The sequence below is a fragment of the Burkholderia sp. AU45251 genome, from assembly GCF_030482905.1.
Lineage (GTDB): Bacteria > Pseudomonadota > Gammaproteobacteria > Burkholderiales > Burkholderiaceae > Burkholderia > Burkholderia aenigmatica.
In genome coordinates this window covers 1-56,807 of the sequence record NZ_JAUJQH010000004.1, presented here as the reverse complement: position 1 = coordinate 56,807, position 56,807 = coordinate 1, and the positions used below count along the sequence as shown (strand labels likewise).

At 65.4% G+C, this 56,807-nt stretch carries 47 protein-coding genes and 5 pseudogenes; 22 read left to right on the top strand and 30 right to left on the bottom strand.

The features are described from left to right. The first annotated feature begins 246 nt into the window (after window positions 1–246). The 3 genes from QZM67_RS11775 (at window position 247) to QZM67_RS11765 (ending at window position 4,486) form a co-directional block, all read left to right on the top strand. The gene (locus QZM67_RS11775; RefSeq protein WP_301802993.1) at window positions 247–723 is read left to right on the top strand and encodes a carboxypeptidase regulatory-like domain-containing protein; all 477 of its coding nucleotides are present in this window, start codon (window positions 247–249) and stop codon (window positions 721–723) included. A gap of 203 nt (window positions 724–926) precedes the next feature. Further along, window positions 927–2,159 (top strand): putative glycoside hydrolase, encoded by a 1,233-nt coding sequence (locus QZM67_RS11770; RefSeq protein WP_301803754.1) that lies wholly within the window; start codon window positions 927–929, stop codon window positions 2,157–2,159. Beyond that, window positions 2,105–4,486 carry an exo-beta-N-acetylmuramidase NamZ domain-containing protein gene (locus QZM67_RS11765; protein ID WP_301802991.1) on the top strand — a complete coding sequence of 794 codons (2,382 nt, stop codon included), beginning with the start codon at window positions 2,105–2,107 and terminating at the stop codon, window positions 4,484–4,486. The genes QZM67_RS11770 and QZM67_RS11765 overlap by 55 nt, the downstream gene beginning before the upstream one ends. 363 nt (window positions 4,487–4,849) lie before the next feature. On the opposite strand, the pseudogene QZM67_RS11760 reads toward QZM67_RS11765, so the two are convergent. The 4 genes and pseudogenes from QZM67_RS11760 to QZM67_RS11745 form a co-directional block, all read right to left on the bottom strand. Continuing rightward, window positions 4,850–5,221 (bottom strand): annotated as a pseudogene (locus tag QZM67_RS11760) (universal stress protein); the annotation flags it as partial. 258 nt (window positions 5,222–5,479) lie between these two features. Further along, a complete protein-coding gene (locus tag QZM67_RS11755) occupies window positions 5,480–5,878 on the bottom strand; it encodes an NUDIX hydrolase (RefSeq protein WP_301802988.1) in 399 nt (132 codons plus the stop codon). Window positions 5,879–6,093: 215 nt separating this feature from the next. Then, window positions 6,094–6,660: a cytochrome b gene (locus QZM67_RS11750; RefSeq protein ID WP_301802985.1), complete on the bottom strand. Its 567-nt coding sequence runs from the start codon at window positions 6,658–6,660 to the stop codon at window positions 6,094–6,096. Between the two features lie 43 nt (window positions 6,661–6,703). After that, complete coding sequence (locus QZM67_RS11745; protein ID WP_301802982.1) at window positions 6,704–7,084, bottom strand: cytochrome b562; 381 nt, start codon at window positions 7,082–7,084, stop codon at window positions 6,704–6,706. 158 nt (window positions 7,085–7,242) lie between these two features. Between QZM67_RS11745 and QZM67_RS11740 the strand changes: the two genes are divergently transcribed. The 5 genes from QZM67_RS11740 to QZM67_RS11720 all read left to right on the top strand — a co-directional run bounded on the left by QZM67_RS11740 (window position 7,243) and on the right by QZM67_RS11720 (window position 12,670). After that, on the top strand, window positions 7,243–7,905 hold the full coding sequence (locus QZM67_RS11740) for a response regulator transcription factor (RefSeq protein WP_301802980.1): 663 nt from the start codon (window positions 7,243–7,245) through the stop codon (window positions 7,903–7,905). After that, the gene (locus QZM67_RS11735; RefSeq protein ID WP_301803753.1) at window positions 7,905–9,254 is read left to right on the top strand and encodes an ATP-binding protein; all 1,350 of its coding nucleotides are present in this window, start codon (window positions 7,905–7,907) and stop codon (window positions 9,252–9,254) included. The genes QZM67_RS11740 and QZM67_RS11735 overlap by 1 nt, the downstream gene beginning before the upstream one ends. 155 nt (window positions 9,255–9,409) lie before the next feature. Further along, window positions 9,410–9,730: a DUF4148 domain-containing protein gene (locus QZM67_RS11730; RefSeq protein WP_301802976.1), complete on the top strand. Its 321-nt coding sequence runs from the start codon at window positions 9,410–9,412 to the stop codon at window positions 9,728–9,730. Between the two features lie 658 nt (window positions 9,731–10,388). Further along, the gene (locus QZM67_RS11725; protein WP_301802974.1) at window positions 10,389–11,030 is read left to right on the top strand and encodes a hypothetical protein; all 642 of its coding nucleotides are present in this window, start codon (window positions 10,389–10,391) and stop codon (window positions 11,028–11,030) included. A gap of 206 nt (window positions 11,031–11,236) precedes the next feature. Beyond that, window positions 11,237–12,670, top strand: a complete 1,434-nt coding sequence (locus QZM67_RS11720; protein ID WP_301802971.1) for a PLP-dependent aminotransferase family protein — start codon at window positions 11,237–11,239, stop codon at window positions 12,668–12,670. A gap of 97 nt (window positions 12,671–12,767) precedes the next feature. Here QZM67_RS11720 and QZM67_RS11715 read toward each other — a convergent pair whose 3' ends face one another. The 3 genes from QZM67_RS11715 to QZM67_RS11705 all read right to left on the bottom strand — a co-directional run bounded on the left by QZM67_RS11715 (window position 12,768) and on the right by QZM67_RS11705 (window position 16,002). Further along, complete coding sequence (locus tag QZM67_RS11715; RefSeq protein ID WP_301802969.1) at window positions 12,768–13,613, bottom strand: MBL fold metallo-hydrolase; 846 nt, start codon at window positions 13,611–13,613, stop codon at window positions 12,768–12,770. A gap of 57 nt (window positions 13,614–13,670) precedes the next feature. Beyond that, entirely contained in the window at window positions 13,671–14,867 is a 1,197-nt protein-coding gene (locus tag QZM67_RS11710) for an MFS transporter (RefSeq protein ID WP_301802967.1), read from the bottom strand. 181 nt (window positions 14,868–15,048) lie between these two features. Further along, window positions 15,049–16,002, bottom strand: coding sequence for a D-2-hydroxyacid dehydrogenase family protein (locus QZM67_RS11705; RefSeq protein WP_301802964.1), 954 nt, complete (start codon window positions 16,000–16,002; stop codon window positions 15,049–15,051). A 132-nt stretch (window positions 16,003–16,134) separates the two neighbouring features. Here QZM67_RS11705 and QZM67_RS11700 point away from each other — a divergent pair, with 132 nt between their 5' ends. The 3 genes and pseudogenes from QZM67_RS11700 to QZM67_RS11695 all read left to right on the top strand — a co-directional run. Continuing rightward, window positions 16,135–17,103 carry a LysR family transcriptional regulator gene (locus tag QZM67_RS11700; protein ID WP_301802961.1) on the top strand — a complete coding sequence of 323 codons (969 nt, stop codon included), beginning with the start codon at window positions 16,135–16,137 and terminating at the stop codon, window positions 17,101–17,103. Window positions 17,104–17,500: 397 nt separating this feature from the next. Then, window positions 17,501–17,770, top strand: coding sequence for a transposase (locus tag QZM67_RS39935; RefSeq protein WP_367620440.1), 270 nt, complete (start codon window positions 17,501–17,503; stop codon window positions 17,768–17,770). Continuing rightward, window positions 17,686–17,928: pseudogene (locus QZM67_RS11695) on the top strand (transposase domain-containing protein); the annotation flags it as partial. The gene QZM67_RS39935 and the pseudogene QZM67_RS11695, both read left to right, overlap by 85 nt. Before the next feature lie 473 nt (window positions 17,929–18,401). On the opposite strand, the gene QZM67_RS11690 reads toward QZM67_RS11695, so the two are convergent. Continuing rightward, window positions 18,402–19,859: an amidase gene (locus tag QZM67_RS11690; protein WP_301802956.1), complete on the bottom strand. Its 1,458-nt coding sequence runs from the start codon at window positions 19,857–19,859 to the stop codon at window positions 18,402–18,404. 146 nt (window positions 19,860–20,005) lie between these two features. Between QZM67_RS11690 and QZM67_RS11685 the strand changes: the two genes are divergently transcribed. Further along, window positions 20,006–20,914 (top strand): LysR family transcriptional regulator, encoded by a 909-nt coding sequence (locus QZM67_RS11685; RefSeq protein ID WP_301802953.1) that lies wholly within the window; start codon window positions 20,006–20,008, stop codon window positions 20,912–20,914. Window positions 20,915–21,324: 410 nt separating this feature from the next. Next, window positions 21,325–21,879: pseudogene (locus QZM67_RS11680) on the top strand (IS66 family transposase); the annotation flags it as partial. Here the strand turns inward: QZM67_RS11680 and QZM67_RS11675 are convergent. Next, a pseudogene (locus tag QZM67_RS11675) lies at window positions 21,876–22,019 on the bottom strand (LysR substrate-binding domain-containing protein); the annotation flags it as partial. The pseudogenes QZM67_RS11680 and QZM67_RS11675 sit on opposite strands and share 4 nt — an antisense overlap. A 901-nt stretch (window positions 22,020–22,920) precedes the next feature. Between QZM67_RS11675 and QZM67_RS11670 the strand changes: the two are divergent. The 4 genes from QZM67_RS11670 to QZM67_RS11655 all read left to right on the top strand — a co-directional run bounded on the left by QZM67_RS11670 (window position 22,921) and on the right by QZM67_RS11655 (window position 25,981). Next, the gene (locus QZM67_RS11670; RefSeq protein ID WP_039353478.1) at window positions 22,921–23,640 is read left to right on the top strand and encodes a response regulator transcription factor; all 720 of its coding nucleotides are present in this window, start codon (window positions 22,921–22,923) and stop codon (window positions 23,638–23,640) included. Continuing rightward, window positions 23,640–25,142 (top strand): HAMP domain-containing sensor histidine kinase, encoded by a 1,503-nt coding sequence (locus QZM67_RS11665; protein ID WP_301802949.1) that lies wholly within the window; start codon window positions 23,640–23,642, stop codon window positions 25,140–25,142. Before QZM67_RS11670 ends, QZM67_RS11665 begins: the two co-directional genes overlap by 1 nt. A 100-nt stretch (window positions 25,143–25,242) precedes the next feature. After that, entirely contained in the window at window positions 25,243–25,461 is a 219-nt protein-coding gene (locus QZM67_RS11660) for a DUF2892 domain-containing protein (protein WP_301802946.1), read from the top strand. 1 nt (window position 25,462) lies between these two features. Further along, window positions 25,463–25,981 carry an RNA polymerase sigma factor gene (locus QZM67_RS11655; RefSeq protein WP_301802944.1) on the top strand — a complete coding sequence of 173 codons (519 nt, stop codon included), beginning with the start codon at window positions 25,463–25,465 and terminating at the stop codon, window positions 25,979–25,981. Window positions 25,982–26,021: 40 nt separating this feature from the next. Here QZM67_RS11655 and QZM67_RS11650 read toward each other — a convergent pair whose 3' ends face one another. Further along, entirely contained in the window at window positions 26,022–27,125 is a 1,104-nt protein-coding gene (locus QZM67_RS11650; protein WP_301802941.1) for an AraC family transcriptional regulator, read from the bottom strand. 564 nt (window positions 27,126–27,689) lie between these two features. After that, entirely contained in the window at window positions 27,690–28,481 is a 792-nt protein-coding gene (locus QZM67_RS11645) for an HAD-IIB family hydrolase (protein WP_301802938.1), read from the bottom strand. 56 nt (window positions 28,482–28,537) lie between these two features. Between QZM67_RS11645 and QZM67_RS11640 the strand changes: the two genes are divergently transcribed. The 3 genes from QZM67_RS11640 to QZM67_RS11630 are packed head-to-tail and all read left to right on the top strand — an operon-like array spanning window position 28,538 to window position 31,577. Next, window positions 28,538–28,786, top strand: a complete 249-nt coding sequence (locus QZM67_RS11640) for a hypothetical protein (RefSeq protein WP_301802936.1) — start codon at window positions 28,538–28,540, stop codon at window positions 28,784–28,786. Then, entirely contained in the window at window positions 28,783–30,417 is a 1,635-nt protein-coding gene (locus QZM67_RS11635; RefSeq protein ID WP_301802933.1) for an AMP-binding protein, read from the top strand. Before QZM67_RS11640 ends, QZM67_RS11635 begins: the two co-directional genes overlap by 4 nt. Next, window positions 30,417–31,577 carry an AraC family transcriptional regulator gene (locus tag QZM67_RS11630; RefSeq protein WP_043185763.1) on the top strand — a complete coding sequence of 387 codons (1,161 nt, stop codon included), beginning with the start codon at window positions 30,417–30,419 and terminating at the stop codon, window positions 31,575–31,577. The genes QZM67_RS11635 and QZM67_RS11630 overlap by 1 nt, the downstream gene beginning before the upstream one ends. 87 nt (window positions 31,578–31,664) lie before the next feature. Here the strand turns inward: QZM67_RS11630 and QZM67_RS11625 are convergent, their stop codons facing one another. From QZM67_RS11625 to QZM67_RS11535, 19 genes and pseudogenes are all read right to left on the bottom strand, one after another. Then, window positions 31,665–32,324 (bottom strand): membrane integrity-associated transporter subunit PqiC, encoded by a 660-nt coding sequence (locus tag QZM67_RS11625; RefSeq protein ID WP_301802930.1) that lies wholly within the window; start codon window positions 32,322–32,324, stop codon window positions 31,665–31,667. After that, window positions 32,321–33,943, bottom strand: coding sequence for an intermembrane transport protein PqiB (locus tag QZM67_RS11620; protein WP_301802928.1), 1,623 nt, complete (start codon window positions 33,941–33,943; stop codon window positions 32,321–32,323). Before QZM67_RS11620 ends, QZM67_RS11625 begins: the two co-directional genes overlap by 4 nt. 44 nt (window positions 33,944–33,987) lie before the next feature. Continuing rightward, a complete protein-coding gene (locus tag QZM67_RS11615) occupies window positions 33,988–34,635 on the bottom strand; it encodes a paraquat-inducible protein A (RefSeq protein ID WP_301802926.1) in 648 nt (215 codons plus the stop codon). Beyond that, a complete protein-coding gene (locus QZM67_RS11610; protein ID WP_301802923.1) occupies window positions 34,632–35,279 on the bottom strand; it encodes a paraquat-inducible protein A in 648 nt (215 codons plus the stop codon). The genes QZM67_RS11615 and QZM67_RS11610 overlap by 4 nt, the downstream gene beginning before the upstream one ends. A 124-nt stretch (window positions 35,280–35,403) precedes the next feature. Further along, window positions 35,404–36,978, bottom strand: coding sequence for a Na+/H+ antiporter (locus tag QZM67_RS11605; RefSeq protein ID WP_301802920.1), 1,575 nt, complete (start codon window positions 36,976–36,978; stop codon window positions 35,404–35,406). A gap of 138 nt (window positions 36,979–37,116) precedes the next feature. Beyond that, window positions 37,117–37,629, bottom strand: a complete 513-nt coding sequence (locus QZM67_RS11600) for a DUF3331 domain-containing protein (RefSeq protein ID WP_301802917.1) — start codon at window positions 37,627–37,629, stop codon at window positions 37,117–37,119. Window positions 37,630–38,036: 407 nt separating this feature from the next. Next, window positions 38,037–38,726 (bottom strand): response regulator, encoded by a 690-nt coding sequence (locus QZM67_RS11595; protein WP_301802915.1) that lies wholly within the window; start codon window positions 38,724–38,726, stop codon window positions 38,037–38,039. Window positions 38,727–38,839: 113 nt separating this feature from the next. Continuing rightward, on the bottom strand, window positions 38,840–40,282 hold the full coding sequence (locus QZM67_RS11590; RefSeq protein WP_301802913.1) for an efflux transporter outer membrane subunit: 1,443 nt from the start codon (window positions 40,280–40,282) through the stop codon (window positions 38,840–38,842). A gap of 4 nt (window positions 40,283–40,286) precedes the next feature. Further along, window positions 40,287–43,430: an efflux RND transporter permease subunit gene (locus QZM67_RS11585; RefSeq protein ID WP_301802911.1), complete on the bottom strand. Its 3,144-nt coding sequence runs from the start codon at window positions 43,428–43,430 to the stop codon at window positions 40,287–40,289. Between the two features lie 20 nt (window positions 43,431–43,450). Next, entirely contained in the window at window positions 43,451–44,608 is a 1,158-nt protein-coding gene (locus QZM67_RS11580) for an efflux RND transporter periplasmic adaptor subunit (RefSeq protein WP_301802908.1), read from the bottom strand. Window positions 44,609–44,873: 265 nt separating this feature from the next. Beyond that, on the bottom strand, window positions 44,874–45,617 hold the full coding sequence (locus QZM67_RS11575; RefSeq protein WP_301802905.1) for a hypothetical protein: 744 nt from the start codon (window positions 45,615–45,617) through the stop codon (window positions 44,874–44,876). Between the two features lie 52 nt (window positions 45,618–45,669). Beyond that, window positions 45,670–46,110, bottom strand: a complete 441-nt coding sequence (locus QZM67_RS11570) for a hypothetical protein (protein ID WP_301802902.1) — start codon at window positions 46,108–46,110, stop codon at window positions 45,670–45,672. A 58-nt stretch (window positions 46,111–46,168) separates the two neighbouring features. After that, the gene (locus tag QZM67_RS11565) at window positions 46,169–47,644 is read right to left on the bottom strand and encodes an efflux transporter outer membrane subunit (protein WP_301802897.1); all 1,476 of its coding nucleotides are present in this window, start codon (window positions 47,642–47,644) and stop codon (window positions 46,169–46,171) included. Window positions 47,645–47,655: 11 nt separating this feature from the next. Further along, complete coding sequence (locus QZM67_RS11560) at window positions 47,656–48,570, bottom strand: HlyD family secretion protein (RefSeq protein WP_043185806.1); 915 nt, start codon at window positions 48,568–48,570, stop codon at window positions 47,656–47,658. Window positions 48,571–48,593: 23 nt separating this feature from the next. Further along, window positions 48,594–48,788: a DUF1656 domain-containing protein gene (locus QZM67_RS11555; RefSeq protein ID WP_089429479.1), complete on the bottom strand. Its 195-nt coding sequence runs from the start codon at window positions 48,786–48,788 to the stop codon at window positions 48,594–48,596. Beyond that, the gene (locus QZM67_RS11550; RefSeq protein WP_301802893.1) at window positions 48,778–50,877 is read right to left on the bottom strand and encodes an FUSC family protein; all 2,100 of its coding nucleotides are present in this window, start codon (window positions 50,875–50,877) and stop codon (window positions 48,778–48,780) included. Before QZM67_RS11550 ends, QZM67_RS11555 begins: the two co-directional genes overlap by 11 nt. 100 nt (window positions 50,878–50,977) lie before the next feature. Further along, window positions 50,978–51,901 carry a LysR family transcriptional regulator gene (locus QZM67_RS11545; protein ID WP_301802891.1) on the bottom strand — a complete coding sequence of 308 codons (924 nt, stop codon included), beginning with the start codon at window positions 51,899–51,901 and terminating at the stop codon, window positions 50,978–50,980. Window positions 51,902–52,414: 513 nt separating this feature from the next. Next, window positions 52,415–53,131 carry a FadR/GntR family transcriptional regulator gene (locus QZM67_RS11540; protein ID WP_301802890.1) on the bottom strand — a complete coding sequence of 239 codons (717 nt, stop codon included), beginning with the start codon at window positions 53,129–53,131 and terminating at the stop codon, window positions 52,415–52,417. A gap of 122 nt (window positions 53,132–53,253) precedes the next feature. Continuing rightward, window positions 53,254–53,670 (bottom strand): annotated as a pseudogene (locus tag QZM67_RS11535) (proton-conducting transporter membrane subunit); the annotation flags it as partial. Window positions 53,671–54,193: 523 nt separating this feature from the next. On the opposite strand from QZM67_RS11535, the gene QZM67_RS11530 reads away from it, so the two are divergent. Both QZM67_RS11530 and QZM67_RS11525 read left to right on the top strand, forming a co-directional pair. Beyond that, window positions 54,194–55,984, top strand: coding sequence for an acyl-CoA dehydrogenase (locus QZM67_RS11530; protein ID WP_301802889.1), 1,791 nt, complete (start codon window positions 54,194–54,196; stop codon window positions 55,982–55,984). Between the two features lie 36 nt (window positions 55,985–56,020). After that, on the top strand, window positions 56,021–56,807 hold a 787-nt coding region (locus tag QZM67_RS11525; RefSeq protein WP_301802885.1), incomplete at its 3' end, for an NAD(P)/FAD-dependent oxidoreductase.

The window sequence follows — 56,807 nt, the reverse complement described above, 5'->3', positions numbered from 1 at the left end:
GACAATGGCGCCGGCCAGCCGTCGTCCCAGGCCGGGCGGGCACGCCGTGCCGCCCGATCGGCTGGCGGGTGCCGCCGGGCGCGCCGCTGGCCTGTCGGGTGTGCTTGACCTGCGTCAACGGGAAATCGACGTTCCGCGCGACGCTGGCTTCGTCAACGATGCGAATGCGTCACGTCGCGGCACGCCGGCCGTGACGCGCCCGAACGAGCCGCATCGCCACCCGCGTGCATGAACCGGGAGAATGAAATGCGAACTGAAATCGCCGGGTCGCTGCTGCTGTCGGCCTGTTTGCTGGCCGCCGCCTCGAGCGCGACGGCTCAAACGTTGCCCGAGCCCGTCGAGCAGAATGGTGCCGTGTACGTCACGGGCGGCATCGGTGCGGAGGAGGTCGCTGCGTTTCGCGCCGCCGCGCCGCGTTACAACCTGCGGATCACGTTCGCGACGAAGGGGGGGCATTACTTGTCGGACGTCGACGTGATGTTGACGTCCGGCAAGTCGACGGTCCTCGACGCGCACACGGCCGGCCCGTTCCTGTTCGCACGCGTGCTGCCGGGGCGTTATACGGTGTCGGCGCGCGACCGTGCCGTGCAGGAAGTCCGGCATGTCGTCGTGCCGGCGCGGGGCGGTGTCGATGTGCGGTTCTATTGGCAGAACCCGGAGCGGCGCGGCGTGATGCGGCTTTGCGGCGGCTGTCCCGGCACCGGTACGCGTGCGGCGCCCTAGACGCCGCTTCGATCGACGCGGATCGGGTGGTGGCGCGTTGCGTACCGTTGATCTGCCTCACATGGCGATCCGCCGAATTCGCAACAATGTCCGCACGAATTTGCGTCGCGAGGTGTGCGTTGAAGATTCAGGCGATCGTCAGTGGGGCGCGTGCCGGGCGGCACCGGCACGAGTCATTGCGATACGGGTGGCAGGGCGTGGTGATGCTCGGCCGCGTGCTCACATGCATGCTGCTGGCGCTCACGTGCGTTACCGGCCGGGCCGGAACCGTCTCGGTGACGGTCGTCGATGCCGGCAGCGGCCGGCCGGTGGCGGGTGCGGTCGGGTATGCGTCGGGCAGCAACCTGATCGCGTCGGCCGTCGGAGAATTTGCCGCGCCGTCGGCCGACACGACGCTCAGCGTGACTGCACCCGGCTATGCGCGCACGGAGGTCGCGCTCGCCGTCGGCGAAACGACCCGCACGGTGCCGCTCGTGCCATTCCGCCCCAAGGCCGTCTACCTGTCGGCTTACGGCATCGCGGATCGCACGCTGCGCGACGCGGCGCTCGCGCTGCCGGGCCGCACGGCCGTCAACGCGTTCGTGATCGACGTGAAGGGCGATCGCGGCATGACGCCGTATCGCAGCGACGCGATCGGCGCGACCGGCGAGCCGGGCCCGCGCGTGGCGGACCTGCCGGCGCTGATCCGCGCGTTCCATGCGCGCGGGCTGTACCTGATCGCGCGCATCGTCGTATTCAAGGACGATCCACTCGCGGCCGCCCATCCCGACTGGGCCGTGCACGACGCGGCCGGCGCAATCTGGCGCGATCGCGAGCACCTGCGCTGGATCGACCCGACCGTGCGTGCTGCGTGGGAACACAACTTCGATGTGGCCGAGGAGGCTGCGCGGATGGGTTTCGACGAGATCCAGTTCGACTACCTGCGCTTTCCCGACGCGAGCGGCTTGCAGTTCGGCGAGCCCAACACGGAGGTGAACCGCGTGGCCGCGATCACCGGCTTCCTGGAAGGCGCGCGCGCACGGCTGCGGCCCTACAACGTCTACCTGTCGGCCGACATCTTCGGCTACGTGTGCTGGAATGCCGACGACACGCAGATCGGGCAGCGGCTCGGCGCACTGGGCGGGTTGGTCGACTACATTTCGCCGATGCTGTATCCGTCGGGCTTCACGTGGGGCCTGCCGGGCTGCCGCAAGCCGACCGATCACCCCGGCGAGATCGTCGGGCGCTCGCTCGCGGAAGCGATGCGCCGCACGGGGCTCGACGGCGTGCGCTTCCGGCCGTGGCTGCAGGCGTTTCGCGACTATGCGTTCGACCGGCGCGCCTTCGACGCGGCGGATATCCGTGCTCAGGTCGACGCCGCCGACGCGGCCGGCACGGACGGATGGATGCTGTGGAATCCGCGCAATCGCTACGATCCCGCTGCGCTGCCGCGCTGACCGGCGCGTTGCTGTTCGCGCTGATGCCGGCCGGTGCCGGCGCAGCGCCTGACGGGGCGACGGCGCCGCAGCGGCAGGCTGCAGCGATCGATGCGGCGATCGCCGCCGAGATCGCCGACGGCCATCTTGCCGGCGCGGTGGTCGAGACGGGCGATGCGTACGGCGTGCAGGTGCGCGTGGCGCGCGGCCTGCGCGTGACGGGCGAGCATGCCGAGGCGATGACGGCCGAGACCGTCTTCGATCTCGCGTCGCTGACCAAGCCCGTGGCGACGGCAGTTGCGATCATGCAGCTCGCGGAGCGCGGCCTGCTGAACCTCGATACGCCGGCCGCGCGCTACTGGCCGTCGTTCGCCGCGCACGGCAAGGGCGCCATCACGATCCGCCAGTTGCTCGCGCACATATCGGGATTGCCGGCCGGTGTGTCGTCGTCGCGCGCACTGCGTAGCCGTGCCGCGGTGCTTGCCGACATCGTCGCGATGGCGCCTGTGGAGTCGCCCGGCACGCGTGTGCGCTACAGCGACGTCAACTACGTGGCGCTCGGCGAGATCATCGAGCGCGTGTCGGGACAGCCGCTCGACGCGTGGTGCGCGGCTGACGTATTCGCGCCGCTGGGTATGGCCGACACAGCCTTCAGGCCGGGCGCCGCGATGCTCGCGCGTGTTGCGCCGACGATCGTGCGTGACGGCCGGCGGCTCCGGGGGCGCGTGCACGATCCGATCGCGGCGGCGATGGGCGGTGTCGCGGGCAATGCGGGGCTGTTCGCGAGCGCCGACGACCTCGCGCGCTTTGCGCGCATGCTGCTGAACGGCGGCACCCTCGGCACGACACGTGTGCTCGGTGACGACAGCGTCGCCGCGCTCGAGACGCCGGCCACGCTCGACGCCGAAGGCGACTGGCATACGCCCGGCTGGCAGGTCGGGCCGCCGCTCGTCGCGAATCGCTACCGGTTGCCGCCGGCCGGCGCGCTGCAGCACCTTGGCTATACGGGCACGGCGCTGTGGATCGATCCCGTGACGCGCCGCTTCGCGATCGTGCTGACGAGCCGGCTGTATCCCGATGAAACCGGCACCGCGATGCCGCTGCGCGCGCTCGTGCTCGGCATCGTGTCGAGCTCGGTTGCGCCGGTGACAGCGGCGCAGATCGCGACGCGCGTGCCGACGATGGCCGCGGCCGTTGCCCAGGCTGGCCGGTTGCCGGCCTCGCGTGGGCCGGTGCAGGCCGGCATCGACGTGCTCGCGGCGAGCGGCTTCGCCGCGGTGACCGGCAAGCGAATCGCACTGCTGACGAATAGAAGTGGCTTCGACCGGTTCGGCCGTCGCACGGCCGACCTGCTCGCGCATGTTCCGGGCGCACAACTTGTCGCGCTGTTCGCTCCCGAGCACGGGCTCGGCACGGATGTCGACGAAACGTTCGTCGACACGACCGACGCCGCGACCGGCGTGACCGTCCACAGCCTCTACGGCGACCGGCGCAGGATCGCGCCCGAGTGGCTCGCCGACGTCGACGTGCTGGTGATCGACCTGCAGGACGCCGGCGTGCGCTTCTTTACGTACCTGGCCACGCTCGGCTACGCGCTGGAGTCAGCGGCCGCCGCGCACCGCCCGGTGCTCGTGCTCGACCGCCCGGATCCACTGGGCGCCGATGTGGTCGGCGGCTCCGTGGCCGATGCGGAGCCGGCCACGTTCACCAGTTATTACCCGTTGCCGCTGCAGCCCGGCATGACACTCGGCGAGCTTGCGCGGTTGTTCAACGAACGCCTGCACATCGGCGCGGCGCTCACTGTGGTGCCGATGGCGAACTACGTGCGTGCGATGCGCTTCGACGATACCGGGCTCGGGTGGGTGCCGCCATCGCCGAACCTGCGCGATGGCGCCGCGCTGTCGCTCTATCCGGAAACGGGGCTCATCGAGGGAGCGGCGGTCAGTGTCGGGCGCGGTACCGCAATGCCGTTCGGCGTGGTCGGCGCGCCTTGGATCGACGCGCGCATCCTCGCGGACGATTTGCGCGCGATGCGGCTCGACGCGACGTTCACGCCGGTCCGCTTCGTGCCGACGGAGGGGCCGTATCGCGGCAGGTTGTGCGAAGGCGTGCGTATCGAGCGGCGGTCCGGTGCGACGCGGCCGGGTGAAATCGGGTTGGCGATCGCACTTGCGCTGCACCGGCGTTATCCGCCGCTGTTCCGGATCGATGCGATACGTGCGTCGGTCGGCTCGCGGGAAGTTGCCGACATGCTCGAAGCGGGGCAGCCGCTCGACGATATCGAGCGTGTCGTCGAAACACAAAATGCTGTGTTCGCGCGCGAGCGTGCAACGTTCCTGCTGTACTGAGTTCGCACGGATTCGATCCGTTTGAATCAGTTGCGACTGGGCGTGGCCGCCTGTGCCATCAAGTATGGCTGTTGCGCCCTGCAGCGCATGGTTGCCTTCGCCGATCAATGCTGCTTCCAGTGTCCCGCCAATAACGAAGTCGCCGAGCGATATGGGGTTGTCCACTACGCATGTCGCACGAAATTCGGTATCGGGTCGCGAAAGTGTCAATCCGGTTCGCAATGCATTGAGAGCGATTGAGCTTCCGTCGACAGCGAACAGGATCCGCTGCGGCAGATGCTCGGCGACCGACGCGAACCCTTCTGGAACGATGAGAAGCGGGCAATGAACGAGTTTGCCGAGCGGGCCGGAAACCGTTCCTTCGACCCATCCGAGCAAGCCGTGATGCTGTCGTGCGCCAACGATCAGGAGCTCGGCCTGCCAGGCTTGCACGCTGTCGGCCAGCGCATGCACGACATCTCCGCCGCGGGTGGCCAGGTCGATGACTTCCGTGTCGATGGCGAGGTCGTCGCGATTCATGGCGGCTTTGGCGTGCGAAAGCGCTTCGGATGCATCCCGGAGCAACTCGACGCGCGCCGATTCGAGGAATGCCATGGTTTTCGATCCGAGCGGGACAAGCGTTCTCGGATTTTCCGCCACGCTGACGATATGCACCGCCGCATTCGCTGTAACGAGCGCTTTGGCATACGCGAGTGCGTGAGTGGATGCGTTCGAACCGTCGACGGCGATTAGCACCCGTTGGGGGCGGGGACTGCCTGGACGGGTGAAATGCTGGTGTTCATGAATGTCTCCCGGTGTCAACCGACGATCATGCACTCGGTAATTTTTCGCGCATCCGGTTCTTACCAGCTTGACCTTCGTCAAGCACGTTTGTCTTCGCGGTGCAACAGGGCAGGATGACTGGATCGCGACACGTCAGTTGCGGCTCGTCGAGCGGGCGGGGCGGTCTCGCGTCGATTTTTCGGTCAGGTGCCCCTGGCGTGGCGATACAGTTCACATTCGACTGACATGATTGATTAGACGCTCAACGATCCTCGGTGTGGGCGCACTGGTTGGAAGTAATTCGATGTCGATGTGCCGGAACCACCGGCACAGCCGGATCTCCTTGCCTGGTCGCGGGTCGGATCGCTCGGGAACGTCGGTAACGAAGACATGATGCAGCTTCGCCGCTCCGACGAACCGAAAGGCATACGCCAAGTCCAACCCAACCAAGCCGGTTTCTTCTTTGAGTTCGCGACGTGCTGCATCCAGTGGCGATTCGTCGGACTTAATGATGCCACCGGGGAGGGTCCAACGTGACGGCGTTCGTGCCACCAGCAATAGAGTTTCCTGGGATCGACAAATGACGGTGGCACGTTCCGTGATACCGGCGGAGTTCAATCGGGGACGCATGAAATCGGCTATGTGGGTCAGTACGTGGGCAGTGATGGCGATCGATTGTATCTCGGCGCCAGGCGGCGTTTCCCACGATGGTTCGCCTTTTCAAGGAAGCGTAAATGCCCTCGTGCGATCGACATCGGGGAACGCATGTTCCGACGATCTCCGGGCAATCGCGTAGCTCGCCCTGCAGTTTTGCGCGAGCATTCGACGAACGTTACGCGTTCCGTTCAGGAGCGGCCATCTGACGAAGTCTTCTGCTGGGCAACGCGTACGGGTAAAGGCAGAATGCGCGGAAACACGTTCTCGGACTTGAACAGCTTGTGTGCCAGTGCGCCGAGGACGTGCAAGCCGACCAGCGCGGCGAGCCCGTACGCCGTCAGCGCATGCAGTTCTCCCAGCCAGTGCGACAGTTCGCGATTCCGTGGCACCAGGGCAGGCAAAGAGAAGAACCCGAAGCAGTTGGCGGTGTGGCCGGCCGCATTCGTCTTCATCCACCCGAGCACGGGAATGGCCAGCATCAGCACATAAAGCAGTCCGTGAACGCTGCGTTCTACGAAATGGTTAAGCGTGCCGGCCCGATTGATCGACGGCGGCAGCCGGCGCCGCATGCGCAGCCGATTGACGATGCGGATCGCCACGAGTCCGAGGATGGCGATGCCGATCGACTTGTGCAGGTCGACAAGGCCCTCGTTGTCGTCCAGGAGCAAGCCGACGATCAGGTTGCCGATCAGCGCGGCGGCCAGCAGCCAGTGCAGCAGGCTGACCGACAGCGGGTAGCGGGTAACGTTTTTCATGACGGGAATGCCTATCCAGTGGCGAAAGCGTCGCCGGTTGCGGTTAGCCGAGCAGGTCGTGATAGTGCTTTTTCGTGCCATTGATCCGTCGCAACGCCTGCTTGGCAGCCGGCAGATCGTTCGCCTGGATTGCACGATCGACGTCAGCCAGTTCGCCCTGCAACGTACGCATGCCCTCGTCGTAGGTCGGCTGGTCGTTGCGATAGCGCTGTCCGCCGGCCTGTTGCACATCGCTTTCGAGTCGGGTCACATAGCCCTTCATTTCCGGGATCGTCCGGCTGTTCATGGCACCCTGCATCGCGTGCTTCATATCCCTCATCAGTGTCTTGATCTCGCCGGCGCAGGCCGGCGCGGCAGCCACGGAAAGCAGCGCGGCCAGCGCTGCGCAGAAACGGAGTCGGAACGACGGGCTGTTCATGGTCATCGATTCGGTTGCGAATATCGGTGACGCGACCATATGGTGCAGACGTTAACGAATTCTTAAGGACCGGATTTATCTGCGACGGTCTTGATGACCGCCCGCGCCTGCGGTTATCGTGCGGCAATGGACGCCATGTCCGGGACCAACAGGAACGCGACACCATGCGGGTGTTACTCGTGGAAGATGACAAGCTGATCGGCAGCGGGGTGGAAGATGGTCTGATCGATGCGGGCATGACGGTCGACTGGGTGCACGACGGCAGGCATGCGCAGCTCGCGCTCGAAACCACGCCATACGACCTCGTCGTGCTCGATCTCGGCCTGCCCCGAATGCCGGGGGTCGAATTGCTGGATTGGCTCCGCAAGCGCCGCGACCATACGCCGGTGCTGGTGATGACCGCGCGCGACACGGTGGCCGACCGAGTGAGCGGCCTGAGCGCGGGCGCCGACGACTACCTCGGCAAGCCGTTCGACCTGACCGAACTGATCGCGCGCTGCCGGGCGCTCGTGCGTCGTTCGCAGGGCCGCGGTACCGACACGATCGAATACGGCGACCTGTCGGTCGACCCCGCGCTGATGACGGTGACGCGCGGCGCCGAGCGGATCGCGCTGACCGCGCGCGAATGCACGTTGCTCGTCGAACTGCTGGCGAACCAGGGGCGCCCGCTTTCTCGCGCGCGCCTCCAGGACAGCCTCTACGGGTGGAACGAAGAAATCGAAAGCAACGCGATCGAAGTGCATGTGTCGAATCTGCGCAAGAAGCTGGGGGCCGACCTGATCCGGACGATCCGCGGTGTCGGATACGTGGTGGAGAAGGTGTCGTGATGCGCTCGATCCGCCAACGGCTCACCTTGCTCGTGCTGTCGGGTGTCGTGGTGGTCTGGGCATACTCGCTGGTGTCGAGCTATCGCCAGGCGATTCATGAAGCGGAGGAATGGGACGACGCCCGCATCGAACAGATCGCCAAGGCATTCGCCGTGCTCAATGCGTCCGATCTCCCGGTTTTTGCGGACATCGTGCTCGGTTCGTCCGAAGACGACGATGGCGACAATGATGCCTCGCCGCGGATGTTGTATCAGGTCAGCGACGCCGGCGGAAGAATCCTGGCCGCGAGTCCGGGGCTTGCCTCGCTCGATCTGCCGGTGTTTCCCGCGGCGACATCGAGCCCGATCCGGCTCGGCGATGCGAAGTGGCACGCCTACGCGGTGACCGATGTCGCGCGCGGCCGTACTGTGCGCATCTTCGAACAACGCACGCATCGTTCTGATCTGTCCGCGGAGGTCGCGCGCCGCGTCGCCCGGCCGCTCGCATTCGCGTTGCCCGTTCTGGCCGTACTGATCTGGCTGGCCATTGGCCGCAGCCTGACGCCGCTGCGCACGGTGTCGGAGGCGATTGACGCGCGTTCGCCCGACAGCCTCGACGCCATCGGTACGACGGGCATTCCGGACGAGGTGCGGCCGCTGGTTGCCGCGCTCAACACGTTGTTGCAGCGCCTGCGCGATTCGCTCGATCGCGAGCGCGCGTTCACCAGCGACGCGGCACACGAGCTCAAGACACCGCTCGCCGCGCTCAAGGTCCAGGCGCAGGTCGCGCTCACGGCACGCGATCCGGACCGTCAGCGGCGCGCGATGCATCGGGTCGTCGAGGGCGTGGACCGCAGCACGCATCTGGCGGACCAGTTGCTCGCCCTGGCCCGACTCGACGAGACCGTGCAGTTGCCCGGCGAGGACATCGATCTCGCGCGCGTGGTGCAGACCTGTATCAACGATTACCAGACGCGTGCGGACCGCAAGCAGATGTTGCTGATATCGCACGTCGGCGGTCCGGTCGTCGCGCATGCACCCTCGACGCTGGTCCGTGTCTTGCTCGACAACCTCGTCGACAACGCGATCAAGTACGGTCGCGAACAGGGCAACATCGAAATCGCATCGTGGCAGGGTGCCGGCTCGGTCAGCCTCCAGGTACGGGACGATGGCCCCGGCGTCCCGGATGAAGATTTGTCCCGGCTACAGGATCGCTTCTTTCGCGGTGCGGATCACGATGAAAGCGGCAGCGGCCTGGGCCTGTCCATCGTCGCGCGCATCGTGGCAAAACTCGGGGGAAGCCTGAGGTACATCGGCGGGTTGAACGGCGGTGGGTTCGGCGTTCTTGTCACGTTACCGATGTCGGATTAACCGGACCTGGTATTTCCGGGGCAGCCCCGGTCTTTCACGCGGGATGCACTCGGCGATGCGAAGTTAACATTGCCTTCAGCTTGAGCGGAGCATGCTGTTCTTACGGCGGAAGAGGCAGTCTCGGATGCCGTCTTTGTTCACTGGAGGTCGGTATCATGAAATTCGCAATCCGTAGCATCATGCTGGCCGTGGCAATTACGCCCGCGTTCGCGCTGGCGGCGCAATCGAGCAGCGGCCTTACCCGGGCAGAAGTTCGGGCTCAGATCGTACAGGTCGAGCAGGCCGGTTACAACCCGGCCAGAAAGGACATCCACTATCCGCAATCGATTCAGCAGGCCGAGGCACGTATTCGGTCTTCCGAACCTGCGCAGCAAGCCGATACAGCGGGTTATGGGCCCGCACAGCCGGTAGGGACCGATTCTGGCGCTGCGGTCCATAGTCGTGCTGCGGCACGTTCGTTGTATCTACATCATTGACGCGATGTGCATCACCATCGTTGAGTCGTTACGCGGAGTAACCTGGATCGGATAATGATGTAACCACCAGTCGATTTCTATTAGGAAGTCTTCTCTTTTGATTGTGTCGCCCTTGCAAAGTACGCGAATTATTGATAGTAGCCAAAAAAAGACGCGGCCTATATCCGGGTCAGACGAGAGAACGGCATACGGGTTGACTCCGAAGATCAGGGGCCGTACGGCGATCAATTTTCCGTGCAGGCCGCCGCTTGGCGTGGACGACCACAATATGATTCCCGTAATCAGCGCCAGGTGCCATGCTTTAAGATTTCGGGCGACACTGAAGTTATCCTTAAGCGCAGCCGCAAATAATTCAGATATCAAATCAATTCGAGATAGTTAACACTCTCATCGGGAGCGCGTGTAGCCGCTTTCGCAATCCCGTGTGTGGCCCGACGGTATCGATGACGGTACCTGTTTGACTGCCTCGATCTTGAACTCATCCGTGTACCGCTTGCCGCTCATACTGACCTCCTCGGTTGCCATAAATTATGGCTCGAAGATGTCTACGAAAGGCTGGCCGGTCCATTAAGATATATTCACTGTGTGGGAGTGCGTTCGTGGCGCCATACTTGCTCTTATACCTTTCCGCTTCGCCACAAGTACCTGTGGATGCTTTATGAAAAAATCGCTGACCTCTGCAGCATGCTGGATTTTCACTCTTGCTACAGCGCTTCCCGTGATCGCACAGGAAGCCCCACAGGCATCGCTTTCGTTGCACATGAGCCCAGGGCCGGTCATCGGTGGCGGCGGTGATTCCGCATTGACGAGCCACACGGTGCGGCGCCCAGATGCGCCGCTAACGCGAGTACTCGTGATCTACGAAGACGCCACCACTGTCCAACCCCGCTCTTCAGACAACGATCCTGCTCGCGATCCGCACGCATACATGACAGACGGCGACGTCGTTGCTCAGCTGGCACCGTCGGTCTTGAAGGAGTACAGAATCGAAGCGCAGGCCCGCTCAGTCAAAAAAAACCTCGTCGCAGCGCTTCTTGCCGAGAACCTGCAGCACGACCGTCTCCCGGTGCTGCTGCTCAGCGATACCGGCACGCAGGACGGCTTTCACGCCACACTAAAGATCGCTGCATCGCTACTTGATAACGACGGTACGACAATTTGGACAGGACAGTCTTCCGCCAACTATATGGGCGAGCAATGGGGCAAACGTGACGTATACGCGGAGCAGCAGCATGCAGCCGTGGACACCCTGTTGCGCAAAATCGCTGCCGATCTCAGTAAGCAGCGGATCATCGACTAGTGATGCAACTTCATCGCCTCGCTTGTGCTGCCGCCCTGACCAATAGTCGAGACAGAGCGTCTCCATGAACGTCCTTGGTCGGCAGAAATACAGTGTACTGGCCTCGAGCCTACGCCAATATGCCGTCTGAAACAGGGGCGCGGTAACGCATTCAGACCACTTGCAAAAGCGGAGCGACGCTCGGTGACCGAAAAGCAAGGAATTGAATGAAGCGGTATGAGAAACTCGCGGACGACATCGAGCGTCTGATCCGCCAAGGCGTGTACCGGCACGGCGACCGGATTCCGTCGGTGCGGCAGGCGAGCCAGCAACAACGAATCAGCATCACGACAGTGCTGCATGCCTATCTGCTGCTGGAAAGCCGCGGTCTGCTCGAAATTCGGCCGCAGTCGGGCTATTTCGCGAGCCTACGACGCGACGACAGTCACGCACCGGTGCGCGAGCTGCGGCCGTCGAAGCCGATCGCGATCTCGTCGTCGGTCGACGTGAGCCGGCTCGTGCTGTCAACGCTGCGCTCGATCGGCACCGACGACGCAGTACCGCTCGGCTCGCCGTACCCGGACTCGAGCCTGTTTCCATTCGAAAAGCTGAATCGATACGCGTATGCCGCCGGCCGTGACAAATCGCTATGGGGCGTAGCCAGCGGGCTACCGCCAGGTCACCCAGATCTGATTCGACAAATTGCGCGTCGGTACCTAGAGAACGGGATGCCGGTCGACCCGAACGAGATCATCGTGACAGTCGGCGCGACCGAGGCGATCAACTTGTGCCTGCAGGCAGTCGCGAAGCCCGGAGACACGATCGCGGTGGAGTCGCCAACGTTCTACGCGATGCTGCACGCGATCGAGCGGATGGGGATGAAGGCGATCGAAGTCGCGACGCATCCGGAGTACGGGATCGACATTGCGGCGCTGGCCGCAATCGCGAAGTCGCAGCCGATCGCGGCATGCATGGTGATGCCGAACTTCCAGAACCCGCTCGGCTTCCAGATGCCCGACGAGCGCAAGCGCGAACTTGTGGAGTTCGCAACGGAATGCAGCATGCCCATCATCGAGAACGGCGTTTACAACGAACTGTATTTCGGCGACACGCATCCGAGTTCATTGAAATCTTACGACCGGACCGGGATCGTGCTGCATTGCTCGTCGTTCTCGAAGAGCCTGACGGCCGCGTACCGGATCGGCTGGGCGTTGCCGGGCCGCTATCGCGATCAAGTAGAGAAGCTGAAGTTCCTGAATACGCTCGCGACGCCGTCGTTACCACCGCTGGCGATCGCGCAGTTTCTAGAACGCGATGGTTACGATCATCACCTCCGGCGCTTGCGCAAGGCGTATGCGCAGCAAGCGAACCTGATGCGCGCGATGGTGTCGCGGTTCTTTCCGGAGGGTACGCGCATCTCGAGCCCGGCGGGCGGATACGTGCTGTGGGTCGAGTTACCTGTGCAAGTCGATGCAATGCGGCTGTACCAGCTTGCGCTGGAGCAGGGGATCACGATCGGCCCCGGCTACATGTTCTCGACCACCGACAACTACCGAAACTTCATCCGGTTGAACTACAGTAGTGCCTGGTCCCCTAACGTTGAGCAATCAGTTGTCACAGTCGGCCGACTCGCACAAGGCCCTGACTTTTTCTCAGTTTAGTACGCGGCGTTGAATCAGTCTGGGATGGTGTCCGACGAACGGTGCTCCTGCAAGAAAAAGTAAAGTATGCCGTCGCGGGCAATCCAGGATCGGAGAACTAGCGGTACTTGGTCAAATCCAGTTTGTACCCCCCATGGCAGCAGCTCCGGATTTTTCCAATGCCTGTTACATGGGGGCCGGCGACCAGCGTATTCCCGGACGCCAGCCGGGCTAGCAGCTGTTCGCGGGTTTGCACGGCCTGGGCCGGGTCAACGTCGAAGCCGATGCTCCAGTGGGGATAGCGCAATTGCAGCAGGGTCGAATGAATCACGTCACCCCAAATGAGTACTTGTTGATCTCCGCTTTCGATCTGTACGCCGCTATGGCCCGGTGTATGTCCATGAAGTGGAATCAGATGTACGCCGGGGATAACCTGTTCACCTGCCTTGATGGCTTGGACGGCCCCCTCATAGGAGCGTAATACTGACGTTGCCAGTTTGAACAATCCGGCGTCCGCCATGCGAGGGTACTTTATCGGAGACGTAGCGTCGGTCCAGAATGCCAGTTCCTCCTCCGAAAGGAAAAGTGTGGCGTTCGGATAGAGCGGCGTTCCGTCATCCTTGATCAGTCCACCGATGTGATCCTCGTGCAAATGAGACAAGATGACGCCTTGAACCTGATCCAGGGAATATCCAGCAGAACACAACGCATCGGCAGCCTTGCCAAATCGCGGCCCGAGTTCGCGGCCGCAACCCGCATCGATCAACCAGAGCTCGTTGTTTCTTTTCAGTGCGAATGCGTTGATCGGCTCGGGCGACGGACCGGATGCTGGCAACCCGGCATTCTTAAAGAGTTCCTCACCCTCTGGCGATGCCGCTGCTTGAATCATTTCGGTGCCACAGAGAAAAATTCCATCAAGCAGTGTGATGAGCGTAAATTCTCCAATCTGGTATTCTTCAATCACTTCGTTATCCTATATATAAAATAAAATTGGATATAAATCTTTTAAACTCGTCGTTCGTCAGAGTTCTTGTTTCCGTTTGAACTGCAGGAAAATTGCGAGACCAGCGGCTATAGCGGACATAGTCATCAAAGCAGTCCAGCCACCCGTCTTCCAGGCGATGTTGGCTGCTCCTGATCCAACGGCACCAAATGCAAACTGCGAAGCCATGAAGACTGTATTGAAGCGGCCTCGCGCTGATCCCGCGATTGCGAATATGATGGACTGGTTGCTTATGAGAGACATCTGCACACCGGTAACCATCAGCACGGTGCCGATTCCAAGGCCGACAAGGCTTACCATCGGTATCATCAAAAGGAAACTCACCGCGACAGTAATGGATCCCAGACGAATCGCGCCCAGTGGACTGTTTTTTCCCGCGATGCGTATTCCCAGCGGAGCGATAACCACGCCGGCGAGTGCCAGCAGCCCATACATACCCGCGGCACCGCTGCTCAGCCCGAAACTCGGTCCTTGCAGAAGCAAGGCGAGAATCGTCCAGAAGGCGCTGAATCCGAAGAAAAGTAGGCTTTGAGTCAGTGTGGCCTTTCGGAGAACGGCGTGATCGCGGGCGACAATAAAGAGCGACGCCAGCAATGCGAGATACGACTCGCGGGACTCAGGACGGCGGCTAGGTAAACCGGTGGCTAGACACACCAGCATTAATACAGCGATAACTGCACCTACGATGAACATCGCGCGCCATCCAAACCAGGCACCAACAAGGCCGCTGATTGTTCGGGCAAGCAGCACACCTACCAATAGCGCGCTCGTGACAGTGGCCAGTATGCGCTCGCGACTGCGAGGCGACGCAAGTTCAGCGGCAAGGGGGATGATCTGCTGTGCGATTGTTGCGAACACGCCAATCAGTACAGAAATCATGGCCAGGCTATACAAGCCTGGCGCCACGCTTGCACAGCCCATTGCCAATGCAAGCCCGAGGCATTGAAGGAGTATCAGCAGGCGTCGATCGGCGCTGTCACCCAGCGGCACGAGCAAGATTAAGCCTAATGCGTAGCCGATCTGCGTCGTAGTCGCTATAAGACTGGCATTGGCACCAACGCCGAAGTCATTGGCAATCAGGCCAAGCAGAGGCTGGTTGTAATACTGACTACCGACGGCAAGTCCGGTCGCTGCCGATAGCAGCAGCACAAGCCCAAAGCTTGGCTCTCGGGAAGGAGAGGGTGGGGTGAGAACCTCCCGGTGAGAGGGATTCATGACGCAACTACTCCAAGTGTGTGGCGCTCCCGACTGCTCGAAAGAGCCGAGAATGCCGGAACAAACGTAGGGCGGGCACAAAAGCTCCATCCGGCTCAAGCGCAAGGGGAGTGAGCGCCCGGCTCCGATAACCGACTTCGGTAAATGGGGAAGGAGATGCCGGCGATCTGCGGTGCGGGGGCTATTGCGAGATGACGCGCAGCGGTGAGCCGTTCATCCACGCAATGAGGTTCTGCACGGTTTCTTCGTAGAAGACCTTGTAAGTCCCATGGGTGACGAAGCCGACATGGGGCGTCGACAGAACGTTGGGGAGTGTGCGAAATGGATGGCCTTCCGGCAGGGGTTCAGTATCGAAGACATCGAGAGCGGCGCCGGCAATCGTATGACGGTAAAGCGCGTCGACGAGCGCCGACTCATCAACGAGTGGGCCTCTGGACGTGTTGATCAACCAGCTACTGGCTTTCATCGACGCCAGTTCAGATGCGCCAATGATGCCTCTCGTGCGATCGGACAGCATCAGATGAACAGACAGCCAATCCGATTCCCGGAGTAAGGTCGCCTTGTCGACGCGCTGTACACCCACCGTCTGGGCAGCCTCGTCGGTAAGATTCTGGCTCCACGCCATAACCTTCATCCCGAACGCCTTGCCGACTGCGGCGACCCGCGCCCCGACTTTCCCCAATCCGAGCAGTCCAAGCGTGCTGCCTTCCAGATCGGCACCCACGCCGACCTGCCACCCACCTGACCGAATTGACTCGTGCTCCGCGGGGATATGTTTCGCGGCCGCAAGAATCAGGGCCCACGTGAGTTCCGGCGCGCCATTTGCCCGGCCGCCCGTTCCGCTGACGATTACGCCCTGCCGTCGCGCGGCATCCAGATCGATCGAGGCGTTATAGGGTGCATTGGAGCCAATGAACTTGAGGTTCGGAAGCCTCTGGATGATTTCGGCGGTCAGCGGTGTCCGCTCACGCATGACGCAAAGAGCGTCGAAGGGATGCAGTCGCTCAACAAGCGCATCCTCGCTATCGAGATGGTCGCTGAAGACCACGATATCTGCATTTTCAGAGACGGGCGACCAGTCGGCGCTTTTCAGCGCCGCGCCCTGATAGTCGTCGAGGATTGCTACTTTTCGCATTTCTTTCTCCTGCTTGGATCAAGTAGGGTCGCGTCATTCCGAGTGGGGACATAGGACCTTGTGCGGTGATGTTGACTCATCGGCATGTATGTGGCAAATTGATTGGTCTTATATGACATATCTCTGTCAAAGATGAGAAGCACCTCTCTACGGACCCTTGATCTGAACCTTCTTCACGCTTTTTCGGTCCTGATGGAGGAGCAGAACGTCAGCCGCGCGGCCGAACGCTTGTATATCGGTCAGCCGGGGCTATCTAGCGCGCTACGACGGCTTCGGGACGCACTCGGTGACGAACTCTTTGTTCGTGTCGGCCGGGGGTTGCAACCTACGCCGAGAGCATTGGCGATTGCACCGGAGATCGCGGATGCCTTGGCGACCATCGAGCGTGCAGTGCAGCCCCCGGAATCATTCGATCCGGCGACCTGGCACGGAGAGTTTCGCGTTGGTATGTGCGACAACTTCGAAATGGCATTTTTCGGAACACTGACTGCGCGTATTCGGGAGCTCGCGCCCCATGCACGCGTAGTGGCTGTGGCTTCGACGAAGCGAGATTCAGTCCAGTTGCTCGAGAAAGGCGCGTACGATTTCAGTGTGGCCGTGCATGGCGAACCGGCGTCGTGGCATATTCGCGAGTCGTTGTTTGATCAGCGACTGGTTTGTCTCTATGACCCGAATCGGCTGAATTTGCCCGCGAATCTGAGCGTCGAGGATTATTTCGCTGCGCAGCATGTGATCGTTTCGTCCGGTGGAAGCGACACCACGGCGCTTGATGATTTTCTCAATGCTACCGGCGTCAAGCGCAACGTGATTGCCGGCGTGTCACGTTATTCGGCTGTAGCCCCTGTTTTACAGGCGGTGCCTGCCGTTGCGACTGTTCCAGAGACAGTCGCGCACTGTATGGCCCGGCTTTACGGTCTGCAGGTATGCGTACCGCCTCTCGATTTCCCGGTTGAGCCAATTTCGATGCTCTACCGCAAAACCGATTTTGCCGACGGACGTGCAATCTGGTTTAGGCGGCTTTTTACTGATGTCGCCACAACTGCCTTGCACGCATCGCGTTGCCAGGCGCAGCCTGCCTGCTCCACTTCGATGGCGGATTAGCGCGAAACGTTGGCCAGTGCTCAAGACGCGGGGCGCGGGGTGCCTTGCGAATTCCCATTTTGTCGCTGCGATAACTCGATCTGGCTGCACCCGGCTTGCGCCCCCAATTCCTCAAAGAGGCGAGCTCGCCGCGAGCCGCATAGAAATCGGCGCCATCAACGCTACCTCACGACTCATCACCGCACAGATTGATCACCCGCTTGATTGCATCGAGCCGATCGGACTTCGCGCGCCGCTCGTGACGTTCGTCCGGGATGCTCGCCGGATCGACGATATCGCTCCGTGCGCTTGTAGCGCGCGACAGATCTAGGACGCGTGTAAGCACGAGCCTAGCACCGTCTATGAACGCTAGATGGTGAAAGCCATGATGTCCGGCGAAGGGCACGAATGACTGGTCATGTCCACGATAGGCGTTGTGGACGGAGTGACTCAGACAGTCGAGATCGCGCCGAAACGGCAAACTCGCCGACATCCGACGGAATGGAAGCGGACAATCGTCGAACTAACCATCGAGCCTGGCACGTCGGTTGCCCGTGCCGCTCGTGAGAACGGCATCAATGCTAATCAGGTGTGGGCATGGCGCGTGGCGTCGCGATCCGGAGGCGCAACTACTTGTTCGCTGGTGCCGACACTGGCGGCGAACGCGCAGCCGCGATGTATAGCCTGATCGGCACGGCGCGCTTGAACGGCCTCGATCCCGAGGCGTATCTCGCCTACGTGCTTGAACGCATCGCCGACCATCCGAATAACCACATCGATGAGCTGCTGCCGTGGAATGTGGCGCCGCTCCTACCGGTTTCCGTGCGCATCACAGCAATTCATTAGCCGCTCACGTATTCTTCTTCGACGATATTCCCGATCGGGCGGGTCGATGCTGATAGAGTTCCGACGGGGTATCTGAAGACATACAGTCGACCCAACGCCTTTTACCGTGAACGAGAGAAGTACGATGGTCTCCGGCACTGCATAGCGAACGCATTACCATAGGACAAAGAGGGCGCCTTGATGGCCCGAAGATGGAGATCATCGGCTTGACATTCAGACTGCGACGAGCGCCGCGTTATTACATAGCGATAGACCACGCAGGGCGACAGGAGCCCGCCATCAGCGAACGAGTTCAACGGACGTGGAAATATCGACAGCTGTTCTCGTTGGGGGGGCGACAATCCCACTCGGTATAGACGCGAAGAGGAGTATCGGCATTTTGCGTTCCGATGGAGCCACGCTGGTGCCGCCTCGTGAGAACACAGGGGAAAGCGCGCGGACTGAGCCGCCCGCATAACACACGCTGCCTGTCTCTATGACGCCTGATGTCCTGCCCAAACTGCGGGCCGCCGATTGATCCAGGGCCGTGCTCGTTCGAGCTGCCCGCCGAGTCGCAGCAATTTATCTTCTCGCCCGAATGCTCCCGCGAATTGCATTCCGATCGGCACGCCTGTTTCCGGATGACTTTCCAGCGGTACCGACATCGCGGGAACACCGGCGACGTTGAACGGCGGGGTAAAAGGCGAATGCCGAAATACACGCTGGGTCCATTCGAGACCGCTCATCGATTCCGCGCCCTCGCCGTACTCTCCAATGCGCGGCGGCATGCGCGGCAGCGTCGGCGTGAGCAGCACGTCGAAGTCTTCGAACCAATGCCCGACCGCCCGCGTCACGACGTTGCGCATCGCCAGCGCGTCGGCGAATGCGGACGCCTTTTCTTCCTTGCCATAGCGATAACAGGCCAATGTGGCGGGCTCCAGCGTCGTCTCATCGATCGGGCGCCCTGTCGCAGCAGCCAAGCCGTCGATCCAGCCGACCAGCGTCGCCGTCCAGATCGTCGCGTTCATCTGCACGAACGAGTCCCACGACACACCAAGTGACGGCCGTACTTCGAATACCGTGTGACCGAGGTCCTTCAGTAGCCGTGCCGTCGATCCCATCGCTGCCGCGATTGCCGGGTTGGTTCGATCCGCACTCCACGGATCGGTCATCATGCCGACTCTGAGCTTGCCTGGTTCGCGGTCGACCTGCGACAGGAAGCTGTGCTCCGGCGCGGCGGTCAGGTAAGGCTCGCCGATCGCGTGTCCTTGGATCGCATCGAGTAGCGCGGCGCTGTCACGCACACTCCGGCTCACGCCAAGTTGCACGCCGAAGCCAGCAAAGACTTCATCGAGGGCGGGCCCGTTCGAGCTGCGCCCGCGCGTCGGCTTGAGTCCGAACAAGCCGTTATAGCTTGCCGGCACCCGGATCGAGCCGGCGGCATCGGTGGCATGTGCGAGCGGGATGGCGCCGGCTGCGACTGCGGCGGCGGCTCCACCGCTCGAACCGCCGGCGCTCGAATCCGGCTGCCAAGGATTGCGTGTCGCGCCCTGCAGCGTGGATTCAGTGGTCGTGCTGAACGCCATTTCGGGCGTAGTCGTGCGGCCAATCGTGACGAGTCCGGCTGCGCGGAACCTCGACATGAGGTACGAATCGGCCGGGGAGACGACTCCACGGGCGAGCCGGCTTCCGAGCTCCAGCCGCTTGCCGCGCATGGTGACCGCGAGATCCTTGACCAGAAACGGTACGCCAGCGAGCGGACCCGCGCAGTGTTCCGGGGCGCCTCCGCTCTCGCTGGCCGGCCAGTGCTCGATAACCGCGTTGATCGCCGGATTGACTGCCTCGATCGCCGAGCGGGCGAGCTCGGCAAGCTCTGCGGGCGTGACTTCGCGATCTGACACGCGTTTTGCAAGCCCGATTGCATCGTGACTTGTGTATTCGCTGAGATTCATGTGCGCCTCCAGGTTGAAGACGACAAGATATTGCGGGAGCGTGCTGGCGATTAGCCCGGGTTGTCGGCAAGGATTAAACCATTGGTGGCACAATCTCCGTGCTAGGCTCGCGCCATCAACAACGCTCAGCCGGGATGTATGCGTCGATGACCAGGGATCTCAACGACACGCTCGTCTTTCTTCGCGTCGTGCAATCAGGCAGCTTTACTGCGGCAGCGATCGCGTTGCAGATTCCGAAGACGACGGTCAGCCGGCGTGTACGGGAACTCGAGGCGTACCTCGGTGTGCGCCTGTTGCACCGAACCACGCGCAAACTGCGGCTCACAGAAGCGGGTACGGCTTACTTCGAGCATTGCAGCAATATCGGCAGACAGCTCGACGAGGCGGAGAACGCCGTGCAGCGCATTCGCGGCGCCCCCGCAGGCTGGCTACGCGTGACGCTGCCGTATTCGTTCGGTGTCACATGGATCGCGCCATTGATTGCCGGATTCTGCTCGCGCTATCCCGATGTGCGGCTCGATATTCTGGCTACGCATGTGCCATTGGATCTTTTCGACGACGAAGTGGATGTCGCTCTGCGTCTTGGCGTCCTTCCCGATTCCAGTCTGGTGGCGCGGCGACTCGGGACCTTTTCGACGTCGGTCTATGCGAGTCCCGCATATGTCGAACGGCACGGCTCGCCAGCCGTACCCGACGAACTTCGGCTCCATCCTTCGCTCGCACTTCATCAGGCACGCAGCGACAACGGCTACACCTGGCCTCTGCGCAAGGTCGGACGGAAGTCGACTCACTATTCGCTGGAACCGGTGATCGTCGCCAGCGACCCTGCGCTCATTCTTGACGCCGCCCGCGCCGGAAAAGGTTTGTTGTTGGCTATGGATGCCAGCATGGCTCCTGAAGTCGATGCAGGGCGCTTACTGAGAGTGCTGCCCGAATGGATAGGTCCACCGCAAGACCTGAATGCACTGTTCCCGCGAGAGCGAATTCCGTCGCCCAAGCTGCAGGCTTTTCTGAGCTATCTCAAAACGCAATTGCGTTTCGGTGATATGAGGTGACAGACATTGCAGGCTTTCGCATTCGGCGAATGACTCCAGTAAGGCCATTAAGAGCCACTCCATATTTGACGTCGAACGGACCGAGTCCTGCCGGCTCCGGTTATTCAATGAAGATGCGTTGCGCTTATAGCGGCGATCTACAACGCCGTGCACTTTGCCCGAAGGCAACCTCACACCTTGTGTCGCTTTCCAAACAGGCCATAGGTATTCTTCACGATCTTTACCCATTGACCGGTCCGAATGGATACGTTTTTCCGAGTCGACGCCCTGGCCGGCCGATGTCGGACGGCATGATCAACGCCGCGTTGCGCACGTTAGCCAATTCCGGTCAGAAAATGACAGGGTATGGACTCCGAGCGACTGCACGAACTTTGATTTGCGAACAGTTGGGATATGACAAGGAGATCGTTGAGAGACATCTCGCTCACTTCGCGGGCGTGCTGCAGGCCGATGCGTTCGCTGGTTACGCCGAGTTGTACCACGACATCCGTGTCCAGGAAGCTGCCTGCATGGTGCACGCGCGTCGCAAGATCCATGATCTGTACGCGGTACGTCCTAACGCTGTGACAGAGGAAGCGCTACGCCGGATCGGCGTGCTCTACGAGATCGAGGAATAGATCCGCGGCAAGCCACCTGATGAACGACGTAGCGCGCGTCAGGCGCGAGCGGTGCCACTGCTCGACGCCATGAAGCGGTGGTTCGAAGCGACGCTCACCACGCTCTCTGCGAAATCCGACACGACCAAGGCGATTCGGTACGCGCTGAATCGCGGGCCGGCGCTCATCTACTACTGCCGCGACGGGCGAGTCGAGATCGACAACCTGATCGCCGAGCGGGCGCTGCGTGGCGTCGCGATCGGGAAGCGTAACTACTTGTTCGCAGGCGCCGACTCCGGTGGTGAACGGGCCGCCGCGATGCATAGCCTGATCGGCACGGCACGCCTGAACGGCCTCGATCCGGAAGCGTAGCCTTCGCACGCATGTGGATCTGCGAGCACCAGCGGATGAAGTAGAACTTCCTCCAGCGGGACGCGCTTGTGTGTCAGCAGTGGATGCCGAGCGGGTAGCGCAACTACCAGTGGGTCATCCCAGACGGCTTCGGCGATCCGGGTCTGCGCGCTTCGCTTGCGTGGGCGTATGCGATCGTTGTCTGTCCAGCCATCTTTCCTGACTTCATTCCCTCGTCTGCTGTAGTGTGATGGTATCGAGGAGCGGGTTCGAAAGAGGCTGACGGTATCGCGCCTACAAATCGTGCAGAGACGGTGAGTGTCCGCGATTTTCAAACAAAGTGGGCGCTGGTCCTCCGGTGCGTTCCGACCACAACCGTCAACTGCCGGGCACAATTTCCGGTATCGCTGACGGTATCGACGTCAGCAGAGCCGGTGGGAATCCCTTCCCCACAAGGGTCCGGCCATTTGGTTGACAATCGAGTGGGTATGCTTCCCGCCAAGAGGAATGCCGTCAGCGCTGGCCGGCACACTGGTTCTTCTGCTGCCAAATAAACGTTGCCCCGCTTCCTGGAAGGCGGATTCATGACGGCCTTTCAGCTCTGCGGGTTCGCTCCGCAAGTACGCGATCGGAAATACTCAGACGTTCGAACATCTGTAGATTGAACCGCGCGGATGTGTGACGATATGTTGGACCGACTGCATCATGGATGCGATGGCCATCGGTTGCGCGGCACATGACAGATGCTGTTGCGCTTGGTTTGGGGTGCAGCGGCACGCAGTATCTCGCGTCCGCTTTTTAGTGTCTTTTTAGTGTTCGGGCCGGGACGGGAGGAATCGAGTTTGAGGGGCCGGAGCGGAGGGCCTTGCGGGCATTGGCTCACATCACGAGCACGATCCAGAGTTAAATGATTTGTGATCACCTGCCGCCGCAAAATTTTGCACAATGGCGGCAGCGCGGCCCGTTGCCGCGATTCGCCCCCGGCACCCCGGCCAGCCGGACCGGGGCCGGCCCGAACCGATACCCGACCGCGGCACCGACGTGCCGCCGCCCGCCGCCATGGACCAACCGAAACGCATCCTGATCGTCGAAGACGATGCCGACATCGCCGACGTGCTGAGCCTGCACCTGCGCGACGAGCGCTACGAGGTCGTGCACAGCGCGGACGGTGCCGAGGGGCTGCGCCTGCTCGAACAGGGCGGCTGGGATGCGCTGATCCTCGACCTGATGCTGCCGGGCGTCGACGGCCTCGAAATCTGCCGGCGGGCGCGCGCGATGACGCGCTACACACCGATCATCATCACGAGCGCGCGTTCGAGCGAGGTGCACCGGATCCTCGGCCTCGAGCTCGGTGCCGACGACTATCTGGCCAAGCCGTTCTCGGTGCTGGAGCTCGTCGCACGTGTGAAGGCGCTGCTGCGGCGCGTCGATGCGCTCGCGCGCGATTCGCGGATCGACGCGGGCACGCTCGACGTCGCGGGGCTGGCGATCGACCCGATCGCGCGCGAGGCGAGCGTGGACGGGGCGCGTATCGACCTCACGCCACGCGAATTCGACCTGCTGTATTTCTTCGCGCGGCACCCGGGCAAGGTGTTCTCGCGGATGGACCTGCTCAATGCCGTGTGGGGCTACCAGCACGAAGGCTACGAACACACGGTCAACACCCATATCAACCGGCTGCGCGCGAAGATCGAGGCCGATCCGGCCGAACCCGTGCGGATCCTCACCGTGTGGGGCCGCGGCTACAAGCTCGCCGCGCCGGGCCAGCGGGACGCATGATGAAGCTCACGCTCACCCAGCGGCTGTCGCTCGTGTTCTCGGTGCTGCTGCTCGCATGCTCGGGCGCGTCCGCGTGGCTGCAGATCCGTGCGAACGACATGCGCGAGCAGGAAGTCGTGCAGGGGCTGTCGCGCGACCTGGCCGCCAATATCGTCGACAGCGTGACCCACAGCGCACCGCTGATGGACGCGAACGGGCTGCGCCCGGACGCCGTGCGAACGCTGTTCGGCCAGTTGATGGGCGTGAACCCAAGTGTCGAGGTCTATCTGCTCGACAACGCGGGGCGCATCAAGGGCGACGATGCGCCGCCCGGCCACGTGAAGCGCGACCGCGTCGATCTCGCGCCCGTGCAACGCTTCATCGCGGGCGAGCCGTTGCCGATCCTCGGCGACGACCCGCGCAGCCCCGATGCGCGCAAGGTGTTCAGCGCCGCGCCGCTGCAGCGCGCGGGGCAGCCGCCGTCGGGCTACATCTACGTGGTGCTGCTCGGCGAGGCGCACGACCGGCTGGCCGCGCGCGTCGACGCGGGCAACGTGCTGCGCACGACGCTGTGGTCGATGGCGCTGGTCGCGCTGCTCGGCCTGCTCGCGGGCCTCACCGCGTTCAGCTTCATCACGCGCCCGCTGCGCCGGCTGACGGACGCGATGCGCCGCTTCGATGCGAACGGCACGCCCGACACGCAGCCGCCGGTGCCGCGTTCGCGGCCGGGCCGCCGCGGCGACGACATCGTCGTGCTCGAATCCGCGTTCGCGCAGATGGCCGACCGGATCGGCGACCAGTGGCGTGCGCTGACGCACCAGGACCAGCAGCGGCGCGAACTGATCACGAACATCTCGCACGACCTGCGCACGCCGCTGACGTCGCTGCACGGCTACCTGGAGACGCTGTCGCTGAAGGCCGACACGCTCGCCGAGACCGAACGGCGGCGCTACCTGTCGATCGCGCTCGCGCAGAGCGCGAAGGTCGGCCGGCTCGCGCAGGCGCTGTTCGAGCTCGCGCGGCTCGAATCGGGTGGCGTGCAGGCCGAACGCGAGCCGTTCTCGCTCGTCGATCTCGTGCAGGACGTGTTCCAGAAATTCGAACTGACCGCGCAGGCGCGCGGCGTCGCGCTGCATGCGCGGATCCCGCCGCGCGTGCCGCCGGTGTCGGCCGATCTCGGGATGATCGAGCGTGTGCTGACCAATCTGCTCGACAACGCGTTGCGCCACACGCCGCAGCACGGCGAGGTCGAGGTCGCGCTGGAGCCGCGCGGCGACCGCGTGGTCGTGACCGTGGCCGATACCGGGGAGGGGATTCCGGCGGCGCGGCGCGAAGGGCTGTTCCAGCGGCCGCAGCGGCCGATGAGCGGCGGCGCGGTGACGAGCGGCGGGCTCGGGCTGCTGATCGTGCACCGGATGCTGGCGCTCAACGGCAGCAGTATCCGGCTGGTCGACCAGGCCGGGCGGGGTGCGGTGTTCGAGTTCGCGCTGGCGGTGGCGCCCGGGTCTGATGGCGTGCGCTGATGCGCGGCAAAAAAATTAAACGGGGCGCGAACCGGATGTCCGCGTGCGGCCCTCTTGGCAGGTGAGAGGTTTTCTCTCGACAACCTGAAAGAGGCTCCCGATGTTTTATGTGAAGAATGTTCCCGCGTGGGAACGCGTGGTCCGGATCGTACTGGGTGCGGTCGTTGCCGTGCTGGCGCTGGCGTGGCTCAAGGGCGTCGCCGGCATTGTCGTCGCGGTGGCGGCCGCCGGTATCGTCGTGTCCGGGATGGTCGGCTTCTGTCCGGCGTGCGCGATGGTCGGCCGCCGTCTCGACAAATCGCTCAAATCGAAGGATTGACATGCCGACGGACGAGCAACGGCTGAACGCGATCGAGGCCGCCCGCGCGGGCGACCCGCTCGCGCTCGAACGGCTGCTGCGGCTGTGCCAGCCCGACGCGCGCCGCTATGCGCAGCGCAACTGCTTCATTTCCGACGTCGACGATGCGGTGCAGGAAGCGCTGCTGATCGTGTCGCGCAAGGTGACGTCGGTGCGCACGCTGGCCGCGTTCTCGGGCTGGCTGTTCAGCGTCGTGCGCCGCGAACGCCGGCGGCTCGGCCGCACGGCATTGCACTACGATCCGTACGACGAGGAGAAGGTCGACCGCTGGCTGGCCAGCCGCGACACCGACGCGTTGCGGCGCGAGCTGGTCGACGCGCTGGAGTCGCTGCCGCAGGACTATCGCGACATCCTGCTGATGCGCGATTTCGAGGAGCTGACGATTGCCGAGATCGCGGCGCGCGTCGGGCTGTCGTCGTCGGCCGCGAAAAGCCGCCTGCACCGGGCCCGCACGCTCGCGCGCGAATACCTGCTCGCGTAGCCGGCCGTGCTCGTCGGCCCGGCTCAGCCAGCGGTCAGGCTCACCCGCCGCGCTTGCGCCGCACGTCGCTCGGCGTCATGCCGGTCCAGCGCTTGAACGCATGGCGAAACCCCACGGCGTCGCTGAAGCCGAGTGTCAACGCGATGTCCTCGGTGCTGAGCGTGGTCGTGCTGAGGTAATCGATCGCGAGCGCCTTGCGCACGCTCGCCAGCAACTCGCTGTACGACGTGCCTTCGGCTTCGAGCTTGCGGCGCAGCGTGCGCGACGTGATGCACAGAATCGCCGCGATCGCGTCGATGTCCGGAAACTGCCCGGGCGTGCGCGTGAGTTCCTGGTACACGCGCCGCGTGACGCCGGCCTGACTGCGCAATTCATCGAGCAGGCTCGCGCAATGCGATGACACCTGCGCGGCGGTAATCGGATTCGCGAGCTGCGGCGCGCGCGTGAGCCACGCGGCCGGGTAGCTGAGCACGTGATGCGGCTGGTCGAAGGCGATCGGGCATTCGAGGGCATCGGCCAGCAGTGCCGCGTGTGCCGGCTGCGGTTGCGCGAACTGCGCACGCGCCGGCACGCACCACGCGCCCATCACGTCCTTGATGATCGTCACGTGCAACGCGAATTGCATGTCGATCAGGAAACGGTACAGCGGCTCGTCGAGATCGGGCAGCGCGACTTCGTGCCGGTCGGGAAACTGCCACGACGCGGTATCGCCCTGTTCGACCCAGCGGATCGCGAGCATGCCGTTCGCGAGCCGGTGATATTTGACGGCCGATTCGAACGCGTGCGCGAGCGATTCCGAACACAGCATCGCGTAGCCGTACATCCCGTAGCTCGACACGTGCAGCCGATGGCCGACGCGCACGCCGAGGTCGGTGTCGTCGTAGCGGCCGATTGCATTGCGCGCGGCCGTGAGGAACTGCAGCGGCGACGTGAGCGTGAACGGGTCCGCGACGGCGGCCGGCGTGAGGCCGGTGCCGTCGAGCACGGCGCTCGGGTCGAGGCCGAGTTCCCGGGTGACGCCGACGAGCACGGCCAGCTTGGCCGGCGAGAAGCGTTTTTCCCGCGACGCATGGGCGGCGGGCGGGGTGTCCGGCAGCGGGGCGGCGCCGGCGGCCGTCGGGGTCTGGGGCGTACTGCGCGGCATGGTGGGTTCTGCGTCCGATTCGATATCGTTTACGGCCCGCAATTCTGCTCGGGATCGGTCCCATGCGCCACAGGGTTCACCCTGATATGCGGGCCGGTGGCACCCGGCGCGGGCTGGCCCGCGAGCAGGGTCAAGCAGTCTGGAACACGCCGGCCTACGACGCGAGCGGTTTCGCGAGCCGGTTCCGCGTGTCGATCTGCGCGACGCTCAGCGTGAGCGTCGCAAGTGCGTCGCGATCGAAATGCTAGCCCATCGCGTCGACGCGCCCGTCGTCGATCGCGTTTTCGCTGATGAGGCGCCTGTCGCTTCTGCTTCCGGTCGAATGTCTTGCCGTGATCACGGGTGAATGGATAGCGATACTGATCGTTTGGCAGGTGATTCGGCCGGCGCGGTTCGTCGTGTGGCGCATCCGCTTCGCGGGCGGGGCAGGGCACGATACCGAGGCGCCCGGCGAACCGGAAGCGAAGCGAGCGTGTCAGGTCGACGCAGCGTCAGGAACGGCCCGGTCCCGGATGGTGTTCATGCGAATGAACCGATCGTTCGGCCGTCGAGGCGACGGCGCGCTCAGCCGCGACCGTCAGGACGGGTACGCAGGATGGCATCGGCGAATTCGACGAACCCGCTGCCGCCCGGGCCATGCGTGATCCACCGCGGCGGGACGGGCAACTGCGGCAGATAGTCGACCACGGTGCTCATGCCGGCGGTATGAGTGAAGTAGCCGAACATGGGGGCATCGTTGGTGGAATCGCCGGAATAGGCGACGCATTCGCGCGCCGCGTCGGCATCGATGCCGAAGGTGTCGGCCAGCACGCGCAAGGACATCGACAGTTTGTCGTATCCGCCGACCCATCCGATGATCCACAGGTTGTTGATGGTCACGTCCGCGCCGGCCGAGAGCAACGTATCGCGTATCCGGTCGTCGAGCGCGTGGCCGGTACGTGCATAGGCGAGCGACGTCAGCCGGAAATCCTGGTCGTCCGCCCGGCGCGCGGCCGGCACGCTCGCCTCGACCTGCTGCGCGATGCGCCGGAGTGCCTGGCGCGCGTCGTCGAGCGCGTCGCCCGCGTGCCAGTAGTCACGTTCGACGCCGTGTTCGTCCGGGCTGCGCCGGAGGAAGAGTCCGCCGTTCTCCGCGATCACGCCGTCGACCGGCCACATGCGCGCCATCTGGTCGCACCAGCCGGCCGGCGCCGCGGTGACCGGAATCACGCGCAGGCCGCGTGCCTGCAGGCGTTCGAGCGCCGCATAGGTATCGGCGGCCAGGCGGCCCCGGTGGGTCAGGGTCTCGTCCATGTCGGTCAGCAGGAGGCGAACGGACGAGAAGGCGTCAACGGGTGCCAGGGAAAGCGGCTGCATGGTTTCGACGGAGGGAGGACGGTCGCCGATTATGAAGAAGCGCGCCGGGGCGCGCTATGTCACTTGATGCTTTGCAATTCGTGTGGGGGAATATGCGCGCCGGCAGCGCGGCGGGCGCGGTTGCCTGGACAGGCGAAACCGCCAGCATGTCCGTTTCGATCATCTTTTCGGCCACCCGGATCATTTTCAAAGCGCGCCGCGTGGGCGATAGTCGCCGGTCAGGCGATGGTCCGCGCTTCTCCGGCGTGCAGGCCATCGTGCGAACGGCGCGGCCGGCGCGCCGTCCCCCGTGGAGTGAGACATGACGAAGAGACACTGGACCGGGTCGTATGGCTCGATCCCCGCCGAGATCGATCCCGATCGCTTTCCTTCCGTAAGCGCGCTGCTGGACAACGCGATGCGCCGTTTCGCCGATCGCCCGGCGTTCCATTCATACGGCCGCACGCTGACCTATGCCGACGTCGACCGTCTGTCGACCGCGCTGGCCGCTTATCTGCAGCAGATCGTGGGCGTGCGCAAGGGCGATCGCGTCGCCGTGATGCTGCCGAACGTACTCGCGTTCCCGGTCGCGTTCGTCGCCATCGCGAAGATCGGTGCGATCCAGGTCAACGTGAACCCGCTCTACACGGCGCGCGAGCTCGAGCATCAGCTCAACGACGCGGGTGTCGAGGTCGCCGTGGTGTGCGGCGGGTCGATGGGCACGTTCGCCGAGGTGGTCGGGGGCACGCGCGTGCGCACCGTGCTGAGCGTCGGGCGCGGCGATCTCGGCGTCGTCGATGCGCCGGCCGGCGCATGCGACGCGCTGCCGCCCGGCTCGGTCCCGCTCGCGGACGCCATCGCCGCCGGGGAATCGCTCGCGTGCGAACCGGTCGCGCTGAGCGGCGCGGATCTGCTGCTGCTGCAGTACACGGGCGGCACGACAGGGCTGTCGAAGGGCGCCGCGCTGTCGCACCGCAACCTCGTCGCGAACATCGAGCAGTTCGGCGCGATCGTGCCGGCGGCGCGCGAGCCGGGCGAGGAGGTCGTCGTCACGGCGATCCCGCTGTATCACATCTTCGCGCTGACGGTGAACTTCCTGTCCTACTTCGCGATCGGCGCGCAGAACTGGCTGATCGCGAACCCGCGCGACATGGACGGCTTCATCGACGTGCTGAAGGTCGCGCGGCCGACGGTGTTCGTCGGCGTGAACACGCTGTACGCGGGGCTCGCGGGCCATCCGCGCCTGACGGAAGTCGACTGGTCGCGGCTGAAGCTGTCGGCCGGCGGCGGCGCGGCCGTGATCGACGTGATCTCGTCGCGCTGGAAGGCGGTGACGGGCAATTTCATCCGCGAGGGTTACGGGCTGTCGGAAACGTCGCCGGTCGTGTCGTTCAACCCGCAGTCGATCGACTCGTTCACGGGCACCACGGGCCTGCCGCTGCCGTCGACCGACGTGAAGCTGCTCGACGACCAAGATTGCGAGGTGGCGATCGGCGAAGCGGGCGAGATCTGCGTGCAGGGGCCGCAGGTGATGGGCGGGTACTGGCAGAAGCCGGACGCGAATGCGGCCGCGTTCACGGCCGACGGCTATTTCCGCACCGGCGACGTTGGCGTGTTCGACGAAGCCGGTTTCCTGCGGATCGTCGACCGCAAGAAGGACATGATCATCGTGTCGGGCTTCAACGTGTACCCGAACGAGGTGGAGGCCGTGGCGACCGGCGTGCCGGGCGTCGCCGAATGCGCGTGCATCGGCGTGCCGGACGCGCGCACGGGCGAGGCCGTCAAGCTGTTCGTGGTGCTGGCGCAGGATGCCTACGTGACGGAGGAGCAACTCGTCGCGCATTGCCGCGCGAGCCTCGCGGCCTACAAGGTGCCGAAGCTCATTCGCTTCGTCGACCGGCTGCCGAAGTCGACCGTCGGCAAGATCCTGCGCCGGGAACTCAGCCGTACCGACTGATGGCGTCGGCGCGCCGCGCAGGGCCCGGCGCGCCGAGAGCCCGGAAGGCTCCGCACGGGCCGCTCAAGTACAATGCGAGCGGTTCGATCGACGGGGACGCGATGACTGGTTCAGATTCACTTTCCGCCCAGCCCGAGCCTGCGCCGGGGCGTGCACTGCCGTCGCCGAGCGCGACGGTGCCGATCTCGCTCGTCAACGGCTTCCTGGCAAGCGCGGGCGTGCAGCGCGACGTGGTCGAGCGCTACCTGCGCGGGGCCGGCATCCCGATCGAGCTGCTCGGCGAACCGCATGCGCGCGTGACGGAGGAGCAGTTCTCGACGCTGTACCGTACGCTCGCGATCGACCTCGACGACGAGATGCCCGGCATCTTCTCGCGCCCGCTGCGCGGCGGCACGCTGAAGTACCTGTGCCTGAGCCTGCTCGATGCGCGCAACCTCGAAACGGCGCTGCATCGTTTCGGGCAATTCTTCCATATCCTGCTCGACGATTTCTTCGTCGAATCGAAGCGCGACGGCCTCGTCGCGCAGGCGGTGCTGCGCCCGAACGACGCGATCGGCCCGATCGGCGCGCTCGGCCAGGAACTGATGCTCAAGCTCGTGCACGGCGTGTGCTCCTGGCTGATCGGGCAGAAGATCCCGCTGCTGCAGATCGAGTTCGCGTGCCCGCGGCCGCGCCATGCGGTCGACCACCTGTACTTCTTCACCGGCGCCGTGCAGTTCGACTGCGAGCGCACGCTGATGCGCTTCAGCGCGGACTACCTCGACGCGCCGATCCGGCAGAGCAAGCGCAACCTGCGCAAGTTCCTCGCGCGCGCACCCGGCGACTGGATCTTCGAATCGTTCAGCGAACAGCTCGTGTGCCATCGCGTGCGGCAGTACCTGTCGGAAGCGTTGCCCGACCTGCCCGTGATCGATCACGCGGCCGAGCACCTGCATTGCTCGGTGCGCACGCTGAGCCGCCACCTGGCCGCCGAAGGGACGACGTTCCAGGTGCTCAAGGACGAACTGCGGCGCGACATCGCGATCCAGCGGCTGACCGACACGCCCGACACGATCGCGGCGATCGGCGCCGACATCGGCTTCGACGATCCCAGCGCGTTCCACCGCGCGTTCCGGCACTGGACGGGGAGCACGCCCGGCACTTACCGGCGTCGCGCGTAACGGGTCGCGTCAAGCTTCAAGGTAGCCGGTTCCCATAACCGGCTCCCTTCGCGCGCTCCCATGGACGGCGCCCATCGGCGGGTCGATTCACGAATCGGCGGGACACGCGGCGCGCCCGCTGCCGACGCTGCGCACCGTGCTCGCGACCCGGGCGGCGAACTGCTCGATCATGCGTTGCTGTACGCGGACCATGTCGGCATAGCTTCCGGGGATGGCCTCGTTGAGCCGCGTGCTGCACGAAATGCGCGTGCCCGGCGTGCCCGGCATGCCCGGCGTGTCCTGCTGCACGCCGACGGCCCAATCGGCTTCGAACTGGGCCATGCGCCCGGGCCACGCATCGAAGCGCCGCACCTGCGTGCGGATGCTCATGACGGTCTGGTTCGACGGACGCGGCAGGCCGGTAACGTTGTGCGCGCCCAGTTGCTCGACGAGCGCCGACGAAAGCGCCGCGCGCAACTCGTCGCCGAGCGGGGCGACCCACCGTTCGTTGTCGAGTATCACCGCGCGACCCGTCCCGCTGCGCACGACCATCTGCTGCTGGTCGAGCTGGGCGGGGATGCCGATCGGCAGCACGTTGATCGCCAGCGGTGCGGCGGCGCGCGCGGTCGCCGCCGCCGCAGTCGCCATCGTGGTCGCGGCCGGCGACACCAGCGTGTAGTAATGCACCGGGTTCGACGCGCAGGCGGTCAGCGCGATGACGGCGCCGGCGCCCAGGGCGATCGTCCTGGCGCGAATCGGAAAGCTCATGGTTGTCGTGGCTCCTGCTCGACAGGCGGGGTTGAAGTGTCGGTCGGCGCGATCGGTGCATGATCGGCCCCGGTTCCCCGGAGCAGCGATTCGGGCCGGCGGCCCAGCATGTCGGTCAACGTGCGCAACGATCGCGCGGTACGCTGGACTTCGGTCAGCGTGTTCGCCAGGTTTTCCTGCAGCGGGCCGTCCTCCGCGATGCCCTGGCGCAACGCGCCGAACGTCTGGTTCGCCTGGTCGAGCGTGCGCGTCGTCGACGGCAGCAACTGGTCGTTGACCTGCCTGAGCGTTGCATCGAGGTTCGTCAGGCTCGAATCGACATGCTTGCCGATCGAATCGAGCGGCATCTTGTTGACTTTGTCGACGATTTCGGCGATCTGCTCCGGCAGCTTGTCGAACGTACTCGTGACGGTGGGCAATGTCAGCGGCGTGGCATTGGCATCGAACGGTACCTTCCGCGCGTTTTTCACAAAATCGAACGAGATGTAGAGCTGCCCCGTCAGCAGGTTGCCGGTGCGCGTTTCCGCCCGGAGCCCGTGCTCGACCAGACCCGCGAGGAACTGGGCCGCGCGCGGATTGCCGTTGCCTTCGGTCTTCTGCAGTTTCTCGACGACGGGGCCGAGCCGGTACGGATAGACCTTGACCATGACGATGGACTGGAAGCGCCGTGTGGCGCTATCGAAGTCGAGCTGGGTCGAAACGACCTTGCCTATTTCGATGCCGGAGAATTCCACCGGTGCCCCGACCGCGAGCCCGCGCAACGGCTGTTTGAACTTCAGGCGAATGAGCTGGGAAGGCCCGTCCGGAACAGCCATCGCGGACGCTTCGTTGGCGGCGAGCCTGAACACGGTATTGGGGGGCGCGACCGTTGCGCTGCTGTCGTCCGGCGTCGCGAACGTGAGGCCGCCGCCCATGATCGTCGCGACCGACTGGGTCTCCAGCTTCAGGCCGTTCGCGTCGAGTGAAAGATCCATGCCGCTCGCATTCCAGAAGCGTGTATCGGTCGTCACCAGGCGATCGTACGGCGCATCGATGAACACCTGCAGGTTCATGTCGTGCGTTTCCATATCGAGCTTGTACGACGCGACGTGACCCACCAACAGATGGCGGTAATAGACAGGCGAGCCGATATCGAGCGAGCCGAGATCGGCGGCCTGCAGCGCGAAGCTCGTCCCCGGCGTGCCGTTGATGACGGTAGGCGGCGTTTCGAGCCCGGTGTAGGCCTTCCGAGATTTGTCCGAGCGGCCCGTGTCCATGCCGATGTATGCGCCGGAGAACAGCGTATCGATGCCCGAGACACCGCTCATGCCGACGCGGGGCCGCACGACCCAGAACCGCGTGTCGTCGCGAATGAGGCTACGCGCATTCTTCACGAACGACACCGTCGCGACCACGTGCGAACTGTCGTCGCTCAGCGAGATGGCGGTTACGGTGCCGATCACGACGTCCTTGTACTTGACGGGCGTCTTGCCGGCTTCGAGGCCTTGCGCGGTGTTGAACGTGATCGTGATTTCCGGTCCCTCGGACAACCACGCGTGGATCACCATCGACAGGCCGATCAATGCCGCGACGAGCGGCACGAGCCAGACGAGCGAAGGCCGCATGCGGCTGCGTGTCACGGGCGGGTCGTGGGGTTCTAGGCCTTGCGGGCCGGATGCAGGATTCATGCTTCCTCGGCGTCCCAAATGAGGCGTGGGTCAAAACTCATCGCGGAGAGCATCGTGAGAATGACGACCATGCCGAAAAACAAAATGCCGGCGCGCGGCTCGATCTCGGACAGCGGACCGAACTTCACCAGCGCACAGATGACCGCGACGACCAGCACGTCGAGCATCGACCAGTAGCCGACCAGCTCGACCGCGCGGTACAGCACGGCCCGCTCGCGCATGGCCGACACGCTGCGCCGGCCTGTCGTGACGAGCAACACGCCGAGCGCGAGGAACTTCGTGCACGGCACGACGACGCTCGCGATGAAGATGACCGACGCGATGCCGTACGAGCCGCCTTTCCAGAACACCACGACGCCGCTGAGGATCGTCGCTTCGCTGTGGCTGCCGAGCAGCGTGGTGCGCATCACCGGCAGCAGATTGGCCGGGATGTAGAAGATCAGGCTGGCGATCAGGAGCGCCCACGCGCGCACGATGCTGTTCGAGCGACGGGCGTGCAGCGCGGCCCCGCATCGCGGGCAGCATTCCGCTGCGGCGGCGTGCGGAGGCGCCGCCTGCACGGCGGATGTGTGCGTGCGGCAGACGAGGCCGCACGCATGGCACCCGACCATGCCCAGCTGGCGGGCGCGCACGGGCAGGCTCATGGGCGGCCTCCGGCGGGTTCCACCGGCTCGACCCGGTCCCATAGCTGGCGCGTATCGTGACCCGCGATCAGCGGGATCAGCACCATCAGCACGGCCGTGGCCCACAAGCCGGCGCCGGGGATGATCTGCATGATGCTGGACAGCTTGATGATGGCGATGAGGATGCCAAGCAATCCAACCTCGATCATGCTCCACGGCCGCAGCGCGACGAGGAGCCGCATCAGCGGGCCGAACGCGGGCGCGCGATGTCCCGCGCGGGCAAAGGCCAGCAACCAGATCAGCGTGGCGATCTGCAGGAACGGCACGACCACGATGGCGAGAGCCGTCGGAATCGCGATCGGCGCAGCGAAACCCTGGGCGAGCGCGAGCGCGGATTGCCACAGCGTGGCTTCGCTATGCAGTCCCTGCACGCTGATCCGCATGATCGGGCAGAAGTTGGCGATGACGAACACCACGCCTGCCGCGACCGCCAGCGCGAGCCACCGGTCGATATCGAGCCAGCTCGATCGAAACAGCACGGCCGAACACCGCTCGCAACGCGCGACCTCGTGAGGCGCCAGCGCGCGGCGTCGGTAGACGCTGTCGCAATGCTCACAGGCGATCAGGGTTGGAAACGTGTCCATGGGTTCGTGTTGTGCGCGCATGCGTACTCGATGATTTGCTGCGCAGTGTGCTTCGCGTCGATGGACGTTTTTGTGCGGTTTGATGGAGAAACGATGGAGCCGGAATGTGCCTGAATGCGTTGCGTCCCCATCGATAGCGATCCCGTCACGCCTTGGCGGAAATGGCGCTGAGCTCCTCGAGATCGAGGTCGCGCGTCAGCTCGTGCAGCGTGTGCTCGTCGATGTCGCCGGCGCGGTAGAGGCGCATGAGCTCGGCCCGTCCCGCCGCGATCAATTCCAGCACGGTATCTGCACGCGCATCGAGGTGGGGCTTGTATTCGTCGGCGTGCCGCGCGTAGCGGGCCATGTCCTCGGCCTTGTGCTTGTGAATGTCCAGAAGCATGGGGTGAACGAGTTCGCCTGCCTCGTTGTATGCCAGCTTTGCCATCAATTCATACTGCACCCTGGCGATCGCGGCCTCCGCCTCGCTCATGCTCAGGCGAGGCTTGTCGCTTTCCGGCGCCGTGAGCCCCGTCCATCGGATCACGGCGCCGAGCGACTGTCCCTGCACCAGTACGGTGGCGAGGATGACGGCAATGGCGGTGACCAGGATGAAATCGCGCCCCGGAAAACTGTCCGGCAGGCTGGCGGCGAGCGCCAGGGTGATCACCCCTCGCATGCCGGCCCAGCTCAATACCGTGGCATCGGCAAGCCCGAGCGGATGGAAGCGGGTCACGCGAAACTTCCGTAACAGGATGAGCGCGCCATCCGAGACATACACCCAGGCAAACCGCGCGAGAATGACGGAAAGAACGACGATCAGCACCGGCACACCCATCTGCGCCAGCATCGTGCCGAGCCCGTCGCCCCGCCGGATCAACTCATGCAGCGAGGATCCGATGATCAGGAAAACGAATGCCTCGAGCAGGAATATCGTGACTGTCCAGAAGCCCATGCCGTGCAGACGCGCCGACGCGCTGAGTACGCGGTGCTGGAACCCCGCACAGATGAGGCCCGTCGTCACCGTGGCGATCACCCCTGAGACGTGGAAGCGTTCGGCCAGGAGATAGGATCCCCACGCACATAGCGGGCCGGCGGCGATGACAAGGTTATCGTCGTCGAAACGGCGTGCCAGGATCACCCAGGCGCAAGCAATGACGGCACCGATCAGCATGCCGCCCACTGCCAGCAGGGCGAAGCTGCCAAGGGCTTCGGCCGGACTGAACAGCCCCGTTACGCCCGCTGCTACCGCAAAGCGAAACAGCACGAGGCCCGTCGCGTCGTTGAACAGGCTTTCGCCCTCCAGGAGGATCAGGAGGCGGCGCGGCAGTTTCACCCGTTGCAGCGCGGCGCGGGCCGAAACCGCATCCGGCGGTGCGACCAGTGCGCCCAAGGCCGCGCAAGCGGCCCAGGGCAAGGAGGGCATGAGCCAGTGGGTGACGAGGGCCACCACGACCGTCGTGAAGAGCACCGCACCAATCGCCAACGCCCCGACGCCCAGCATGTGCCGGCGCAGATGGCCGAGTGAGATTCCAATGGCGCTGTCCATCAGCAAAGGTGGCAGAAAAATCACCAGCACCAGTTCTGGATCGATATGCACTTCGGGCAGGCCGGGCAGAAGGGCGATGAAGCCGCCACCGATGATCAGTGCGACGGCGGGGGGGAGTCCGAGCTTGTGCCCGACATGGTGCAAGACAAGAATCGCGAGTAGTAGCGCGATCATTAATTCGAAAATAGCCATTGTGATGGTTTTGTTGTCAGCGCTTGGACGGTGAGCGGCCCAAGAGCGCTTCAGCCGGACGGAATGCGCAATGCGAGGCCTGGTTTCCAGGCGCCAGACAGCCTCGGCGCCCGGCTGGGAGTGGGAAGGGAGCCACTTCTATTCCGTGATCCGGGAAAAATCGATGCTGGAGATATGAATCGCGAGAATCATCGCGGACCAGTTCGTCGGTCGGCCATTCCGCACGCTCGGCCGAAAAATCTCGTCGCCCGGGTTGATGGGCATTCCGCTCGCCGCACATAACCCCGGCCGTCTGGCACATCCTTTATGCCAGTTCTGATAGCCATAATGTCCGCCGGTTGAATCCCGCCACGAAAGCACCACCGTGCTGGACGTCGGTTGATCAAGAAGATCGATCGTTGCGCTGTAGCTCGTGCGATTGCCTAAGGTCATTTTTCTGCGTAAATCAACCATGAAAGCCGTGCGCTGCCGGCTGATTCGTGATTCGTCGCTGCATGCGTCGAGTGAGTGAATCATGCGACGCCAGCGTTCCTCGGGTTCGATTTCTTCGATCCGAATCAACTTTGTGCAGCCAATCAGTGAATCATCGCTTCTTTCCAGTTCGCGAGAATCGCCATCGATTGACGAAGAGACGTTGTCCTGATTGCTCATTTCGCACCTCGTTGCACGCATTCAGTTGATCAGATCTCTGGAAAAGAAGTTTTTCCGATAATTGAATAAAAAATCAATTTTGATCTTGATTCAAGAAATAACCCGATTCAAAAACACAGGAGTCGCAGCGTGGCCGCTGGCGTGCAATGAGCGTCGGCCTGGAGTTGCAAGCCCGTTCCGCACGCCAGTCTGCCGAGGTCGACAGCCCGGCCGGCAGCAGGGCGGCGAGCATCGGATAGCTCGGCGTCTTCCTGATCGCGGCGCGATCGGGTTGTCGGTCGCAGGAGACGACGCGACAAGGAACAGGCCGTAGACGACGAACCATCCGGTCGCGATCGTCAACATGACGGCGACCATCAGGAGTCCGATGATCATCGCCATGCGCAGCCACGATCCATGCTGCGCGTTCACGGGGTGCTGCGCAGCCGGTAGCCGACGCCGCGCATCACCTCCGGCACCCCGGACGCGCCCGCGCATTCGAGCTTCTTGCGCAGCCGGCTGATATGGCTGTCGACGGTCCGCTCGAGCGCATCGACGTCGGCGAGGCAGGCGTCGATCAGTTCGCCGCGCGTGAATACGCGGTTCGGCGAGCCGGCCAGGTGGGCGAGCAGCCGGAATTCAGTCAGCGTCAGCGAGACGCCGGTTTCTCCGGTGTCCGTGCGGACCGTGGTCAGATAGCTTTGCGTATCGATTTCAAGGTTGCCGACCTTGATGACGCGTCCCGAGGCGGCCGTTTCGAAACGACGCAGGATCGCGCGGATGCGCGCGACCACCTCGGCCGGATTGAACGGCTTCGTGATGTAGTCGTCCGCGCCGAAACGCAGCCCCTGCAGGCGGTCGATTTCGCGGTCGAGCGCCGTGACGATAACGATCGGCGTGTCGATGCGGCGTCGCAGTTCGACCAGGACTTCCCAGCCGTCCTTCTTCGGCATCTTGACGTCGAGCAGGATCAGGTCGGGCTTCAGCACGGGCTGCACGTCGAGCACGGCCTGGCCGTGACCGACGCGATAGGTGCGAAAGCCGTCGTGAGCGAGGTAGGCGTCGAGTATTTCGGCGATCTCCGGATCGTCTTCGGCAATGAGTATGAGCGGGTTCATCGGTATCGCTGGAAGTGAGCGTGACCTGTAGGCAGTCTGGCGGCGCGGCACGTGCGCCGCCGGACTGCACCGTGCTTTCGGTCGTCGCGAACGGATCGGCGACGACCCGTTGCTCAGTTGTTCGCCACGTTGTTGGCGGGAGGCACGTCGGTGTCGATCAGGCCGCCACCGAGCGCCTTGTAGAGCGCGACCGCGTTGTCCAGTTCGGCATTGCGCAGATCCAGCAATGCCTGGCGCGCGGCGTACAGCTGCCGCTGCGAGTCGAGCAGTTCCAGCCGATCCTCGATGCCGGCGCGATAGCGCAGGTTCACGAGATCGGTGCGGCGCTCGGCGCTCTTGACCACCTTGGCCTGTGCGTCGATCTGGCGGCTGAAGGTCTCGCGCCCGGCGAGGCCGTCGGCCACTTCGCGGAATGCAGTCTGGATCGAGCGTTCGTACTCGACGACCGCGCTGGACTTGCGCACTTCCGCAAGCGTCAGCTCGGAACGCAGCCGGCCGCCCTGGAAGATCGGCAGCGTGACTTGCGGTGCGAAGCTCCACACGCGCTGGCCGCCGTCGAACAGGCTGCCCAGCCCGGGGCTGAGGAAGCCGATCGACGAGGTCAGCGACAGGCGCGGGAAGAACGCCGCGCGCGCGGCGCCGATGTCGGCGTTCGCGGCGACGAGATTCTGCTCGGCCTGCTGGATGTCCGGCCGGCGGTACAGCAATTCCGACGGCAGGCCGGCCGGCAGTTGCGTCATCACCGGCTGGCGCTCCAGCGACAGCGGGTCGGGCAGGTTCTTCGGCAGGTCGGTGCCGACCAGCAGCCGCAGCGCGTTGCCCGCCTGCTCGACGGCGCGCGAACGCGCTTCGAGATCGGCGCTGGCGCTCGCGACCTGGCCTTCGGCCTGCGCGATGTCGACGCCGCTCGCCTGGTTCGCTTCCTTGAGCCGGCGCGCGAGATCGAGCGACTGGCGCCAGTCGTTCAGTGTGCGTTCGGACAGCGCGCGCTGTTCCTGCGCGAGGCGCTCGGCGAAATACGCGTTGGCCACGGAGCCGACGAGTGCGATCTGCACCGCGCGGCGGCCATGATCGGTCGCGAGGTAGCGTGCGAACGCCGCATCGGACAGCGACTTCACGCGGCCGAACAGGTCGATCTCGAACGCGCTGACGCCGACGTTCACACCGTACTGGTTCTGCGTGTTCTCGAGCAGCGGCGGATTCGATTGCGAGTCGGCCGCCGTGCGCTGGCGCGTGAAGCTCGCGCCGGCGCCGATCGACGGCAGGCGCGCGGAGCGCTGGATGCCGTACTGCGCTTCGGCGGCCTGCACGTTCAGCGCAGCCAGGCGCAGGTCGCGGTTGTTGTCGAGCGCGAGCTCGATCAGGCGCTGCAGGCGACGGTCGCCGAACATCGTGCGCCAGCCGAGATCGGCCGCGTTCGCGTGCTGGTCGGCCGCGGCAGCGGTCGTATAGGCGGTCGGCACCGGCATTTCGGGCCTGACCAGCTTCGGCGCCATCGAGCACGCCGACAGCGAGAGCGCGGCGGAGACGGCCGCGGTAAGAATGAGCAATCGCATGACGTCAACCTTGTTGTTCGTGATTCACGGCCGCGGGCTTCTTGCGGGATGCCTGCCAGGCCGCGATGCGTTCCTGGATGCTCATCACGAACACGAAGAACACCGGAACGAAGAAGATGGCCAGCACGGTAGCGGTCACCATGCCGCCGAACACGCCGGTGCCGATCGCGTGCTGCGTCTCGGCGCTGGCGCCGGTCGCGATCATCAGCGGCACGACGCCGAGGCCGAACGCGAGCGAGGTCATCAGGATCGGGCGCAGGCGCAGCTTCGATGCCTGTACGGCCGCTTCGATCAGCCCCTTGCCTTCCTCGCGCAACTGCTTCGCGAACTCGACGATCAGGATCGCGTTCTTCGCGGAAAGGCCGATCACGGTGATCATCCCGACCTTGAAGAACACGTCGTTCGGCAACCCGCGCAGCAGGACCGCACCGATCGCGCCGATCAGGCCGAGCGGCACCACCAGCATCACCGACAGCGGGATCGACCAGCTTTCGTACAGCGCGGCGAGCACCAGGAACACGACGATCATCGACAGCACCATCAGCATCGGCGCCTGCGACGCCGACTGGCGTTCCTGCAGCGACTGGCCGGTCCACTCGACCGCGAAGCCCGGCGGCAGTTGCGCGGCAAGCCGTTCCATCTCGGCCATCGCGGCGCCGCTCGACTGGCCGGGGGCGGCCGTGCCGGAGAGACGCGCGGACGGATAGCCCTTGAAGCGCACCATCTGCAGCGGCGTCTCGGTCCACACCGGGCGAACCACTTCCGACAGCGGTACCATGCCGCCGGCCGCGTTGCGCACGTACAGCTTCATCACGTTGTCGATCTGCATGCGCGCGGGTGCGTCAGCCTGGATGATCACCTGCTGCATGCGGCCCGCGTTCGGGAAGTCGTTCACGTAGGTCGAACCCATCGCGGTCGACAGCGTGTCGCTGAGCGTCGTGAACGACACGCCGAGCGCCTGCGCCTTCGCGCGGTCGATCTCGAGACGGATGCTCGTGCCGGCAGGGAGACTGTCCGGGTACACGCCGGTCACGACCTTGCTTTGCGCGGCGAGTTCGAGCAGCTTGACTTCCGCTGCCTTGAGCGCCGCCGTGCCCTGGTTGGCACGGTCTTCCAGACGCATCGAGAAGCCCGAGCTGTTGCCGAGTTCGTCGATGGCCGGCGGCAGCAGGCTCATCACGGTGCCTTCGGTCACGCCGGCCATCGCCTGCTGCGCGAGCATGCTTTCCTCGATCGTCGACGAGCCGCCGCGGTTCTTCCAGTCCTTCATCACGGACCAGTTGATCGCCGCGTTCGGGCCCTGGCCCGAGAAGCCGTAGCCGATCACGGAAATGCTCGACCGGATTGCCGGACGCGAAGCAAGATGCTTCTCCAGCGTCTTGACCACGTCATGCGTACGCTCGGCGGTAGCGTCGGCGGGCAGCAGAAAGCTGGTGATGAAGTAGCCCTGGTCCTCGTTGGGCAGGAACGACGACGGCAGGCCGCGGAAGCCGAACACCAGCGCGCCCGAAATCGCGACGAACACCAGCATCACGCGACCCGTGCGGCCGACCAGGCGGCCGACGCGGGTTTCGTACCATGTCGTCAGGCGGTCGAAGCGGCGGTTGAACCAGCCGAAGAAGCCGCGCTTCTCGTGGTGGCCCGGTTCGACCGGCTTGAGCATCGTCGCGCACAGGGCCGGCGTGAGCGTCAGCGCGAGCAGCGCCGAGAACAGGATCGACACCGCCATCGACATCGTGAACTGCTTGTAGATCACGCCGACCGAGCCGCTTGCCATTGCCATCGGCAGGAACACCGCGGTCAGCACCAGCGTGACGCCGATGATCGCGCCGGTGATCTCCTTCATCGCCTTCGACGTCGCGTCCTTCGGCGACAGGCCTTCCTCGGCCATCAGGCGTTCGACGTTCTCGACGACCACGATCGCATCGTCGACGATGATGCCGATCGCGAGCACCATGCCGAACATCGTCAGCACGTTGATCGAGAAGCCGGCCATCAGCATCACCGCGAACGTGCCGAGCATCGCGACCGGTGCGACGATGGCCGGGATCAGCGTGTAGCGCACGTTCTGCAGGAACAGGTACATCACGAGGAACACGAGCACCATCGCTTCGAGCAGCGTGTGCAGCACTTTCTCGATCGAGATCTTCACGAACGGCGACGTGTCGAGCGGGATCGAGTAGGTCATCCCCGACGGCATCGACTTGCTCAGTTCGGCCATGCGCGTGCGGATCGCATCCGCGGTCTTCACCGCGTTGGCGCCCGGCGCGAGCTGCACCCCCGCGAGGGAGGCCGGCTTGTTGTTCTCGCGGCTCACGAACATGTAGTTCTGCGAGCCGAGTTCGACGCGCGCAACGTCGCCGAGCACGACCTTCGAACCGTCCGCGTTCGCGCGCAGCACGACCTTCGCGAACTCTTCCGGCGTCGTGAGCTGGCCCTGTACCGTGAGCGGCACGGTCACGCGCTGGCCATTCAGTGCGGGCAGCGCACCGAGGCTGCCCGGCGCGATCTGCACGTTCTGCTGGCCGATCGCGGTCGTCAGGTCGCTCGTCGACAGGCCGTAATTGATCAGCTTTTGCGGATCGACCCAGATGCGCATCGCGCGTTCCGAACCGAACTGCAGCACACGGCCGACGCCGTCGATTCGCCGCAGTTCCTCGGAGACGCTGCGCGCCATGTAGTCGGCGAGCGCGCCCTGGTCGAAGCGGCCGTTGTCGGAGCGCAGGCCGACGATCATCAGGAAGCCGGACGACGCGGATTCGACGATCAGCCCGTTCTGGCGTACCGCCGCGGGCAGGCGCGGCTCGACCGACTTGATCTTGTTCTGCACGTCGACCTGCGCCAGCGCCGGATCGGTGCCGGGCTTGAACGTCACGGTGATCTGCGCGGAGCCGGACGTATCGGCCGACGATTCGAAGTACAGCAGGTTCTTGACGCCGGACAGTTCGCGCTCGATGAGGCTCAGCACGCCGTCGTTCATCGTCTGCGGCGTGGCGCCCGGGTAGTTCGCGGTGATCGTGACGGACGGCGGCGCGACCGACGGGTAGCGCGCGACCGGCAGTTGCGGGATCGCGATCAGTCCGACCAGGATGATGAAGAGTGCGATCACCCACGCAAACACCGGGCGGCGGATAAAGAATTCAGCCATGACTGGAGGCTCCTCGTGGCTCAGTGCGCGGACGCGGTGGCAGCCGCGTCAGGCGACTTCCAGTCGGTTGCGGCGACCGGTGCGCCGTCGATCAGGCGTTCCATCCCTTCGACGACGACTTTCTGGCCGGCCTGCAGGCCCGACTTGATGCGATAGCTGCGGTTCGTCAGTTCGCCGACTTCGACGGCCTTCAGATGCGCGGTGCCCTTCGCGTCGAGCACCCACAGCTGCGGCTTGCCGCCGGCGCGCACGACGGCCTGTTGCGGCACCGTCACCGCGTTCGCGTAGTGCGCGCGCGGAATGCGGGCACGCACATACATGCCTGGCAGAAGCTGGCGCTTCGGGTTGTCGACCAGCACGCGCAGCAGCACGTCGCCGGTGCCCGGATCGACGTTGACGCCCGAGAACAGCATGCGGCCGCGCGCGTCGTAGCGCGTATCGTCGTCGCGCAGCACGTCGATCGGCAGCCCGTTGCCCGAGGCTTCCGGCTGGGCCGCGAGCGCGCCGCGCAGCGATTCGAGCGACGCGGCCGGCTGGCGCACGTCCACGTAGACCTGGTCGATCTGCTGGATGCGCGCCATCGGCTGGCTGTCGCTGCTCGACACCAGTGCGCCTTCGGTCACGAGAGCCTGGTCGATCCGGCCCGTGATCGGCGCCTCGACGGTCGCGAACTTCAGGTCGAGCTGGCGGCGCGCGAGCGTCGCGCGGGCCTGTGCGACGTCGGCGGCGGCCTGGTCGCGCTGCGACACGGCGTCGTCGTACACCTGGCGGCTGATCGCATCGGCCTCGACGAGCGGCTTGAAGCGCGCCGTCTGTACCTTCGCGCGTTCGAGCGCGGCCTGCGTGCGCTGCAGCGACGCGGCGGCCGTATCCATTTCGGCCTTGAACGGTGCCGGATTGATCTGGAACAGCGACTGGCCTGCACGGACTTCGGTGCCTTGCTCGAACAGCCGGCGCTGCACGATGCCGCTGACCTGCGGCCGGATCTCGGCGATCCGCACGGCCGCGACGCGGCCCGGCAGGTCTTCGCTCACGTCGAGGGGCGAAGCGGCAACGGTCATCGCAGCGACCGGCGTGGGCGGTACGGCGGCCTGCTGCTCGGAAGGCCCGCAGCCCGCCAGCATCGCCGCCACCAGCGCGCCTGCGGCGCCGTAGCAGGTTCGTTTCTGATTCTTCATGTGGACTCCATGGGACGCAGGCACCCGACGGCCCGCATTTTCGGATCGCAGTGTGCGTGCGCCCGATGGAGGTTTTTGTGCGGAAAGATGGAGGTTTGATGGAGAGGAAAGATAGGCGGGAGGGGGCGTGCCGGGCCGTCACCCTGCATCGAGGTTGACCGTTCCCATAACAGGCAACCTTCGTGCACTCCCATGAACGGCTCCCATCGGCGATGCCGACGGCGGTCGTAGCGCAAGCATGCGACGCGAGGGTTTCGGCGCTGGCCTATCCGGCTTCGCCAATGACCGCTGCCCCGCGCGCCTTCTCCGCCCGCAGTTGCCGATCGCGATCGGCCAGCCAGTCATTCCGCTCGCCGCGCCAGCCGACCGCGTGGATCCGATCCATCTGGCGAGCGGCAACGGTTGCCGCGCAGGCCAGCCCGGAGAGCGGGAGATCGAGCAGGCGCCAGTTGCCCGCATGCGGCGTATCGATTTCGCGGAATGACCCCGCGAGCGGCGCCAGCGACGCGAGCGTGGCGCCGTGTCCGCGCCCGCACGCATTCGAGATGCTGTCCAGCCGAAGCTGGTCGCGCGATACCGGATCGGCGAGCGCGCCGGTCTGCGCGATGCCCAGGCCGATCGGGCCACGCGCGATCGCGATGACGATCCAGATCCCGGCATGGCCGACCACGACATCGAGCCCGTCCAGCCGGTCGCAGCCCGCGATCGCGATATGGTCGGCATCGCGGTCGATCAGCGTCAGTTCGTCGGCCGCGCGGCCGGCCAGTGTCCCCAGGATCGCACGCAGCGCCGATCGGGCGATTGCAAAGCGGCGGGCATGCGCGCGATTGGGATGCGTCCTGACCCGCCGCAGCTCCGTCTTCGACAGGCTGAGATGACCTTGCTCGCTGGTGACGAGCTGCCATTCGCCGCGCAGTCGCCACAACAGGACCTCGCCTGCATCGGGGAGCCGCGACGGACATGACGCAAGCGTGTGCGAGCCCGTGATCGTCAGGGCGGGATAGCGCATGCCGGCCCTCGTGCCGGTGGCGAATGCAGCGCGGCGTAGCGCGCCGGCCCCGTCATGCCTGTTGTCTGGCCTGCTGTGCGTCGTTCCCCGAATGCTGCCGCGTGAGCCGCGCGGCGAGCGGCAGGGCCTGTTCGAACGACGCCACCGCATGATGCGGAATCCCGAATGCCTTGACGGCGGTTTCGCCCTGCGCGGCCACCTCGGCGCGCCGGTCGGGATCCGGTTCGACGCTGACGAGCGCCTTGCAGACGGCGCCCAGCGCGTCCTTGTTCTGCTTGAGCCAGATCGCGCGATGCTTGCGGTCGTCGTGGCTCTCGTCGGTGTCGAGCTCGATGTAGACGATGACGAATGGCTCGCCGTGGCGCATCAGCGCGTCGATCTCGCGTTCCCAGCGGGGCGCGTAGCCCGGTGTCGCGTGTTCGGCGCAAAACACGCAGACCGGAAAGAGATGGATGTCGTGCAGCGTGAAATCATTCGGATCGAGGGCGGGCATCGAGGTTTCTCCGGGGGATGAGCGACGCCGAAGCGTCGGGGCGATCGTGCGGCGGTGTTCAGGGTGCGTTCGCCGGCGTTGCGCTGGCTTGCGTGACCGGCGGCGCGTCGCGCCAGCCGACGCCGAGCGACTTGTAGAGCGCGATCGCGCCTTGCACCTGCGCGAGCCGGCTGAGTGCGAGCGCATCGCGTGCGCGGTAGGTTGCGCGCTGCGCGGTGAGCACCGACAGGTATTCGCCGAGACCGTTGCGGTACAGCCGCGTCGCACGCGATTGCGCATCCTGGCTGCTGTCGACGGCTGCCGCGAGCATGGCCTGCCGGTCGCGTGCGGCGCCGATCGCAACGAGTGCGTCCTCGACATCGCGAAACGCGCTGCGGATCCGCTGCTCGTACGCGAGCCGTGCGGCCTCGGCCGCCGCGCGCGCGGCGTCGACGCCGGCTTTCGCGCGGCCGCCGTCATACAGCGTCTGCGTGCCGTCGAGCGCGACCGACCAGGCGACGCTCGCACCCGTGAACAGGTCCTGCACGAGGCTCGCCGTCGTGCCGAGGCTCAGCGGAATCGCGAAATGCGGAAACTGTTCGGCGCGCGCGACGCCGATCTGCGCGGTCGCGGCGGCAAGCCGCCGTTCGGCGGCGCGAATGTCGGGGCGTTCGCGGATCACGTCCGACGGCAGCGTGACGGGCAGCGCGGGCGCGACCGGCAGCGTCGCGCCGGGCGCGCTCAGCGCGTCGCGCAGCGTTTCCGGAAAACCGCCGACGAGCACGCCGATCGCGTGTGCGAGCTGCGCGACGTCCCGTTGCAGCGGCGGCAGGGTCGCCTGCGCGAGCTGCAGCTCGGCACGCGCCTGCGCGACCGCGAACGACGTGCCGAGGCCGCGCCGGTTCGACTGCTCGGTCAGCCGCCGCGTGGCGTCGAGGCTCGCGACGTTGTCCATCGCGATCCGCAGCCGCTCCTGGGTCGCCCGCAGCGCTGCGTAATCCGACGCGAGCTCGGCCAGCAGGCTCACGAGGATCGCGTGGCGATCGTCGTTGAGCGCATCGATCTGCGCATCGGCCGATTCGACCGCGCGTCGCGTGCCGCCGAACAGGTCGAGCTCCCACGACGCGTCGAAGCCGAGCCGGTAGGTGCGCGACTGGCCGATGCCGGGGGAGCCGTCGAGCGCCCGCGACGAGCGCAGCGCATCGGCGTTACCGCCCGCGGTGACGGTCGGGCCGAGGCGACTCGCGATCTGGTCGCGCTCGGCGCGCGCCTGCAGCCGCCGCTGGCGTGCGATCGCGAGATCCTGGTTGTGCGCGATCGCCTGATCCACCAGCGCATCGAGCTGCGCATCGCCGAACGCGCGCCACCAGTCCTGCAACTGCGCGGGATCGGCCGGCACCGTGTCGCGCGGCGCGATCCAGCCGGGCGGATGCGCGGGCTGCGGCGCCACGTAATCGGGGCCGACCGTCGTGCACGCGGCCAGCGCGCACGTGCAGGCGGTGGCGAAGGCGCGCACGTAGCGCGTCGCGTGTAAAGGCGGGAACGGATATCGCATCGTCGCCTCCTTCACATCCATGCGTGCAGCCACGACGCGAGCCGGCCGCGCGGCGTGCGCTCGCGTCCGCGTTCGCCGACTTCGACGCTGCAGGTCATGCCTGCCGCCAGCAGGACGCCGGCCGGCACCCGGTCGATTTCGATGCGCACAGGAATGCGCTGCGCGAGCCGTACCCAGCTGAAGGTCGGGTTGACGGCCGGCAGGCCGAGCTCGTCGAGCGTGCCGTTTTCGTCCGCGATGCCGCGGCCGATGCTCGTCACGTGCCCGCTCAACAGCGGATCGAAGCCCATCAGCCGGATCGTCGCGGGTGCGTCCGTCGCGATGCGGCGCAGCTTGGTTTCCTCGAAATAGCCGGTGATCCAGAAGCTGTGCGCGTCGAGCACCGAGATGCCGGGCTTGCCTTCGACTGCGTAGTCGCCGTGACGCAGGCGCAGCTGCGTCACGTAGCCGTCGACCGGCGAGCGCAGCGTCGTGCGTTCGAGGTCGAGCTTCGCGACGTCGAGCGCGGCCAGCGCCTTGCGGTGCTCGGCCTGCGCGATCGCCACCGCGCGGCCCGAGCGCTGGATGTCCTCGCGCGGCACGAGATCGTCGAGGCCGGTTCGCCGCTGTGCTTCGTCGCGCTTCTGGCGCATCGTCTCGGCGGTCGCGGCGACCTGCGCTTCCGCCTGCTCCACCGCCAGCGCGAAGCGCTGCGGATCGATCCGGTACAGCACGTCGCCTTTCGCGACGCGCTGGTTGTCGATCACCGCGACTTCGACGACGGTGCCCGACACTTCGGGCGCGATCCGCACGACGTGCGCGCTCACGCGCGCGTCGCGCGTCCACGGCGCGAGGACGTACGCATGCCAGAGTGCGGCGACCAGCACGATCGCGACGGCCACCGTGGCGAGTGTCAGCAGGGAGCGGGTGAGGGGTTTGAGCGACATGACGCGATACGTTCCGACGAAGGCTAGAAGTAGAGGATCAGCGTGGCGACCAGCACGAGCGAAATCGCGAACTCGAACAACGCTGGATGCCACACGCGGCGCAGCACGCCGAGCCGGGCGAGCAGCGCGCGCACGGCCATGTAGAGCGGCACGGTCGCGCACGCATAGACGAAGAACGGCGGCAGGTAGATGCCGGCCAGCGGGAATTCACTGAGCATCGCGGGCGCGCTCCGGAACGGTGGTGAAATAGGCGGCGTACGTGTGCAGCAGCACGTAGACGTCGGCGAACGCGGCCATCAGCCACTTCAGTTCGGTATTGCCCGGCTGCGAGGCGACGAGGCCGGCGAGGGCGTGCGCGGCGCGCCGTGCATGCCGGGCCGCGTGCTTCGGGGCGGCCGCGTGCCGCGCGAGGCCGGCAAGCCCGGCGCGCACGCACCGTTGCGCGGTATCGGGCAGGTCGTCGCGCGCGGCGCCGCGGCGGATCCGCAGCAGCTCCTTGCCGACGTGCAGCGCCGCAAGTGCCTCGATGCTCGCCTGTGTCATCGCGGCCGGCTGGCCGGCGAGCAGCGCGCCGAGCTGCGCGATGCGGTGCTGCTGGCGCTGCTGCCAGTCCGCCCCCGTGACGCGCCTGCCGGCCACGAGCGCGAGCGTGTCGTCGCGGATCGTGCGGCGCAGCCGCGTGGCATCGGTGGCCAGGTTGCGTGGCAGGATCAACCGGAACGTGAGCAGCGTGAGGAACGTGGCGAGTACCCACGCGACCGACTGGTTGAGGAACAGCGCGACGTCGGGGCGGAACGGATTGGTCGCGCCGGTCAGCGTGTTGAACGCGACGAGATAGGCCAGCCCGGCGAGCGCGGTCTTCGGCACGCTCGTCGCGTAGATGCCCGGCATCCAGAACAGCGCGAGCGCGACGACGAGCAAGGGAAAACCTTCGATGCGCGGCAGGATGCCGAACGCACACACGAACGCCGCCGGTACGGCCAGGACCGTGCCCTTGATGAGCGCCTGTGCGGCAGCGGCCGGGTTGCCGGCGGTCGCGAGCAGCGCGCAGTACGGTGCGACGACGAGCAGCATCATGTCGCCCTGGTTCCAGCCGGTCACGAGCCAGAATGCGCCGGCAATCACGATCGCGCAGGCCGAGCGCACGCCGTTGCGCAGGGCCGCGCCCGTGTCGCGGTGAAAGCGCACCCGTGCGGGCCGATGGCCTGGCCGCGGGCGCTGCAGTTCGACGAGCCCGTTCAGCGCCGCACGGTAGTCGTCGATCTGTTCGATCAACCGCTCGCCGGCGATCAGCAACGCCGCCTCGACGCGCGGATTGCCGAGCGTGATGCCTTCGAGGGCGTCGCGCAGGCGTTCGCGCGCATCGGCCAGCAATGCAAGCGCGCGCGCCGCACCGCCGGGGCCGTCGCCCAATGCGTCGGCGGCGGCCTGCCACGCAGCCGCGAGACGCGGCTGCAGCGCCGCGACCGCGCGCGCGCCGGGACTGTCGGGCGGCAGTGGCGGCATGCCGCCCGCGAGTGCGCCGAACAGCGACGCCATGCCGTGCCGCACGGCGGCCGCGCGTTGCGCGAGATCTTCCGATTCGGCCTTGCCGAGCGCGAGCAGATCGTCGATGCCGTAGATGCCGGCGAACAGCGCGTGCCGCTTGGCGTCGGCGGGCTCCGCCGCGAGGCCTTTGCGTTGCGTGGCGATGACCCGCGCGACGTCGGCCGTGACGCGCGTCACCAGCGCTTCCAGTTTCGCGCGCACGTCGCGCGTGCCGAGCAGCATCGACACGAGGCTCAGGCACAGCACGCCGATCACGACCGTCGAGCCGCGCCCGATCACGTGCTCGAAGGTCAGCTCGGGATGCTGCATCGCGCCGTAGGTCGCGAGGCCGATCGTGTAGCCGGCCACCACGGTGCCCGACGCGCGGAAGTGCCGCAGCAGCGTCATGCCCGCGACGCAGACGCCGAGCCAGAACGCGAAGCCGAGGATGAACAGCAGCGGCTGCTGCGCGAAGCAGCCCATCAGCACGAACGCGACGACCATCCCGGCGATCGTGCCGACCACGCGCCACACGCCCTTGCCGATCACGGCGCCCTGGACGGGGTTGATCACGAGCAGCACCGTCGACGCCGCCGAGTACGGTGTTTCCAGTGCGAGCAGGTACGCGACGCCGAGCGCGAGCGCGGCGGCGATGACCGAGCGCACGACATACGCGCCACGCGGCGTAAAAATGTCGATGCGCGCGATCAACGCCGCGGCCGCGCGGTTCAGGCGGCTGGGCGGCGCGACGGCGCGCGTCTGATCTGCTGCGTCGTGCACTGCGCTCGCTCCGTGAGAAAGGACGAAGCCAGTCTACGGTCGAGCCATGGATGCGGAACAGTGACGTCTTTGCACTCGACGAGTGCGTGCGACGCATGCGTCATGCGTGCGCCGGATGCAGTGCCGGCTGGCCGGTGCACAGCCCGCGCACGACACGCCGCAACCACTGGTGCGCGGGGTCGCTCTGGAAGCGCGGATGCCACGCCTGCGTGATCAGCACGGTTTCGAGCGGCACCGGCAGTTCGAACGTGCGCACGCCGAGCCCGGCCTGCACCGCGCCGCGCGCGAGATGCTCGGGCAGCGGCAGGATCAGGTCCGACGCCTGCAGTGCGAAGATCGCCGCATATGGCGTCGGCACGACGAGCAGCACGTGCCGCGCGAGCCCGCGCGCGGCGAGCGCGTCGTCGATCGGCCCCGCCGACTTGCCGCGCCGCGACACGCCGATATGCGGCCAACGTGCGAAGCGCTCGGGCGTGATGTCGTCGTCGAAGATCGGGTGGTCGTGGCGCGCGAGACCGACGAAGGTCGTCGTGAACAGCGGCTGTACGCGAATCTCCGGCCCGAGGCGGCGCGACGCGCTGATGAACAGGTCGATGCGGCCGCTGCGCAATGCGTCGTCGTCGAGGTCGTCTTCCTCGGGCATGAGGCGCAGCATCGCGCGCGGCATCCGGCGCACCATCTCGTCGAGCAGGCCGCTGCTGTGCAGGCCGACGAAGATGTCGTTCGCACGCACGTTGAACTGCTTGTCGAGCGTGCCGAGATCGGTTTCCGCGGACGGGGCGAGCAATTGCGACGCGCGCTCGACGGTTTCGCGGACGATACCGCGCAGTTCGAGCGCGCGCGGTGTCGGCACCATCTTGCGGCCGGCCTGCACGAAGATCGGGTCGCCGACCGTTTCGCGGATGCGCGCGAGCGTGCGGCTCATCGCGGGCGGGCTGAGGTTCATGCGGCGTGCGGCGCCGACGACGCTGCCTTCTTCGAGCAGTGCGTCGAGTGCAATCAGCAGGTTCAGGTCGGGTGCCATCGGCTTCTCCGTTTCATCGCGTGCACGCCGCGCAATGGTCGTGCGGGATGTGCGCGCGTAGCGTGACTGCAGCGTACGCAACGATTGCGCGTGGCATCACGCGTGACGCACGCATCGGTGGTGCCATTGCCCGGTGCCGGCATCGGGGGGCGGCAAACACGCCGGGCTTCGGCGCCTGCCCGTCGTGGTCGACCGCCGGGCAGGCAAGGCATGCCGGACTTCATGGAAATCTCGTGCATCGATGTGCCGCCGTCGTCAGCAAAAGGGAAGCGGTGCCGCGTCGAATGCCTTCCCCAAGCGGGGAGACAGGGAAATTCGCAATGTGCCGGTGCGAATGATCCAATCATGGGATGACTGGATCATTCGAATCTTACATGATGCAAGATCGGCCGCAAGTGTTGCCCGGTTGTCTGGGGTAGTTTCACCCGCAAGCGGGCGCGCCGGGATCGGTCCGCGCCGGACAGGCGGAGTGACGTGATCGCGGCCGTCGCCGCGTCGCGCGGGGCGGGCCCGTCAGTCGGCGGGCGTCTCGTGGGGCTCGTGCGTCTCGAGCCAGGTCATCTGTGGCTTGAGGATCGCAAGGGTTGCGCGAACCGCCTTGTTCTCGTCGCGCTGCTCGATCGCGTCGAGCAATGCCTGGTGCGCCTGCAGGTCCGGCTCGGGAATCGCGGCCTTGTCGAGTTCGACGAGGACGTCCTCGATGTTCGCGAGGATCGACCCCGAAAAGTAGCGATACAACGCTTCGAGCGCGTGATTGTGCGACGCGGCGGCCACGGCGATGTGAAACGCGCGGTCGCGCTCGACGAACTTCTTCACGTCGCGCGACGCTTCGCGCTCGCCGCGCGCTTTCAGCAGCTTGCGCAGCGTCGCGAGATCCGCGTCGGTGCGCCGGCGTGCCGCGTAGCGCGCGCACTCCGTTTCGAGCATGCATTGCAGCTCGAGATGGTCGCCGCGCGCGGCGCGATCGACGTTGCGCATCGTGTCGGCCGGATCGACATTGCGCCGCACATAGGTGCCGTCGCCCTGGCGCACGTCGAGCACGCCGGAATACGCGAGCGTGCGAACGGCCTCGCGCACCGTGTTGCGTCCGACCTCGAGCTGTTTCGCGAGATCGAGCTCGGTCGGAATGCGCTGACCGACCTGCCAGATGCCGGAAGTGATATTGGATTTGAGGATTTCGATTGCCGATTCGACGAGCGAGTGTCGGGTGGCCGGGGGCAGGATGGACATGCGTGTTATGTGTCGCTTGGAATCGAAGAGTGCCGCCATCCTATCATCCGGTCATTCGTTCATTCCCGCGCGATCTCACGCCGTCTGAAACTCGTGCCGGTAGGCGAATAAACCCGGTAGCAGAACGCGCCGAACAGCGACGTGATCACGGCCAGCACGGCCAGCCACGTGACGCCCGCGTTGACGGTCGCCTCGAGCACGGCGAGCTTCGCGTAGAAGCCGACGGTCGGCGGGATGCCTGCCAGCGAGAACATCGTGACCATCATCACGAACGCGAACACCGGGTGGCGCTTGTTGCGGCCCTTGAAGTTGTCGATCGTTTCGGCTTCGAAATCGCGGCGCGCGAGCAGCATCACCACGCCGAACGAGCCGAGCGTCGTGATCAGGTAGACGATCGCGTAGAACATCGCCGAGCTGTATGCGTTCGCCGGTGCAGCCGCGTCGCCCTTCACGATGCCCGCGAGCAGGCCGAGCAGCACGAAGCCCATGTTCGAGATCGCCGAGTAAGCGAGCATCCGCTCGATGTTGCGCTGGACGATCCGGCCGCCGGCAGGAATGCATCGCTCCGGCATGCGGTGCGGGTTCCGGCCGGCGGTGACGATGGGAGGGGCGGCAGCGTCGTGCTCGATGACTTGCGATGCAGAATTTGAGGGCTCTCCGACCCCGATGTGACCGCTTTCGCCGTGGGCGCGTCCCCGCTTCCGGCCGGAATCGCCTGCCGGCACGCGGCACGTGCGGCGGAACAAGAGACGCCGGCGGCCCGGAAGCCACCGCTCGCCCCCGGCAACCCTGGCTCCGATCGCCCCGGCGTGGCACGCCGATTGCTCGCCAAATTCCCGAAACCGCCAAACCCGACTCCGGTCAAACCCGCATCCAGCCGGCCGCTTCCGGCCTTGCCCCCGCATCCCGTGGCCGATTTTGTCACCAGGTGGGCCGGATATGACAATAAGAATCGACCGCCACGGCATTACGATGGCTTACGTCGTCGCCTGGGTCTGAGCCGGTTTCACCGCATCGCGCCCTGTAGCGCCCCTCAAATACCGTCTGATTGGAACATCGACCATGAGCTATAACGCCCCCGTCAAGGACATGCTGTTCGTGCTGAAGGAACTGGCCGGCATCGACGCCGTTGCACAGTTGCCGGGCTTCGAGGATGCCGGTTACGACACGGCGCAGGCCGTGCTCGACGAGTCCGCGAAGTTCTGCGGCGAGGTGCTGGCCCCGCTGAACGTCGAAGGCGACCGCAACCCGAGCAGCTGGAAGGACGGCGTCGTGACCGCGACGCCGGGCTTCGGCGAAGCGTTCCGCCAGTTTGTCGAAGGCGGCTGGCAGGGGCTGCAGCATCCGTCCGAATACGACGGCCAGGGGCTGCCGAAGCTGATCGCGACGCCGTGCATCGAGATGCTGAACGCATCGAACCTGTCGTTCGCGCTGTGTCCGCTGTTGACCGACGGCGCGATCGAAGCGCTGCTGACGGCCGGCACCGACGAGCAGAAGCAGCGCTATGTGCCGAAGCTGATCTCGGGCGAATGGACCGGCACGATGAACCTGACCGAGCCGCAGGCGGGCTCGGATCTCGCGCTGGTGCGCTCGCGCGCCGAGCCGCAGGGCGACGGCACCTACAAGGTGTTCGGCACGAAAATCTTCATCACGTGGGGCGAGCACGACATGGCGGACAACATCGTCCACCTGGTGCTGGCCCGCACGCCGAACGCGCCGGAAGGCGTGAAGGGCATCTCGCTGTTCATCGTGCCGAAGTTCCTGGTCAACGAAGACGGCTCGCTGGGCGCGCGCAACGACGTGCACTGCGTGTCGATCGAGCACAAGCTCGGGATCAAGGCGAGCCCGACGGCGGTGCTGCAGTATGGTGATCACGGCGGCGCGATCGGCTACCTGATCGGCGAAGAAAACCGCGGCCTCGAATACATGTTCATCATGATGAACGCGGCGCGCTTCGGCGTCGGGATGCAGGGCATCGGCGTGGCCGACCGTGCGTACCAGAAGGCTGCGGAATTCGCGAAGGAACGCGTGCAGAGCCGCCCGGTGGACGGTTCGGCCAAGCAGTCGGTGACGATCATCCATCACCCGGACGTACGCCGCATGCTCGGCACGATGCGTGCGCTGACCGAAGGCGCACGGGCGCTGGCCTACGTGGCCGCTGCGCACAGTGACATTGCCCACCGCCATTCGGACGAGGCGACGCGTGACCGTCATCAGGCAATCTACGAGTATCTGGTGCCGGTGGTGAAGGGCTGGAGCACGGAGATGGTGAACGACGTGGCGAGCCTGGGTGTGCAGGTGCACGGCGGGATGGGCTTCATCGAGGAGACGGGCGCGGCGCAGTACTACCGCGATGCACGGATCCTGGCGATCTACGAAGGCACGACGGCGATCCAGGCGAACGACCTGGTCGGCCGCAAGACGATGCGCGACGGTGGCGCGGTGGCGAAGGCGCTGATCGCGGAGATCGGCGAGACGGTGGCGGCGCTGGGCAAGCTGGACGGCGCGGCGGCTGCATCGGTGAAGGCGCAGCTGGAGAAGGGCGCGAAGGCGCTGTCGTCGGTGGTCGATTACGTGGTGGCGAACGTGAAGCAGGACCCGAACGCGGTGTTCGCGGGCAGCGTGCCGTACCTGAAGCTGGCGGGCGTGGTGCTGTGCGGGTGGCAGATGGGCCGCGCACTGGTGGCCGCGCAGGCGAACCGCGCAAGCGACCCGGCGTTCTTCGATGCGAAGATCGCGATCGCGCAATGTTATGCGGAGCTCGTGCTGGTGCAGGCGGGCGCGCTCGAAGCGTCGATCGTCGGCACGAAGGGCAACGAGGGCGTGCTCGCGTTGACGGAAGACCAGTTCTGACCGGCTGACGGTCGGGACGCAGGAGGAGACAGGATTTTGACCACACAGGACTTGCTCGCGCAGTATGGCCCGCGCGAATCGATGGAATACGACGTCGTGATCGTCGGCGGCGGCCCTGCCGGGCTGTCGGCAGCGATCCGGCTCAAGCAGCTGGCCGCCGAGAAAGGCACCGAGATCGGCGTGTGCGTGCTCGAGAAGGGTTCCGAGATCGGCGCGCACATCCTGTCGGGCGCGGTGATGGACCCGCGCGCGATCAACGAACTGTTCCCCGACTGGAAGGAACGCGGTGCACCGCTCGACGTCGAGGTGACGGAAGACCGCTTCCTGTTTCTGTCCGAGAAGAGCGCCGTCACCACGCCGAACTGGGCGCTGCCCGCCAACTTCCAGAACCACGGCAACTACGTGATTTCGCTGGGCAACGTCACGCGCTGGCTTGGGGCACAGGCCGAGGCCCTGGGCGTCGAGATCTTCCCCGGCTTCCCCGCTGCCGAGATCCTGTACAACGACGACGGCTCCGTGAAGGGCGTCGCGACCGGCAACATGGGCGTGGGCAAGGACGGCGAGCCGACCGAGAACTTCCAGCTCGGTATGGAACTGCACGCGAAGTACACGCTGTTCGCCGAAGGCTGCCGCGGCCACCTCGGCCGCCAGCTGATCTCGAAGTTCAAGCTCGACGCGAACGCGGATCCGCAGGCCTACGGGATCGGCATCAAGGAGCTGTGGGAGATCGACCCGGCGAAGCACAAGCCGGGCCTCGTGATCCACACGGCCGGCTGGCCGCTGAAGTCCGATACGTACGGCGGCTCGTTCCTGTATCACATGG

Excerpts from the sequence above, each read along its gene's own strand:
- QZM67_RS11775 (WP_301802993.1), top strand. The coding sequence starts at position 247 with ATGCGAACTGAAATCGCCGGGTCGCTGCTGCTGTCGGCCTGTTTGCTG.
- QZM67_RS11770 (WP_301803754.1), top strand. The coding sequence starts at position 927 with ATGCTCGGCCGCGTGCTCACATGCATGCTGCTGGCGCTCACGTGCGTT.
- QZM67_RS11765 (WP_301802991.1), top strand. The coding sequence starts at position 2,105 with ATGGATGCTGTGGAATCCGCGCAATCGCTACGATCCCGCTGCGCTGCC.
- QZM67_RS11755 (WP_301802988.1), bottom strand. The coding sequence starts at position 5,878 with ATGCGTCCCCGATTGAACTCCGCCGGTATCACGGAACGTGCCACCGTC.
- QZM67_RS11750 (WP_301802985.1), bottom strand. The coding sequence starts at position 6,660 with ATGAAAAACGTTACCCGCTACCCGCTGTCGGTCAGCCTGCTGCACTGG.
- QZM67_RS11745 (WP_301802982.1), bottom strand. The coding sequence starts at position 7,084 with ATGACCATGAACAGCCCGTCGTTCCGACTCCGTTTCTGCGCAGCGCTG.
- QZM67_RS11740 (WP_301802980.1), top strand. The coding sequence starts at position 7,243 with ATGCGGGTGTTACTCGTGGAAGATGACAAGCTGATCGGCAGCGGGGTG.
- QZM67_RS11735 (WP_301803753.1), top strand. The coding sequence starts at position 7,905 with ATGCGCTCGATCCGCCAACGGCTCACCTTGCTCGTGCTGTCGGGTGTC.
- QZM67_RS11730 (WP_301802976.1), top strand. The coding sequence starts at position 9,410 with ATGAAATTCGCAATCCGTAGCATCATGCTGGCCGTGGCAATTACGCCC.
- QZM67_RS11725 (WP_301802974.1), top strand. The coding sequence starts at position 10,389 with ATGAAAAAATCGCTGACCTCTGCAGCATGCTGGATTTTCACTCTTGCT.
- QZM67_RS11720 (WP_301802971.1), top strand. The coding sequence starts at position 11,237 with ATGAAGCGGTATGAGAAACTCGCGGACGACATCGAGCGTCTGATCCGC.
- QZM67_RS11710 (WP_301802967.1), bottom strand. The coding sequence starts at position 14,867 with ATGAATCCCTCTCACCGGGAGGTTCTCACCCCACCCTCTCCTTCCCGA.
- QZM67_RS11705 (WP_301802964.1), bottom strand. The coding sequence starts at position 16,002 with ATGCGAAAAGTAGCAATCCTCGACGACTATCAGGGCGCGGCGCTGAAA.
- QZM67_RS11700 (WP_301802961.1), top strand. The coding sequence starts at position 16,135 with ATGAGAAGCACCTCTCTACGGACCCTTGATCTGAACCTTCTTCACGCT.
- QZM67_RS39935 (WP_367620440.1), top strand. The coding sequence starts at position 17,501 with ATGTCCACGATAGGCGTTGTGGACGGAGTGACTCAGACAGTCGAGATC.
- QZM67_RS11690 (WP_301802956.1), bottom strand. The coding sequence starts at position 19,859 with ATGAATCTCAGCGAATACACAAGTCACGATGCAATCGGGCTTGCAAAA.
- QZM67_RS11685 (WP_301802953.1), top strand. The coding sequence starts at position 20,006 with ATGACCAGGGATCTCAACGACACGCTCGTCTTTCTTCGCGTCGTGCAA.
- QZM67_RS11670 (WP_039353478.1), top strand. The coding sequence starts at position 22,921 with ATGGACCAACCGAAACGCATCCTGATCGTCGAAGACGATGCCGACATC.
- QZM67_RS11665 (WP_301802949.1), top strand. The coding sequence starts at position 23,640 with ATGAAGCTCACGCTCACCCAGCGGCTGTCGCTCGTGTTCTCGGTGCTG.
- QZM67_RS11660 (WP_301802946.1), top strand. The coding sequence starts at position 25,243 with ATGTTTTATGTGAAGAATGTTCCCGCGTGGGAACGCGTGGTCCGGATC.
- QZM67_RS11655 (WP_301802944.1), top strand. The coding sequence starts at position 25,463 with ATGCCGACGGACGAGCAACGGCTGAACGCGATCGAGGCCGCCCGCGCG.
- QZM67_RS11650 (WP_301802941.1), bottom strand. The coding sequence starts at position 27,125 with ATGCCGCGCAGTACGCCCCAGACCCCGACGGCCGCCGGCGCCGCCCCG.
- QZM67_RS11645 (WP_301802938.1), bottom strand. The coding sequence starts at position 28,481 with ATGCAGCCGCTTTCCCTGGCACCCGTTGACGCCTTCTCGTCCGTTCGC.
- QZM67_RS11640 (WP_301802936.1), top strand. The coding sequence starts at position 28,538 with ATGTCACTTGATGCTTTGCAATTCGTGTGGGGGAATATGCGCGCCGGC.
- QZM67_RS11635 (WP_301802933.1), top strand. The coding sequence starts at position 28,783 with ATGACGAAGAGACACTGGACCGGGTCGTATGGCTCGATCCCCGCCGAG.
- QZM67_RS11630 (WP_043185763.1), top strand. The coding sequence starts at position 30,417 with ATGGCGTCGGCGCGCCGCGCAGGGCCCGGCGCGCCGAGAGCCCGGAAG.
- QZM67_RS11625 (WP_301802930.1), bottom strand. The coding sequence starts at position 32,324 with ATGAGCTTTCCGATTCGCGCCAGGACGATCGCCCTGGGCGCCGGCGCC.
- QZM67_RS11615 (WP_301802926.1), bottom strand. The coding sequence starts at position 34,635 with ATGAGCCTGCCCGTGCGCGCCCGCCAGCTGGGCATGGTCGGGTGCCAT.
- QZM67_RS11610 (WP_301802923.1), bottom strand. The coding sequence starts at position 35,279 with ATGCGCGCACAACACGAACCCATGGACACGTTTCCAACCCTGATCGCC.
- QZM67_RS11605 (WP_301802920.1), bottom strand. The coding sequence starts at position 36,978 with ATGGCTATTTTCGAATTAATGATCGCGCTACTACTCGCGATTCTTGTC.
- QZM67_RS11600 (WP_301802917.1), bottom strand. The coding sequence starts at position 37,629 with ATGAGCAATCAGGACAACGTCTCTTCGTCAATCGATGGCGATTCTCGC.
- QZM67_RS11595 (WP_301802915.1), bottom strand. The coding sequence starts at position 38,726 with ATGAACCCGCTCATACTCATTGCCGAAGACGATCCGGAGATCGCCGAA.
- QZM67_RS11590 (WP_301802913.1), bottom strand. The coding sequence starts at position 40,282 with ATGCGATTGCTCATTCTTACCGCGGCCGTCTCCGCCGCGCTCTCGCTG.
- QZM67_RS11585 (WP_301802911.1), bottom strand. The coding sequence starts at position 43,430 with ATGGCTGAATTCTTTATCCGCCGCCCGGTGTTTGCGTGGGTGATCGCA.
- QZM67_RS11580 (WP_301802908.1), bottom strand. The coding sequence starts at position 44,608 with ATGAAGAATCAGAAACGAACCTGCTACGGCGCCGCAGGCGCGCTGGTG.
- QZM67_RS11575 (WP_301802905.1), bottom strand. The coding sequence starts at position 45,617 with ATGCGCTATCCCGCCCTGACGATCACGGGCTCGCACACGCTTGCGTCA.
- QZM67_RS11570 (WP_301802902.1), bottom strand. The coding sequence starts at position 46,110 with ATGCCCGCCCTCGATCCGAATGATTTCACGCTGCACGACATCCATCTC.
- QZM67_RS11565 (WP_301802897.1), bottom strand. The coding sequence starts at position 47,644 with ATGCGATATCCGTTCCCGCCTTTACACGCGACGCGCTACGTGCGCGCC.
- QZM67_RS11560 (WP_043185806.1), bottom strand. The coding sequence starts at position 48,570 with ATGTCGCTCAAACCCCTCACCCGCTCCCTGCTGACACTCGCCACGGTG.
- QZM67_RS11555 (WP_089429479.1), bottom strand. The coding sequence starts at position 48,788 with ATGCTCAGTGAATTCCCGCTGGCCGGCATCTACCTGCCGCCGTTCTTC.
- QZM67_RS11545 (WP_301802891.1), bottom strand. The coding sequence starts at position 51,901 with ATGGCACCCGACCTGAACCTGCTGATTGCACTCGACGCACTGCTCGAA.
- QZM67_RS11540 (WP_301802890.1), bottom strand. The coding sequence starts at position 53,131 with ATGTCCATCCTGCCCCCGGCCACCCGACACTCGCTCGTCGAATCGGCA.
- QZM67_RS11530 (WP_301802889.1), top strand. The coding sequence starts at position 54,194 with ATGAGCTATAACGCCCCCGTCAAGGACATGCTGTTCGTGCTGAAGGAA.